This is a genomic window from Pseudomonas sp. BC42 (assembly GCF_021560055.1).
Taxonomy (GTDB): Bacteria; Pseudomonadota; Gammaproteobacteria; order Pseudomonadales; family Pseudomonadaceae; genus Aquipseudomonas.
On record NZ_CP091067.1, the window covers coordinates 3,327,002 to 3,383,734 of the forward strand.

Here is a 56,733-nt window from a genome sequence, read left to right on the forward strand (position 1 = left end):
GGCTCAGGCGACAGGCGTCCTCGAAGGCCGGCATGTTGGCCATCAGGGTTGCCGAGCTGATCACCCCGCGCTTGAAGGCTTCCAGGGTCAGTTGGTTGTAGTCCGGATCGAGGCCGAAATCGTCGGCGTTGACGATGACCCGGTTTGCCCGGGTCGCACTGAGGGTCTGTTTCATCGACGGGTTCCTTGTGCGGTATCGGCCTTGCGGCGTTCGCGCCAGGCCTTGAGGCGCGGTTTGAGCAGCAGCCAGAGGCGTTCGGCGAGCCCCAGCAACAAGCCCCGGGGGCGCCAGGAATAGAAGCTCCAGCGCTGCTGCAACACCAGGCCGCTCATGCGTTCGTGCAGTTGATGGCTGGAGCGACTGAGGCTGACCCGGGAGGCGTCCACCCACTGCCAGCCGGCATCCAGCCCCCAGCGAATCCACTCGTCCAGCAGCAGCCGGCCACTGCCCAGATTGGCGTACTCGGCGAGGAAGGCGATGTTGTAGTCATACAGGCGCCCGCGCTCCAGCAGGCCCAGGCGATAGCTGATGCAGCGCCCCTGGTGCTCCAGCATCACCACCCGCACGCAGCCTTCGGTGGCCAGTCCGCGCAACGCGGTGCCCATCCATTGCTGGCGCTCAGGCCCGGAGAAGATCCCCAGGCCGTCGGCGCCTTTCCAGCTGGCTTGCTCCACTTCGCGCAGGCGCTCCAGCAGTGGATCGATGTCGTCGGCCCCGGGTTCCAGGCGAACCACCCGGGCGTCGATTTCCGCGCAGCGCTTGCGGCCCCGGCGCAGTTCGTAGCGCAGGGTGCCGCTGGGTTCTTCGCCGTCGGCGGCAACGATCAGGTGCTCCGGCACGCGACAGCTCAGTGACGACTGGCTGTAGCCGCTAGCCCGGCACCAGGGCGCCAGCAGGCGGTCGGCGTCCACCAGCTCATGCAGTTGCAGCAGGTCGTGGGGCAGTTGCCGGCGGATCTGCCTGAGTGCCTCGGCCATGGCCGGACGGCCGGCCTCGGCCACCAGCAGTGCCAGGCGGTCGCTCAGGGGATGACCCAGGTGGCGCACCACCTGCAGCCTCAGCCCGGCCCGGGATTCGCGGCCACGGATCAGCGGCAGGCACAGCAGCAACTGCTCGCCCTGCCAGCCCAGGAGAATCTGCAACTGCTGCTGTCGCAGGGCCTGTTCCGCGCCCCGCAGCCAGCTCAGGCGATTGAACGGCGTAGCGTCCTCGACCTGCTGGCGCAGTTGTTCATAGGCCCCGGCGGGGAAGTCTTGCGCGCCGAGGCTGGCGCACCATTGCCAACGCAGATTCACGAACGCTCCTTGTCATGGTCAGTGATGGCCGGGGCCTGGGCCAGGCGACCGCGGCGCAAGTGCTGCAGGCGGGGCTGGTGATAGGGCCGGCGGCGATGCCAGTGCAGGCAGCGCAACAGGCAATGCACATGCAGGGATTCCCCGACTTCCTGGAAGCCCAGGCGCATGTGCATCTTCAGCGCCGGCTCGTTGCGCACGTTGACCAGGGCCCGGGTGGCCTTGAAGCCCCGTTCGCGGTACTCGTCCCAGAGCATCTTCTGCGCCAGGATCACCACCCCGGAGCCGCGAAAGGGCGGCGCGCACTCACCGGCGAACTGGTACAGGCAGCCGGGGGGCATGCGCATCCAGCAGCGGTACAGCTGGTCGTCGTAGTAATCGCGCTCGCTGACCCAGACCATCATCATCACGTTGCCGTCTTCATCCAGGTGCGCGCTGCCGCGACTGCCCTTGTCCAGCAGGCCGCGAATCGCCGGCAACTGGGCCTTGAAGTACTTGTCGAAGGCCGGCAGCAGCTCCCGGGTGATGGGCACCTGGGGCCAGCGCTGGGGGCTGATGGGGCAGGGCACCGGCAGGGCCAGGGTCCGTTCCAGGGTCAGCAGCTCCCAGTGGTAATAGAAGAAGCGTTCACGCAATACCCGCAGGCTGCCCCGCAGGCCCTTGCGGCGGATTTTGGCCAGCAGGCCGGTCAAGCGACTCATAGGGTGTTCCAGGTCAAGGCAAACAGGGTTTCACCGGGCAGCTGGAAGCTGGCCCGGCCATCGCTGCAGTGCAGCTCGGTGTGACGGCTGCGGCCATCGGCGCCCAGCAGTTCGAGGGTGGGGCTCGCTTGGCAGATGGTGGCGTCGCCCAGTTCGACGTTTTGCGTGCGCGGCGTCTTGGCCACCCCCAGCAGGCTGTGGCGCTGACCGTCGCGCAGGGCCAGGGCATCCACCTCAAAGGAGGGGTTGTCCAGGGCCTGGACCTGGCCCAGCCAATGCTGCCGGATGAACTGCTGGGCCACGGCCACCGGCTTGAGGCTGAAGCGCTGGGCATCCTGCTGGGACAGCATGCCCTTGGGGTAGTCGGGTTCGTCGGCGGCCTGAAACCAGTTGAGCATGTCCAGCAGGCCGTCCTGGGAGGCGTTGATCACCACCGAGGTCCACCACAACGCGGCGTAGTGGGTGTCCTGCTGATAGGGGCTCAGGTCCGGGCCGCTGGAGATATTGGTTTGGCTCAGCAGCAGCGCCTTGCGCGGCCGGCCCTGCTCATCGAGCCCCACCAGATCGGCGGCGGCGCGCACGCTGGTGCGATAGCGACGGGTGGCCAGCAGGTCGCGGACCATCCATTCGTGCCAGGCCAGGGCATCGATGTCGGCACCGTGTTCGGCCAGCAATTGCCGGGCCCAGTCGATGCCCCGGCGCTGCCCGGCACCAATGCGAAAGGGACCGTCCAGCAGTCGTGAACTCACCGGCATGGCAATGCGCACTCCGGCGGCGCGGGCGTCGGAGTTGGCCTTGGTGTGTTCCAGCATCTGCGCAAAATAGGCGGCAAACGCTGCGTAGCTGGGGAAGTTGAGGTTGGGTTCGTCGGCAAAGGCCAGGTAATGCAGGCCCTGGTTGCCCAGGCGCACGCTGTCCGCCAGCCAGGCGTCGAGCCCGGCCAGGGTGGCGCTGTCGGCGTCCAGCACGGCCCGGCGGCCGGTGCCGGCCAGCAAGGTGATGTCGCGCTCGATCTTGAAGTCTTCGCGGTACAGCCGGCGAAAGGTGATTTCCCGCTGGGGTTCTTGCTGGATCACATCGACGAAGCTGTAGAAGTTGGCAGCCTGCGGCCCCAGGGCGCGCAGCAGCTCGAAGGTCGACGATGGCGGTTCGGCATAGGGCAGGGCGATCCCCAGGTGCGGGCTGGGACCACGCATCTGCGGCTTGAGGTCCAGTTCGACCCGCCCCGGGGTCCATTGCAGTGGGTGCAACTGGCGTAGGTCCTGGGCGAATAGGTTGGTCGTGCCGTCGAGCCAGAAAGCGGCCTTGCCGGAACCGCCCAGGGACAGGCGCCAGACCTCATCCTGTTGGGCCGATGGCAGGGCGATCTGGTCGAATTGGCCGTACTGCGAGTGTTCCTCCAGCTTCAGGTGCAGCACCTGGTTGTCACTCAGGCGCGTGGCCTGCAGCACGCTGACGCCGCCGTAATACTTGCCGGCCAGCACCGCCTGTGCCCCGGCGGGCACGCGAAAGTAAAGTTCCACGCCGCTTGGCACGTCGGCGCTGAAGTGCACCTTGGCCGGTTCGAACTGCGCCAGGGTTGCACTGTCGTGGCTGACCTTGAAGTTGCGAAAACTGTAGCCCGGTACTTGCAGGCGATAGTCGCCCGGCGCCGCCGGCAGCTGGATTTCCCGTTGGCCGTAGGGCTGGTCGGCGCGGATGTCCAGTTGTTGCAGCAGTTGGCCATCCGGGCGCAACAGGTACAGCTGCTCCTGGTTGGCGTCGCTTTGCCAGGCCGGGCTCCAGCGCAGGTTCAGGGTGTCGTCGGCGTTGGCTTGCAGGTAGAGGCTGCCATCGCGGATATCGCCCCATTGCAGGGGGGCCGCGTGCAGCGAGCCGGCTGCCGAGATCAGCAGCACGGCGAGCAGGGAGCAGGGTTTCATTGGGCCTTTTCCTTAGGGCGCAGTAACTGGCGCACGTAAACGATGTCTCCAGGTAACAGGATCAGGGTGCGGTACCAGGCCACACCACTGAGGCGGCAATACAGGCCGAGCATGGCCAGGCTGACCGCGAGATAGGCGATGGACGAGGCCAGCCCGGCGCCGACGATGCCCAATGGCGGGATCAGCAGCGCGTTGAGGGCCAGGTTCAGCAGGGCCCCACCGGCCAGCAGCAGCGACAGCGTGCCGGGGCGCTGTTTGCCCAACAGGTCCAGGCGCAGGATGCTCGCGTAGCACAGGCCGAACAGCCCCGGCAGCAGCGCCAGCAGGGCGTCATAGGCCGGGGCATAGGCGGCGCCGAACAGGGTGACGATCAGCCACTGGCCGATCAGCGCCATGCCCAGGCAGGCGCCGAGCATCACCGTGGCGGTCAGGCGCAAGGCCAGGGCCGTCAGTTCTTCGATGCCCGCACCTTGCTGCAGCAGGCGTTTCATCAGCGGCGTGGTCACCGCCTCGGGAATGATCAGCAGCAGCTCGGCAGCCGCGCTGGCCATGGCGTACCAGCCCAGCGCGGCGGGGTCCAGCAGGGCGCCGATGAACAGGTAGTCCGAGCGCAGCATCAACTGTTGCGACAACACCCCCGGGTGACTCTGGGCGCTGTAGCGCAGCAGCTTGCCTTGTTCACCGGCCTGCCAGCGCAGGCGCAGGTCATGCCAGCGGCGCAGCCAGCACCAGCCGACCACCACCACCAGCAGGGTGCCGCCCAACCAGCTGACCAGGGCCGCCGACAGGGGCTGGTCGCGCCAGATCCACCACAGGCCGACAAACAACAGCAACGGCACCAGGGATTCCAGCAGGCGCAGGGCATTGAAGGCCTCGACCCGACCGTCGGCGTTGTGCAGGGTCAAGAGACCGCTCTTGAGCACGGTGATCGGCACCGCCAGCAACAACAGCCACGCCAGGTCGCCCAGTTGCAGGCTCAGTTCCCAGCCGCTGCCCCAGGTGTTCAGCAGGGCCAGCCCGGCCAGGGTCAGCAGGCTGGCCAACAGGCAGCCGTAGACCAGCACCTGGGTCAGCAGCAGGCCCATGGGGCGCTGGCGCGCCGCTTCATAGCCGACGGCGGTGTTCAGGCCGCCGCTGGTCAGGGCCGCGATCAGGTCCGGCAGGGTGCTGAGCAGGGCGAACAGGCCACGATCGGCGGGGCCCAGCAGGCGCGCCAGCAACACGTTGCGCAGCAGGCGCAGGCCGATCATCGCCAGCCGCGTGCCCATGCTCAGGGCCAAGTGCCAGAGGTAGCCGCCGCGCTTCATGCCCGGGCCCCCTGCAGCAGGCGCCAGGCCAGCAACCCCGGGCGCGCGGCGCTGGCCTGGCTGACGTCGATGCGTGGCAGGGCCAGCCACGGATTGCCCTCGGCCTCGATCAGCCCCGGGCGGGTGCCCAGGGCGTAGCGGTAGCCCAGCTCGGCCACCGCGGCGCGCACCTCGGGGTTGTGATCGCCGTTGGGGTAGCAGTACACCCCCAGCGGTGCCCGGCAATGTTCCTGCAGGGCGGCGTGGGAGCGTTGCAGGTCGGCGCGCAGTGCCGGGCCGTCAAGCCGGGTGAGAATCCCGTGGCTGGCGCCGTGGGGACCGAAGCGCACCAGCGCCGAACGTTCCAGGTGCTTGACCTGGGCCCAGTCCAGGCTGTGGGGCGCATGGTCGTCCGGGCAGCTGTCGGCCAGGGCTTGCAGACTGTGCGGGGCCAGCCCCTTGAGGCGTTGCAGGTACTCGCCCAGGAGCCGGCTGCGGGCGTGGCCGGAGCCTGCTTGCAACAGTTCGGCGGGCGGCGTCAGGGCCAGCGCCCGCAATTGGGCCAGCAGCGGCCGGGCCGCGGCGCTGTCGGCCTGCTGCCACAGGGTTTCGCCGATGGACTCCCACCAGAAGCCCTGGCGGCTGCCGATGAAATCGGTGGACAGGAAAATGCTCGCCGGCATCTCGTAGCGCTCCAGCAGCGGGTAGGCGACCTCGGCGTTGTCGCGCCAGCCGTCGTCGAAGGTCAGGGCCAGCCGGGGCCGCGCGCCCCCTGGAAACTCCAGCAGGTGCTCCAGGGGCACGCAGTCGAAGTGCCGCCGCAGCCAGCGCAGCAACTGCTCGAAGTGCTGCTGGCCAACACACAGCGGGGCGCGATGGGGCAGGCTGGCGGCGCTGTCGTCGGCCAGCACCCGGTGCAGCATCAGCACCACCCCGGCGTCGCTCAGGCGCACCCGGGCCAGGCTGTGCAGGTAGGCGCTGCCGAGCAGGCGCTTGAGGGATTGTTTGAGGTTCATGTCAGCGATTCTGTTGTGGGTTCCACAGGGCATAGCGCCGCCCGCGGAGAAACTGCCAGAGGCCCACGCTCATGCCGGCCAGGGTCACCAGCACGAAGCCGGCGAGACGAAACACCTTGGGCAAGCGCCCGCGACGGTCCAGCAGCCCCAGCAGCCCGGCGCCGTAGCCGAGCAACTGGGCCAGCAGGCACAGGCTGTAGAAGGGGCCGGCGTTCCACAGCCACAGGTTGCTCAGCAGCAAGGGCAGCAACAGCACCGGGGCCAGGCGGCGGATCAGCTTGTGGCTGATCAGGGCGATGGCGTAGGCGCCGTGGCGCAGCGGGTTCATCAGCTCACGGCGCTGGGCCAGGCTCTGCAGGCCGCCGACCGTGACCCGCAGGCGCCGCCGATACTGCTTGCCGGCGTCGTCCACGCCCTGGTCCAGGACCTGGGCCTGCTCCACATAGACGATGCGCTTGCCCGCCACCGGGGCGCAGGTGCTGATGAAGAAGTCATCGTTGACCTCGGCGGGAATGCGCTGGAACAGCTCGCGGCGCAGGGCCAGCAGCGCGCCGTCGGCGGAAACCATGCAGCCGGTGCGGTTCTCGGCCTGACGCAACCAGGCTTCGTAGTGCCGGTACAGGCTGTCGCCCAGGCTCAGGTTGTGCCCCGGGTTGGGGATGATCATGTGCCCGCCGCAGGCGCCGACCTGGGGATCGGCCAGGGGCGCCAGGAGCTTGCCCAGGGTGTCGTCGGACCATTGGTTGTCGGCGTCGGTGAACACCAGGATGTCGTTGCGTGCCAGTTCCACCGCGGTGTTCAGGGCCCCGGCCTTGCCCACCCGCGGCAGGTCCAGGACCACGATCCGCGAATCGCGCACGCTCAACGCGGTGGCCACGGTGTCGTCGCTGGAGCCGTCGCTGGCGAGGATGAACTGCAGGTCGCTGGCCGGGTAGTCCTGCTGCAGCAGGGTGCGCAGCTTGTGTTCGATGTGCGGGCCTTCGTTGTGGGCGGCGATGATCACGCTGACCGACAGCGGCAGCGCCTCCTGCTGCGGCCGCGGTCGCACGAACAGGCTGAGCAGGCCCAGCAGCATCGGGTAACCGATCCAGGCATAGAAGGGCAGGAGCAGGCACAGCCAGAAAAGAGTCTTAGCCACGGTCAGGTCTCACGGCAGCACGGTTGAAAAGACCCTGCACCAGGGCCACGGCACCCAGGTGCAGGCGCACCCCGTGCAGCAGCCAGAGTTGCAGGACGAACAGCGGATCGCGGTGGCGCCAACCCTGGCGCAAGGCCAGCAGCAGCGGCGCCAGGGCGCCCAGCAGCAGGCACAGGGCGGCCGCAACCGGCCGACCTGCGACCAGGGCCAGCAGCGCCGCCCCGCTCAGCAGGGCGCAGGCCAGGCACAGCAAGGGAAAGCGCAGCAGGCGCGGATTGAACCCGGCGGCCTTGAGCAATTGCCCGTGACTGCCCTGGCGCCAGCGTTCCTTGCCGGCCCATTCGCCCCAGCTGCCTTCAAAGCCCCAGTGCAGTACCTGGGGCTCGGGCAGACTGATCTGCCGGGCACCGGCGGCGTGCAGGCGCAGGCCGAGGTCCTTGTCTTCGCCGGTGCGCAGGCGCTCGTCGAAACCGCCGACCCGTTCGAACCAGACCCGCCGCAGGCACAGGTTGGCGCTGGGCAACCATTGCCGTTGCCGGGCCTGGCGGCCGGCGGTCAGGCTGCGCCGTTGCCAGGCCCGGGCGAACCAGGGCGCGCAGCGCGGCGCGGCGCAATCCAGGGCCAGGACTTCGGCGCGGTTATCGGCCAGGACCTGGCGCCAGAGCTGCAGCCAGTTGGCGGGCACTTCGATATCGGCGTCGATGAACGCCAGGCAATCGCCGGTGGCCATGGCGGCGCCGCGATTGCGCAAGGCACCGATACCGATGCCCGGGCACAACAGCACCCGCGCGCCCAGTTCCCGGGCCCGTTGCGGCCCCTGATCGGTGGAACCGTTGTCCACCACGATCAGTTCGTAATCGACGGCAGCGACCCTGGCCGCCAGGATCACGCTGTCCAGGGTCCGGGTGATGTGACGCGCCTCGTTGTACATGGGCACGATCACGCTGATCCTTTGCATCTTTGCCTCCCTTGGCCAGATGGTGTTGTTGGGGCCCGGCCGGGCGCGTGCAGCGCTCTCAGGCCGGGTCGTGGGCCTCTTCGGCCTGCAGCCGCAGCACGCTGGACAGGGCCAGGAAGATCCACAGGTACTTGTGGTTGGGGGCGCTGAGAAACAGCAGGAACACCGCCATGGCCAACAGGCTCAGGCCCAGGTGGGTGGCAATGTCGGCCTGCTCGCGCCGCCCCCGGGCGAGAAAGCCCAGGCGCGCCCGCTCGAAGTTGCGCAGGCCCATGAGCATCAGCGCCACGAAGCTCAGGCCGCCGGGAATCCCCAGTTCGCTGAACAGCTCCAGGTAGGTGTTGTGGGCGCGGCGGAACAGGTCCGGCTCGTTCATGTTTTCCGAGAAGCTGCTGGCGAAGCCGGTCTGCGCGTAATGGATCGGGAAGGTGCCCAGGCCCGAGCCCAGCAACGGGTTCTCGCGGATCATCTGGCCGCCCACCACCAGGTAGGAGGTGCGTCGGCCCAGGGAGGTGTCCGCCGAGTGCGAACCGGACTTGAGCATGCTCAGGGACTGGATCCGCTCCACGTACTGCGCCGGCAGCACGGCGATCCCCAGGGGCACCAGGATCGCCACGGCGAACATGGCAAACCCCAGGTGCTTGGGCCGCAGGCCCTTGAGCCGGTCGCGGTAGTGCCAGACGCCGATGGCAATGGTGAACAGCACCACCAACAGCCCCGAGCGCGAGTCGGTCTTGGTCATCCCGGCCATCAGGGTCAGGCTGATGCCGACCCAGAACAGCCGCACCGGCCAGTAGGGCGAACGCAGCGCCAGGAGGATCGCCGGCGGCACCGCCATGGCAATCAGCAGGGCGAAGTAGTTGGCGTCCTGCAACAGGCCGATGGCCCGGCCGCCGACCTGGTACTTGGCCGACACCAGGGCGATCACGCAGGTGGTCGCCACGCTCAGCGCCAGCAGGCGGCAGAGCATCAGCAGGTGGGTTTCCCGGGCGATCAGCAGGGTGACGAAGAACAGCACCAGGCCCACCGCCAGCTCCCGCAGGCTGTCCAGGGACACCAGCAGGTTTTCGCTGTACATCAGGCTCAGCAGCAGGCACAGCAGGAAGGGGCCCAGGGCCCGCCACAGGTTGCTGCGCAGGCGGGTGTCGGGAATCTGCCGCAGCAACAGCTTGCACAGCATGATCAGGATCAGCGAGGCCCCCAGCAGCTTGGCCGCGGAGAACGGGCTGTCCTTGAACAAACCTTCGAACGGCACCAGGGCACAGATCCCCAGCAGGCCCCAGCCCGGACGGCGATAGAGCACGGCCACGCCCACCAGCCCGAGTACTGTCAGCGGTGCCAGAAACGGCCAGGGACTGGCCAGCAGCAACAGGCTGGCCAGGCCCAGCACAATGCCCAGAACAGGAGCGGCGATCATACCGTGGCGCTCTCCCTGGCCAGGCGGTACAGCTCATCCCAGCGGCGCGCCAGGGTCGGCAGGTGGTAGTGCTTGCGCTGGGTGACGCGAGCGGCCTCGGCCAGTTCTCCGGCCAGGGCCGGGTCATCCAGCAGGCGGCCGATGCAGCGGGCCAGATCGGCGCTGTCCAGGGGCTTGGCCAGCAGGCCGTTCTGCCGGTGCTGCAGCACATCGGGAATCCCGCCCACGGCGAAGGCCACCACCGGGGTGCCGGCCTGCATGGCTTCGAGCAGGATCATCGGCGTGCCTTCGGTGCGCGAGCTGAGCACCAGCACGTTGAGGCGCTTGAGCCAGGGCTGCATGTCGTTCTGGTAGCCCGGCAGCAGGATGCGCAGGGTCAGCCCGGCCTCGTCGATACGCTGGCGCAGCGCCTGGTTCTGTTCACCGTCGCCCAGCAGCACGGCCCTGAGCGCAGGGCGCTGCCGGCACAGGCCGATCAGCGCGTCGAGAAACAGGTCCGGGCCTTTTTCCGCACTCAGGCGACCGACGAACCCCACCAGCGGCGCCGCCTCGTCGCGGCGGATCAGGGCTTCCTGCAACGGCGGACCTTCCTTGCTCGCCGGCGCCGGACGCTGCGGCTCCGGCAGGCCGTTGGCGATCACCTGCAGTTTGCTCGCCGGCACCCCGGCCTGCAGGTGCAACTGGGCAATGCTCTGGGCCACGCAGGCCACCCGGCGCACCCGTGGGCTGCGGCACAGGCGCAGGCTGATCCAGGTGTAGAGCTTCTGTTTCAGGCTGCGCGGGGTGAAGCCGTGCTGGGTCAGCACCAGGGGCAGGCCCAGGCGCCGGGCGCAGATCCAGGCGAACACCTGGGCCTTGAAGTTGTGGGCGTTGAGCAGCCCCGGCTGCTGGCGCAGATGGCTCAGCAGTTGCTTGAGGCAGCGACAGTTGTGGCAAGTCACCCCGTCCTGGGCAAAACGCTGCAGCAGCGCTTCGGGAGCGTTGATGAACACCACCCGATGCCGTCCTGGGGTGACCCGGCAATGATCCAGCAGCATGCGTTCGGCGCCGTAGAAGCCGCCGCTGTGGATCAGGTGCACAACCGGTTGCGCCGCCATGCTCAGGTCGCTCATTGCTTGGCCCAATGCCAGGCCCAGCGCCAGGTCCAGCGCGGGAAGGGGTTGACCGGCTGTTCCTGGGGCGCGTTGAGCACCATCAGCACCGGCAGGCCGAGGTGGTCGCTGACCTGGGCCGGGTGCTTGAAGCGGTGATCGAAGAACTCGTAGACATACCCCAGGGCAATCGCCAGCAGCAGGCCGGTGAGCAGGCCCAGGGGAATGATCAGCATCGGCTTGGGAAACGCCGCTTCGCTGGGTTCGTAAGGCTGGCTGAGCACCCGGGCGTTGGACAGTTCGCCGCTGATCAGGCGCTCGCCACGGCTTTCTTCATAGCGCTGGGTGTAGGTGAAGAAGGCCTTGTGCAAGGCATCGATTTCGGTGTCCAGCTGGCGCAGCTTGCTCAGCACCTCTTGCAGGTCGCGGACCCGCGCCTTGTAGTCGTTGATCCGCGCGGTTTTCTGCGCGATCACCGACTGGGTGATCTGCAGGTCGCTGCTGCGCTCGCGCACCCGGTTTTCCACCACTTTGAGGAACTGCGCCCGGGCCCGCACGATCTGCTCGCGCTGCTGCTGCATCGGTACGCTGTCGGCGCGGTAGGTGTCGGCGGTGGTGCCGTACTGGCTCACCAGATTGGTCAGTTGTTCGCCCAGTTGCTTGATCTCGCGGTCTTCGTAGGCCACGTTGTCCACGGTGTTGGCGAAGGCGAAGGGGAAGGTGTAGTCGGTGAGGCCGGCCTTGCGTGCCGCCGCCAGGTTCTTCTGCAGGTAGTCCAGGCGGCGCTGGTTCTCCAGGGCCTGGTCGCGGTAGCCGTTGAGCGATTGCTCCTCGGTGTTGATGGCGTTCAGGCGGAAGGTGATCTCCTCCTTGGGATCGGAGGCGTGCGCGGCTTCCAGCAGCGCCTGGCGCTTGCCTTCCAGGTCATCCAGGCGCGACTGGTACTGGGCCTTCTTCTGTTCATAGAAGGCTTCGGGCAGTTCGTTGGATTGCAGGTCCTGGCGGTTTTTCAGGTAGTTGGCCAGCAGGCGCTCGACAAAGCGCGTGCCTTCGGCGGCATTGGGGCTGGCATAGACGATGGAGATCACGTTGGAGCCGGGCAGGGTGCCGATCTTCAGGTCCTTGACCGCCTGATCGGTGAAGGCATCCAGGCTGGTGTCGCGCACCGGGTCCACGGCCAGGCCGAAGAAGCCGCGCAGCGGGTTGATCACATGGTTGCGCAGCGGGTCGATCAGGCCATTGCGGATCGGCTTGACGATCAGCCGGGTCAACAGGCCCTCATTGCCGCCGAACTGACCTTCGCCGCGCAGCTGCTCGATGGTGGTGCGGATCAGGGTCGGCGAACGCAGGATATTGCTCTCGGTCTCCATGTCCGCCAGGGACGGCGGGATGAACTTGTCGCTGTCCGGGGTGAGCACGGTGTTGGCGTCGGTCTGCGACAGTTTCTTGGACTGCACTATGACCTCGGCGGTGATCTCGAAGCTCTGCTTGAGCACCAGCGGCAGCAACAGCGCAATCACCGCGAAACCCAGGAACACCCGCTTGATCAGGCGTCGATTGACAAAGAACACGAGGAGGAACTCGTGCAGGTAGTTTTCGATCTTGGTCATCAAGAGGGAACTCAGTTGTTGTTCGTTTCTTTGTTGTCGACGCGGTAGCCGAAGCTGAACCCGACACCCTGGAACATGATCACGTCCGCCAGCTGCTTGCTCAGGGCCCCGGCCTTGGCCAGGCGGGTCTTGGGCACGTAGAGCATGTCGTCCGGCTGCAGGTAGGCGAACTGCAGGGCCTTGCCGTCCAGCGCCGCATCGGCGTCATACACCCGGGCTTCGACCTGATTGCCCTTGCGCCGCATGATCACCACCGAATCCAGGCGCGCGGTGGGGCCGGCGCCCTTGGCCAGGGTCAGGGCTTCGAGCACCGAAATCGGCCGGCGCACCGGATAGGCCCCGGGCTGGCCGACTTCGCCCATGACGAACACTTCGTTGGCCGCGGTGGTCTTGAGCAGCACGTCGACGCTGACCTGGCCCACTTCCTTGGCGTAGCGCTGGTTGATCAGGGTCTGCAGCTCGCTGAGGCTCTTGCCCTGCAACGACAGGCTGCCCAGCAGCGGGAAGCTGGCGCGGCCGTCGGAGCCGACCACGATCTCCCGGCTCAGGCCGGTGGCCGGGTTGGTCAGGCTGGTGCGCAGGTTGTCCAGCTGGGCCATGGCGTGGGAGATCGAGAAGGTGATCTGCGGCTTCTTCAGCACCTTGGCGTACTGGGCTTCCAGGGCCTGGCGCGCCTGTTCGGCGGACAGCCCGGCGACCTGGATATTGCCCACGTAGGGCATGTCGATGCTGCCGTCGGGCAGTACCAGCTTGCTGCCGCCCAGCTCCGGCGCGGTGAGGAAGCTCACGTCCACCTGGTCGCCGGGCTGCACGAGGTAGCGCTGCTGGCTGGTGGTGCCGATGTGGAAGATCACGTCCAGCACGTCCTGCGGGCGCAGCACCTGTTCGATGGGCATGACCTCGGTGAGCTGGGCCTGGTCGGCCGGGGCGCTGAGGATCTGCACCGGCATCTGCTGCGGCTCGCGGTTGACGCAGCCGCCCAGGGCCGCCAGCAGCGACAGGCCCAGCAGGGAGAGTCTTGGCTTGTTCATGGTTACACGGTCCTTGTGCCGGTCAGAGACGGTCATAAACCCACTTGGGCATGTAGTACTTGCGAGCGTTGAACACGCTGCCGATCAGCTTCGCCTCGGCCTGGATCAGGCGCTGCGCCGCGGCCTGGGCCACTTCCCAGCGGGTTTCCTCGCTGCGCACCACCAGCACCACGCCGTCTACCTGGGTGCTCAGGGTGAGGATGTCGCCGCTGCTGTACACCGGGTCGCCGTCGATGATCACGAAGCGATAGTCCGCGGCCAGGGCCTGCAACAGTTCCTGCAGCAGTTCCGGGGTCAGGCGCTCGGCGTATTGCTGGCGGCGGCCCAGGGGCAGGAAATCGAAGCCCAGTTCATCGCTGCTTTCGATGCACTGCGCCAGGAGCGGCGGGGTATCGGCCAGGGCCAGGTCGAGAAAGCCGGGGCGTTCGCCCAGGTCCAGGCGCCGGGTCAGGCTGTTGTCCGAAAGGCTGGTGTCCACCAGCAGGACCCGGCCGCGGCTGGTGCGCGCCAGTTCGCTGGCCATGCTCAGGCTGCTGGTGGTGATGCCGCTGTTGCGGTTGGCCGCCGTCAGCAGGATCACCCGCAGCTCCTGGTCGAGCACGGTGACCGCCAGGTTGCTTTCGCTGGGACGCTGGATCTTCAGACTGGCTAGGGTTGCTGCCGCCATTTCAACTTGCTCCATGGCCATTGAGGACCTTGAAAGGGGTTTTGATCAGGATCTTCAGGTCGAGCCAGGGGCTCTGCTGGAAGATGTACGTCATGTCCAGGGTGACCCGGCCGTCGAAGTCCACATCGCTGCGGCCCGAGACCTGCCACAGGCCGGTGATCCCGGGGTAGATGCTCAGGCGCCCGAGGTGGTGTTCCTTGTAGGTCTGGGCGTGGAACGAGGTGGGGCGCGGTCCGACGATGCGCATCTGGCCCAGTACCACGTTGATCAGGTTCGGCAACTCGTCGAGGCTGGTGCGCCGCAGGAAGCCGCCGATCCCGGTGATCCGCGGGTCGCGGTCGATCTTGAAGTCCACCGAGTCCGGGCCGTGCTTGTTCAGGTGGCGCACCGAGTCCTTCAGGGCTTCGGCGTTGACCACCATGGTGCGGAACTTGTACATGCCGAAGCGCCGGCCGCGAAAACCGGTGCGCAGCTGCACGAAGAACACCGGTCCCGGGCTGGTGAGCTTGATCGCCAGCGCCACCACCAGCAGCAGCGGCGACAGCAGCACCAGCAGCAGGGCGGCCAGCAGTGCCGAGGTCAGGCGCTTGCTGCGCGACAGGGTCCAGGGCCGGCCACCTTCGCGGCCACTGATCCAGCCGTGATGCTGCAGATCGATGGCGGCCTGGACCTTGCGCCGAAACGGGTCGTTGCGCCGGTCGATGCGCGCCGGTGCCGGCACCTCGGTTGCGGGCGATGAGAAGGGTCTTTCCATATCCACCGGGAGTACTTCCATTGCAAGGGGTTGGTAAAGGGCGTCGCGGCACCGACTCAGGACCGGGGGCCGGTGTAGTAGCTGCGGTACCACTGGACGAAATGGCCCAGGCCTTCATCCAGGGGCACCTGGGGTCCGAAACCGGTGAGGTTTTCCAGGGCGCTGACATCGGCACAGGTGTTGAGCACGTCACCGGGCTGCAGGGGCAGGTACTCCACCTGGGCCTGGCGGCCGAGGAGCCGCTCCAGGGTGCTGACGTAGTCCTTGAGCTCCACCGGGCGCTGGCCACCGATGTTGAACAGGCGCCACGGCGCCATGCTGGTGGAGGGGTCCGGCTGTTCGCGATCCCACAGCGGGTCCCGCGCCGGTGGCTTGTCCAGCAGGCGCACCAGGGATTCGACGATGTCGTCGATGTAGGTGAAGTCGCGCTGGTGCATGCCGTAGTTGAACAGCTTCAGCGGACGCCCCTGGCTGATGGCGTCGGCAAACAGGATCGGCGACATGTCCGGCCGGCCCCAGGGCCCGTACACGGTAAAGAAGCGCAGGCCGGTGGCCGGCACGCCGAACAGGTGGCTGTAGCTGTGGGCCATCAGCTCGTTGGCTTTCTTGCTCGCCGCATACAGCGACAGCGGATGGTCGACGTTGTCGCTGACCTTGTACGGGGTCTGCTGGTTGGCCCCGTACACCGAACTGGAAGAGGCATAGATCAGGTGCTGCACCGGGAAGCGCCGGCACATTTCCAGCAGGTTGAGAAAACCGCTGAGGTTGCTGTCCAGGTAGGCCTTGGGGTTTTCCAGGGAGTAGCGCACCCCGGCCTGGGCGGCGAGGTTGATCACCACCTGGGGCCGGATCTCGGCAAACAGCCGCTCCAGCCCGGCGCTGTCGGCCAGGTCCAGGCGTTGCAGCGGGAAGTGCCCCACTTGCCGTTCCACCCAGCGCACCCGGTCGCGCTTGAGCTGGGGGTCGTAGTAGTCGTTGAAATTATCCAGCCCGGTGACCTGGTGCCCATCCTTGAGCAGACGCAGTGCGGTATGGGCGCCGATAAAACCGGCGGCTCCGGTGATCAGGATATTCATGCGCCAAGGGCCTCCGGGATGCGGTAGGGCAGGCCAATGCTCAGATAGTGCAGACCGGCGTCCGCTGCCTGTTGCGGGTTGTAGAGATTGCGCCCGTCGACGATCAGGCGGTCCTTGAGGGTGTCGCGCAGCAACTTGAAGTCCACCACGCGAAAGGCTTTCCATTCGGTGCAGATCACCAGCGCATCGGCGCCTTGCAGGGCGTCATCGCGGGTGGCGCACAGCTGCAGGTCGTCGCGGTAGCCGTACAGGCGCCGGCATTCGGTCATGGCTTCCGGGTCGTAGGCCTGGACCCTGGCCCCGGCATCCCACAGCGCCTGCATCAGGTAGCGGCTGGTGGCTTCGCGCATGTCGTCGGTGTTGGGCTTGAAGGCCAGGCCCCAGAGGGCAATGACCTTGCCCTGCAGGTCGTCGCCCAGGTGCGCCTTGAGCTTGCGAAACAGCACATGGCGCTGCTGCTCGTTGACGTCGCGCACGGTCTTGAGCATGTGCGGTTCCAGCCCGTGGCTTTCGGCGGTGTGGATCAGCGCCCGCAGGTCCTTGGGGAAGCACGAGCCGCCGAAGCCGGCGCCCGGGTAGATGAAGTGGTAGCCGATGCGCGGATCGGCGCCGATGCCCTTGCGCACCGCGTTGATGTCCACCCCCAGGCGTTCCGCCAGGTTGGCCATCTCGTTCATGAAGCTGATGCGGGTGGCGAGCATCGCGTTGGCCGCGTACTTGACCAGCTCGGCGCTGCGGTTGTCCATGAACATCAGGCGGTCATGGTTGTGGTTGAACGGCGCGTACAGTTCGCTCAACTGTTGGCGGGGCAGGTCATGGGCACAGCCGACGATGATCCGGTCCGGGCGCATGCAGTCGGCCACGGCCGAGCCTTCCTTGAGGAACTCCGGATTGGAGACCACATGCACCCGCAGCTGGGATTGGCCCAGGTCCGCCAGTTGCTCGGCGACGGTTTCGACCACCAGATCGGCAGTGCCCACCGGCACCGTGGATTTGATCACCAGGGTCTTGTCGCTGAGCATCAGGCTGGCAATCTTGCGGGCCACCGCCAGGACATGGTCGAGGTCCGCCGAGCCGTCTTCGTTGGAGGGCGTGCCGACCGCGATGAAGATCACCTGGGCATGGCCCACGGCGTCGCTGGCCTGGGTGGTGAAGTGCAGTCGGCCGGCCTTTTGATTCTCTTCGATCAGGGTCGCCAGACCCGGCTCGTGAATCGGCGGAATAGAACGTTGCAGCTGGGCGATTTTCTGGCTGTCGATATCGACACACACCACGTTATGCCCGACATCGGCGAGGGCAACTGCTTGCACCAGGCCGACATAACCAGTACCGAAAACGCTGACTTCCAAGGGAACGACCTCGTCCATGATGAGTGTTGGGTGAGGCTGTGGCTCACCTTCCGCAAAGGGCGTATGGCACATTGCCGCCATCGCGCTCTTTTTTTGACACTATCACAGTGGCAAGACGTTTAATTGACGTTTTGCGGTGCTGCATAAATGACACTGCCGTTTTTCATATTCTCCGTTATTGATAAAAATACATATAAAACAATGAGTTAAACGGTCTTATGAGGGTTGTAAGGTAAAGCGTCAAATAGTTGTTTCGGTATTTTCAAAAGACAAAAAATCCGACAGACGGTATGTCTAAGCGATAAAAAAATGATGCTTTTTTGCCAGCATTGACTACTGGCTATTCAGGCCGAGGGCATTTCTGATCGTTCGGACAGTTTTTACCCGGCTGCCGGCCTGATGAAAAATTGAAAAAAATGACAGGTTTATTCCTGTTTTTGCCGGTATTGGGTCGCTCGCCGCTGCGCGCTGTTTTTCGACCGGGGAGTCAGACTAAAGTCGGGTTGGGGCGGTTTTGGCCATCTGCCATCATGTGCGCCCCTCATTGATTCAATCAATTCAACCTGCAGTCTTTGATTTGCAGGATGAATGAGTCCTGGGTCTCTCCCTACCGACCTCGCGTCACTGATTTGTGCTGGAGCCTGTTCATGCGTCCCCCTTTTTCCCTGATCCATCCGTGCCCGCTGCTGGGCCTCGGAGCCGCCGTCCTGTGGGCTGGATTTGCCCCGTCGGTTCACGCCGACGGCTTTCTTGAGGACAGCAGCGCCAAGCTGGAATCACGCACGATCTACTTCAACCGGGATTTTCGTGACGGCCATACCAGCACCGAGCAGGGGGCTTCCAAGCGTGAGGAGTCGGCCCAGGGCTTCATCCTCAACCTGCAGTCGGGCTACACCGAAGGCACCGTGGGGTTCGGCCTGGATGCCCTGGGCATGCTGGGGATCAAGCTCGACTCCAGCCCCGACCGCAGCAACAGCGGCCTGCTGCCTTCCAGCGGGCACGACCCGCGGGGCTCGGCGGACCAGTACGCCAAGCTGGGCCTGACCGCCAAGGTCCGGGTCTCGCAGACCGTGTTCAAGTACGGCGCGCAACTGCCGGACCTGCCGCTGCTCAAGTACAACGACGGGCGCCTGCTGCCGACGATGTTCAATGGCGCGGTGCTGACCTCCAGGGAGGTCAAGGACCTGACCCTGACTGCCGCACGGCTCAACCGCTACACCGCCCGGGATTCCACCGACGCCCAGGACATCCGCGTGCACTGCAAGAACAAGCGCTATGCCTGCAACACCACGGCGGATCACTTCGACACCTACGGCCTGGACTACAAGTTCAACGAGCGGCTGACCGGCCAGTACCACTACGCCGAGCTGGAAGACATCTACCGCCAGCATTTTGTCGGCCTGCTGGCCAACCAGCCCCTGGGCCCTGGCGTGCTCAAGGGCGACCTGCGCCTGCTCAAGAGTGCCGACACCGGCGCCGAGCGCGCCGGTGGCATCGACAACCGCGCCCTGAGCACCTTGCTCGGCTACAGCCTCAGCGGTCACACCCTGAGCGCCGGCTGGCAGCGCATGTACGGCGACAATTCGATGCCCTACCTGGATGGCAGCAACCCGTACCTGGTGAACTACGTGCAGGTCAACGACTTCGCAGCGATCCAGGAGCGTTCCTGGCAGCTGCGCTACGACTACGACTTCAAGGCCGTTGGCCTCAATGGCCTGAGTTTCCTGACCCGCTACGTCAGCGGTGACCACATCAAGGTTCCGGGCAGCCTGCGCGAAGGCCGCGAGTGGGAGCGCGACAGCGAACTCAAGTACGTGGTGCAGAGCGGCACCTTCAAGGACGTCAGCCTGCGCCTGCGCAACGCCACCTACCGCAGCAACTACCAGAAGATCGCTCGCGACATGGACGAAACCCGGCTGATCGTCAGCTACAACTTCTCCCTGCTCTGATCAGGGCCGAGGAAAAGCACCACGGCGGCGCTGAATGTTGCAGGAGCTGGCTTGCCAGCGAAGGTGTCGCCCGAATCGGCGCAAGGCTGACGGGCCCCTTCGCCGGCAAACCGGCGCCTACAGCGGCTGCAGTTGATGGCGGTAGGGCAGGTCCGGGCCGGTGCGGGTGCAGGTCAGGGCGGCGGCGTTGACGGCAAAGCGCAGCAGGGCGTCGGTCTGTTCGCGGGTCAGTTGCTCAAGGCCCTGGGGCGAGTCCAGCCCCTGCTCGGTCAGCCAGGCAATCAGCGCCGCCTGGAAGGTGTCGCCGGCGCCCACGGTGTCGGCCACTTGAACCTTGGGCGTCGCCACCGACCAGCTGCCATGCCGGGCGCTGAACACCGTCGCGCCCTGGCTGCCACGGGTCAGGAACACCAGTCGGGCATTGCCCTGCAGCCATCCCTGGATCAGCGTCTGCGGCGCTTGCCCGGGGTAGAGCAGGGTCAGGTCTTCGTCACTGACCTTGATCAGGTCGGCGTACCCGGCCAGTTCGCCGATGCGCTGGCGCCACAGTTGGATATCCGGCTGCGGGTTGAGCCGCACATTGGGGTCGAGGCTGATCAGGCGCCGCCCGCGCTCGCGGCGCACCAGGGCCAGCAGGGTGTCGGCAATCGGCTGCACCACCAGGGCAAACGAGCCGACATGCAGCCCGCGCACCCCGGCGTCCAGCTCCGGCAGGTGTTCTTCGAGCAATTGGCGATCGGCGCAGCCTTCGCCCCGGAAGCTGTAGTGCGGCGAGCCATCGGCGCCCACGGCGACCATGGCCAGGGTGGTCGGGGCGGCGAATTCCCGCAGGTAGTCGGTGTTCACGCCTTCCTCTTGCAGCACCCGCCGCAGGCGCTGGCCCAGGTAGTCCCGGGACAGTCCGGCCAGCAGCGCGGCGTCGATGCCCAGGCGACGCAGGCCCACCGCCACGTTGAACGGCGAACCACCGGCAATCGCCTGGAACGCCACTTTATTGGCCGGAGCACCGGCCTCATCCGCGCTGAAAAAGTCGAACAGCGCCTCGCCACACACCAGATACATAGTCATTCGCTCTTCAAAGGGTTGTCAGTCGTTGTCGGTAACCTTGGTACAACGGTTCGTAGGCCGCTACGTGTTCGGCCCGAGGCTGGGTGGCGCTGCCCGGGTCCAGGTGCACGCAGCGCTCACAGAGTGCTTGCAGATCCAGTGTCGGCTGCTGCTCCCGGCCGTGACACCAGGCGGCCTGGATCGCCGCGCCCAGGGCCGCGGCTTCGTGCTCCAGGGGGCAGATCACCGGGGTGTGCATGATATCGGCGACCATCTGCCGCCACAGCGGACTTTTTGCCCCGCCACCGATCAGGCGGATGCTCTGGCTGTGCAAGCCCGCCGCGCGCAACAGATCCAGGCCGTAGCGCAAGCCGAAGGTGGTGCCTTCGACCACGGCGCGGCACAGGTTGGCCTGGGTCAGGTTGTCCAGGGTCATGCCATGCAGGCTGCCTTGGGCATGGGGCAGGGCGGGCACCCGTTCACCGTTGAAAAACGGCAACAGGCACAAGCCACCGGCGCCGATCGGCGCTTGCGCCAGGCGCTGGTTGAAGCCGGCCAGATCCAGGCCCAGCAGCTCGCGCACCAGGGTGGTGGCGTTGGTCAGGTTCATGGTGCAGATCAGCGGCAGCCAGCCACCGCTGGAGGAGCAAAAGGTGGCCACCGCCGGCTCGGGGCTGACCCATGGCTGTTCGGCAAAGGCATACACGGTGCCGGAGGACCCCAGGCTCATGGTGATGATGCCGGGCTGGATGTTGCCGGTGCCGATCGCCCCGAGCATGTTGTCGCCACCGCCGCTGGCCACCAATGCCTCCGCGCTGATGCCCAGTTGCCGGGCGATCGCGGGCTGGATGCGGCCCACCGCCTGATGCGCTTCGAGCAGGTGCGGCAAGGCCCGCTCCAGGCGTCCGCTGGGGTCGATATGGGCCAGCAGGGCGCGGTCCCAATCACGTTTGCGCACATCGAAGTAGCCGCTGCCCGAGGCGTCGCCGTACTCGCTGCAACAGCGTCCGGTCAGGCAGAAATTCAGGTAGTCGTGGGGCAGCAGGATATGCGCGATACGCTGGAACACCTGAGGCTGCTGCTCCCGGGTCCAGAGCAGTTTTGACACCGTATAGCCCGGCGCGATGGCCAGCCCCAGGCGGTCCAGGGAACCCTGGGTGCCCCCCAGCCAGTCCAGCAGGCGCTGGTTCTCGGCGCTGCTTTCGGTGTCGCACCAGAGCTTGGCCGGGCGCAGCACCTGGCCCTGGTCATCGAGCAGCACCAGCCCGTGCTGCTGGCCGGAAATCCCGACGCCGAGCACCTGCCCGCCATCCACCCCGGTTGCCTGCAATGCCTGCCGGGTTGCGCCGATGCAGGCCTGCAGCCACTGCGCCGGGTCCTGCTCGCGGCGGCCATTGGCGCCGCTGATCAGGCGGTGGGGCGCGGCGCCGTGGCCCAGGACGGTGCCGCTGCGGCTGTCGAGAATCAGCGCCCTGGTGCCCTGGGTGCCGCAGTCGATGCCAAGAAAAAGCCTGGATTGAGTCATGAGGGTTCCCGGTTCCGGTGGTTGTTGGCGCTCTGGAGACTCTCCGCCTGGCCGCCCCGGCCGCTTATGGCCGGTGGCCGCTGCCGGGCCTTGGGCGAGGCGGCGAAAAGGCACGCAGGCCCTTGCCTGGCAAGCTGCCGCCCAGGGCACTTCATCGCGCCAGCAAGCGTTCCAGGGTCTGGCTTACGCCGTGTTCGCGCAAGCTGTTGAAGCAGCGTTCGAAGGCGGCGATGAACTCGGCGGAGCGCGCAATCGCCACACCGAAGATCTCTTCCACCCCCAGCAGGCGCTGGGTCAACAGGCTGTCGTCGGCCACCAGGGCCTGACAGAACTCGGCCCTGGGGTCGGGGATCGAGTAGTGCCTGCCGTTTTCGTCCACCCCCCGCAGGTACAGGGCCCAGGCCGCCACTACCAGGGCCGCGCGTTCGGTGTCGCGGCCATCGGCGATCAGGCGGTTGACCGTGGGCACGGTGAACTTGGGCAGCTTCGATGAACCGTCGCTGCACACCCGCTCCAGCTGGTCGGCAATCGCCCGATTGGAGAAGCGCTGGATCAGGGTGTCCTTGTACGCCGCCAGGTCGATGCCCGGCACCGGCGCCAGTTGCGGGGTCACGTCCAGGTCCATGTAGTCCCGCAGGTAGGCGACGAACAACGGGTCGTCCAGGGTTTCGTGGACGAAGCGGTAGCCCTTGAGAAAACCCAGGTAGGTCAGGGCCAGGTGGCTGCCATTGAGCAGCTTGATCTTCATCTCTTCATAGGGCGTGACGTCGTCGGTGAACTGCACGCCGACCTGCTCCCAGGCCGGGCGGCCGTTGCAGAAGCGGTCTTCCAGCACCCACTGGACAAAGGGTTCGCAGACCACCGGCCAGGCGTCGTCGATGCCGTGTTCATCGTGCAGTTGCAGGCGGTGAGCGTTGCTGGTCATGGGGGTGATGCGGTCGACCATGGCGTTGGGGAAGCTGACGTGACGGGCGATCCAGTCGTGCAGGTCGGCGTCGTGGCGGGCGGCGAAGGCCAGCAGCGCCTTGCGGGTCACCGCGCCGTTGTGCGGCAGGTTATCGCAGGACATCAGGGTGAAGGCCGGGATGCCCGCGGCCCGGCGTCGAGCCAGGGCGGCGCAGAGAAAACCGAACACCGTGCGCGGCTGCCGCGGGTGGGCCAGATCGTGCTGGATCTGCGGCAGATGGAGCATGAACTCGCCAGTGCTGTCGTCGATGCAGTAGCCGCCCTCGGTGATGGTCAGGGAGACGATGCGGATCTCTGGGCTGGCCAGCTTGTCGATCAGCGCCTGGGCGCCGTCCTCGGCCAGCAGCATCTGGCTGATGGCGCCGATTACCCGCACTTCGTGGCCGTCGCCGTCACCCAGTTCAAAGAGGCTGTAGAGGTAGTCCTGGCCGGCCAGATCGTCCCGGGCGCGGCGATCCTCGGGGCGCAGGCCGATGCCACAGATGCTCCAGTCCAGGCCCAGGCCCCGGTTCATCAGGGCGTCGGTGTAATAGGCCTGGTGGGCCCGGTGAAAGCCGCCGACGCCGATGTGGGCAATGCCCTGGCGGGTGTCGGCGGGCCCGTAGGCGGGCAGCCGCACCTGGGGCGGCAATTGGCTGAGGTTCAAGCGATTGAGTTTCATGCGGGGGCTCTCGGTCATCAGGGGATCAGGCGGCGGCGCGCAGCAAGCGGGGAACGGCCTGGCCTTGGTCATCGAACAGATGGCAGTGCTCGGGGTCCAGTTGCAGGTGCAGTTGCTCGCCGTAACGGCTGGCCAGGTCACCGCGGATGCGCAGGGTCAGGGCTTCGCCGCCGCTGCTGCGGACATGGCAGAAGGTGTCGCTGCCCAGGCGCTCGGCAACGTCGGCGGTCACCGGCAGGCTGGCGCGGCCGGGCTCGCCCAGCTCCAGGTGTTCGGGACGGATGCCCAGGGTCACCGCGCTGCCGACCTTGAGTTGCGTGCTGTGGCGGCCCAGGTGCAGGCGCGCCCCGGCCTGCAGGTGCACCTCGCACCCCTGGCTGTCGACCTGGCTGACGTGGCCCTTGAGAAAGCCCATTTTCGGCGTGCCGAGAAAGCCGGCGACAAACAGGTTGGCCGGGTTGTGATACAGCTCCAGGGGCGCGCCCACCTGTTCCACCCGGCCGCCGTTGAGCACCACCACCTTGTCCGCCAGGGTCATGGCTTCGACCTGATCGTGGGTGACGTAGATCATGGTGGCCTGCAGCTCCTGGTGCAGGCGCATCTGCACCCGCAGCGCGGCATCCAGGTTGGACAGCGGTTCGTCGAACAGGAAGATCTTCGGGTTGCGCACAATCGCCCGGCCGATGGCCACGCGCTGGCGCTGGCCGCCGGACAGTTGCTTGGGCTTGCGTTCGAGCATCGGCCCCAGTTCGAGGATGCGCGCCGCCTCATCGACCTTCTTCTGCACCAGGGCCTTGTCGACCCCGGCCAGGTCCAGGGCGAAGGACATGTTCTTGCGCACGCTCATGTGCGGGTACAGGGCGTAGGTCTGGAACACCATGGCCAGGTCGCGCCTGGCCGGGCTGACTTCGGTGATGTCGCGGCCGTCCAGCTCGATGCGACCGCCGCTGACTTCCTCCAGCCCGGCGATCAGCCGCAGCAGGGTGGATTTGCCGCAGCCCGAGGGGCCGACGAAGACCACGAATTCCTTGTCGTTCACCTCAAGGTCGATGCCCTTGATGATCTCGAAGCCTTCGAAGCCTTTTTGCAGGTTGCTGATTTTCAGGTGAGCCATGGGGTGTCTCCAACAATTCGAGGGTTACTTCACTGCGCCAAAGGACAGGCCGCGCACCAGCTGTTTCTGGCTGATCCAGCCGAAGATCAGGATCGGCGCGCAGGCCAGGGTCGAAACCGCCGAGAGCTTGGCCCAGAACAACCCTTCGGGACTGGAGTAGGAGGCGATCAGCGCGGTCAGCGGGGCGGCATTGGCAGAGGTCAGGTTCAGCGACCAGAAGGCTTCGTTCCAGCACAGGATCAGCGACAGCAGCACGGTGGAAGCCAGCCCGCCCTTGGCGATCGGCAGCAGCACCCGGAGCATCTCCTGGGCCAGTGTGGCGCCGTCCAGGCGGGCGGCTTCAAGGATGTCCCGGGGGATGTCCTTGAAGTAGGTGTAAACCATCCACACCACGATCGGCAGGTTGATCAGGGTGTAGATGACGATCAGCGCAATGCGCGTGTCCAGCAGGCCGAAACTCTTGGCCAGCAGGTAGATCGGCATCAGCACGCCCACCGGCGGCAGCATCTTGGTCGAGAGCATCCACAGCAGGGTGCGCTTGGTGTGGCGAGTCTCGTAGAAGGCCATGGAGTAGGCCGCCGGCACCGCGATCAGCAGGCACAGGGCGGTGGCGCTGAAGGAGATCAGCACCGAGTTCCAGGCGTAGGCGAAGTAGTTGCTGCGCTCGTTGATGTGCAGGTAGTTCTCAAGCGTCGGCGTGAAGATGAACTGCGGCGGCGTGGCAAAGGCATCGATTTCGCTCTTGAAGCTGGTCAGCACCATCCAGAAGATCGGAAAGAAGATCAGGATCGCGATGGCCCAGGCCAGGGTGCCCAGTAGCAGGCTTTGCAGGCGTCGGGATTGTTGCAGGGTCATGGCGGGCTCCTCAGCTCTGGTCGGTCAGGTTCTTGCCGAGCATCCGCACCAGGATGATCGCGGCGATATTGGCGATGACCACGGCGATCAGGCCGCCGGCCGACGCCATGCCCACGTCGAACTGCACCAGCGCCTGGTTGTAGATCAGGTAGGCCAGGTTGGTCGAGGCGTAGCCCGGGCCGCCGTTGGTGGTGGTGAAGATTTCGGCGAACACCGAGAGCAGGAAGATGGTCTCGATCATCACCACCACCGCGATCGGCCGCGCCAGGTGCGGCAGGGTCAGGTGCCAGAAGATCGCGATGGGGCCGGCGCCATCCAGGCGTGCGGCTTCTTTCTGTTCCTGGTCCAGGGACTGCATGGCGGTCATCAGGATCAGGATGGCGAACGGCAGCCACTGCCAGGAGACGATGATGATGATCGACAGCAGCGGGTAATGGGCCAGCCAGTCCACCGGCTGGGCGCCGAACAGCTTCCACACGGCGGCGAGGATGCCCGATACCGGGTGAAAGATCAGGTTCTTCCAGATCAGTGCGCCCACCGTGGGCATGATGAAGAACGGCGAGATCAGCAGCACCCGGACCAGGCCGCGGCCGAAGAACTCGCTGGCTTCCAGCAGGGCACTGATCAACACGCCGAACACCACGCTGATCAGCAGCACGCTGCCCACCAGCAACAGGGTGTTGGTGGCCCCGGGCACAAAGCCCGAGTCACTGAGGAAGTAGCTGAAGTTCTCCAGGCCCACGAACGGGTTTTCACCGGGGTACAGCAGGTTGTAGCGGATCAGCGAGAAGTACAGGGTCATGCCCAGGGGCACGATCATCCACAGCAGCAACAACGCCACTGAGGGGCTGACCAGAAACCAGCCGGGGCTGGCCAGGCGACGCTTGCGGGGAGCCGCCTGCGCTGGCAGATGGAGCTTGGCAGTCGAGGTATTCATGAGGATCACAACCAGTTGGGTATGAGGGGGCGCGACACTGCGCTGGCATGGCCGGGTTGCGCGTAGGAGCTGGCTTGCCAGCGAAGGCGTCCTTGAACACTGCGCAAGACTCAAGGGCCTCTTCGCCGGCCAGCCGGCTCCTACCAGGCGTGCCGGGTTATTTCGGGTAGCCGGCGCGCTTCATTTCCCGCTCGGTGCTCTGCTGCGCGGCGGCCAGGGCCTGGTCCACCGTGCTCTGGCCGATCAGCGCCGCGGAGAACAGCTTGCCGACCTGGGTGCCGATGGCCTGGAACTCGGGAATGGTCACCAGCTGGATGCCGATGTAAGGCACCGGCTTGAGGGTCGGTTTGCTGGGGTCCACCGCCTTCAGCGATTCCAGGGTGATCCGGGCGAACGGCGCGGCGTTCATGTAGGCCGCGCTGTAGGTCGAAGCCCGGGTCCCCGGCGGCACGTTGGCGATGCCGTCCTTCTCCGCCACCAGGGCTGCATATTCCTTGGAGGTGGCCCAGGTGGTGAAGGTCCTGGCGGCATCCTTGGCCTTGGAACTGGCGGGGATCGCCAAGGACCAGGAATACAGCCAGGCGCTACCCTTGTCGGTGACCTGATGCGGGGCAAAGGTGAAGCCCACCTGCTCGGCGACCTTGCTCTGGCTCTGGTCGGTGACAAAGGAGCCGGCGACGCTGGCGTCGACCCAGATCGCGCACTTGCCGCTGTTGAACAGCGCCAGGTTTTCATTGAAACCGTTGCTCGAAGCCCCCGGCGGGCCGGATTTCTTCATGTTGTCGACGTAGAAGGTCAGGGCGTTCTTCCACTCCGGCCCGGTGAATTCGGGCTGCCATTGCTCATTGAACCAGCGCGCGCCGTAGCTGTTGGCCAGGGTGGTGATCAGGGCCATGTTCTCGCCCCAGCCGGCCTTGCCCCGCAGGCACAGGCCGTATTGCTCCTGGCCGGGTTTGTTGAGCCTGGCGGCGAACTCGCCGATCTGCTCCCAGGTCGGCCGCTCCGGCATGCTCAGGCCGGCCTGCTGGAACAGGTCGGTGCGGTAGTAGGTCATGGAGCTTTCGGCGTAGAACGGCAGGGCATAGAGCGTGCCCTTGACCGACAGCCCCTCGCGCACCGAGGGGAAGACGTCATCCAGGTCATAGCTGGCGGGCAGGTCCTGCATCGGTTGCAGCCAGCCCTTGGCGCCCCAGAGCGCGGCCTCGTACATGCCGATGGTGAGTACGTCGAACTGCCCGCCCTGGGTGGCGATATCGGTGGTCAGGCGCTGGCGCAGGACGTTTTCTTCCAGCACCACCCAGTTGAGCTGGATGTCCGGGTGCTCGGCCTCGAAGGTTTTCGACAGCCGTTGCATGCGGATCATGTCGCTGTTGTTGACGGTGGCGATGGTCAGGGTCTGGGCGCCGAGGGTGACGCTGCTGAGGGTCATGCAGGTGGTGACGAGCAGGGCTTTGGTGCAAGGGTTCATCGGTCACTCCTGTTCTGCGCCGGTGCGGGCTGCAGAAGGACGGTTATTGTTGTTATGTCTTCTGCCGGACGAGGCAGAATGTGGGCTGATTACAGCCCGCCAACGCGGTGCTGACAAATCATCCCTGACACTTGAATCGATACTTTTTTGCACTGCCGGGATAGCGGGTCGTTGGCCGTGGTCGCGGGTTGCGCGGCTTGCCCGGGTGGCGGGGCGATGCAGGGGCGGACGAATCCGTATCGGTTTTCGCTGGTGCAAGGCTGTCAACTACGGCCAAAGCCCACTGGCTTTTTCCCGGTCACTGCCTAAGATGGCGATCCCGGGATCCTTAGGAAAACGTTGGTCACGATGGCGGAAAAAGACACCATCTCCATGCAACTGGTGCGCGAGGCGCTGCTGCAAAGCTGTGCGCCGGGGGCGGCCACCGCGGAAGTGCTGAACAAGGTCGGGATTGATCCGGCGCTCCTGCAGCAGGGCTGCGCGCGCGTCCCGGCCAGCGCCTATGCCCGGCTCTGGCGGCTGTTGGCCCGGCGTCTGGATGACGAGTTTTTCGGCATGGATCCGCGCCGGCTGAAGTCCGGCAGCCTGGCCTTTCTCTGCCGCTCGGCCATGGCCCAGCCGACCCTGGCGGCGGGGCTGGATTCGGTGCTGGGCTTTCTGTCGCTGATGTTCGAACGCCTGCCGGCGCAACTGGTGCGCCAGCAGAGCCTGGCGGAAATCGTCCTGCAGGACGACGAGCATGCGCCGGGCCGGGCCTTCACCTATTTCACCTACTGGATGATCGTCCATGGCGTAGCCTGCTGGCTGGCAGGGCGGCGGATTCCGATCCTGGCGATCGAGCTGCGCTGCCCGCAGCCGGACTTCTGCGACGACTACCGGGTGATGTTCTCCGACAACCTGCGCTTTGCCCGGTCGCGCACGCGGATGATCATCGCCGCCGATTGCCTGGACCTGCCGATCAAGCGCAGCGAGGAAGAGCTCAAGCGCTTCCTGGCCCAGGCCCCGGCCAACATCCTGGTGAAGTACCGCGACCCCGAGAGCCTGGCCAGCCGCATCAAGCAGCAGTTGCGGCAATTGCCCGGCGAGCAGTGGCCGGAAAGCGAAAGCCTGGCCCAGAGCCTGTGCATGTCCGCCTCGACCCTGCGCCGTCGCCTGGCCGAGGAGGGCCAGAGCTACCAGGCCCTCAAGGACAGCGTGCGCAAGGAACTGGCAATTGTCTGGCTGGCGGAGCCGCAACTGAGTTTCGCCGAGATAGCCGGGCGCCTGGGGTTTGCCGACACCAGCTCGTTCTACAAGGCGTTTCGCAAATGGTCCGGGTCCAACCCCGGGCATTACCGCAGCCTGATCCTCAACGACCCGGACCTCTCGTAGGAAGCGGCTTGCCGACAAAGGGGCGGCAAGCCCTGCGCCGCCCCGGCCGTCGCCTTCGCTGGCAAGCCAGCTCCTACAGCAGTCAGATACACCGTGCAGTTCCCTGTAGGAGCCGGCTTGCCGGCGAAGAGGCCCGCAAGCCGTGCACCACTGCGGTTGCGCCTGCGCCGGCAAGCCGGTTCCTGCAACGAGCGCGGGGCCTGCCGGTCGTCACGGCCAGGGTGGGTTCTTGGCCAAACCGGTCACGCAACTTGATAGCTTTGACCATTGTCGCGCGAGGGCTCTGGCGCCAGTATTTCCCTGCTTTTCATGAGGTTCCCATCCTAATAAGAACAGTGAGGGATTCAGGCAATGCGCAACTACCAGTCCGCCATCAAGGATTTCAATTATCAGCACTGTGTCGACGCCGCCCTGGCGGGTTCGCTGTCGGCGCTCAATGCCTGCGTCGAATGTTGTGACCGGCATGCGTTGCCCGGGCGCATCGCGCTGTTCTGGGAGGGCCGCGACGGTAGCAGCGCCACCTATACCTTCACTGAACTGCAGGACAAGGCCGCACGCCTGGCCAATTTCTTCCTGGCCCAGGGGGTCGGCAAGGGCGACAAGGTCGCCGGGCTGCTGCCGCGCAATGTCGAGTTGCTGATCACGGTGCTGGCCACCTGGCGCATCGGCGCGGTGTACCAGCCGCTGTTCACCGCCTTTGGCCCCAAGGCCATCGAGCACCGCCTCAACAGTTCAAAGGCCAAGCTGGTGATCTGCGACGCGGTGAACCGGCCGAAGCTGGCGGAAGTCGCCGAGTGCCCGACCATCGTCACGGTCGCGGCGGCCAAAGGGCAGGGCATCGTGCGCGGCGATTTCAGTTTCTGGGCCGAGCTGGAACAGTACCCGGCCCAGTGCGAGCCGGTGCTGCTGACCGGCGAAGACCCGTTCCTGCTGATGTTCACCTCGGGCACCACCGGCCCGTCGAAAGCCCTGGAAGTGCCGCTCAAGGCCATTGTCGCGTTCCAGAACTACACCCGCGACGCGGTGGACCTGCGCCCCGAGGATGCGTTCTGGAACGTCGCCGACCCGGGCTGGGCCTACGGCATCTATTTCGGCGTTACCGGGCCGCTGGGCCTGGGTCACCCGATCACCTTCTACGATGGCCCCTTCACCCTGGAAAGCACCTGCCGGGTGATCAACAAGTACGGCATCACCAACCTCACCGGCTCGCCTACGGCCTACCGCCTGCTGATCGCCGGCGGCGACCAGTTCGCTCGTTCGATCAAGGGGCGCCTGCGCATCGTCAGCAGCGCCGGTGAGCCGCTGAACCCGGAAGTCATCCGCTGGTTCGCCGAACAGCTGGACGTGGTGATCCACGACCATTACGGCCAGACCGAGCTGGGCATGGTGCTGTGCAACCACCACGGCCTGGACCACCCGGTGCATGTCGGCGCCGCCGGTTTCGCCTCGCCCGGCCACCGCATCGTGGTGCTGGACGAAGAGTACCGCGAGCTGGGGGTGGGCCAGCCGGGCATCCTGGCCATCGACCGCAGCCAGTCGCCAATGTGCTGGTTCGCCGGTTACGCCGGGGTGCCGACCAAGGCGTTCGTCGGTGACTACTACCTCAGCGGCGACACCGTCGAGCTGAACCAGGACGGCAGCATCAGCTTCGTCGGCCGCAGCGACGATGTGATCACCACGTCCGGCTACCGGGTCGGTCCCTTCGACGTGGAAAGTGCCCTGATCGAACACCCGGCGGTGGTGGAGGCGGCGGTGGTGGGCAAGCCCGATCCGGAGCGCACCGAGCTGGTCAAGGCCTTCGTGGTGCTCAGCGAGCAGTACCGCGCCACGCCGGAGTTGGCCGAGGAATTGCGCCAGCATGTGCGCAAGCGCCTGGCGGCCCATTCCTACCCCCGTGAAATCGAATTTGTCAGTGATTTGCCCAAGACCCCCAGCGGCAAATTGCAGCGCTTTATCTTGCGCAACCAGGAAATCGCCAAGGCTCAAGAGGCCGCGGCGTCAACAGCTACCGCGTAAACAGGATTGAAACGATGCAGATCGCAAACAAGGTTTTTCTCGTCAGTGGCGGCGCTTCCGGCCTCGGTGCGGCCAGCGCTGAAATGCTGGTGGCCGCCGGCGCCAAGGTGATGCTGGTGGACCTCAATGCCGAGGCCGTGGCGGCCCGGGCCCAGCAATTGGGCTGCCACAGCGTGGTGGCGGACATCAGCCAGGAGGCCGCGGCCGAAGCGGCGGTGCAGGCCACGGTCAAGGCCTTTGGCGGGCTCAACGGCCTGGTCAACTGCGCCGGCATCGTGCGCGGCGAGAAGGTCCTGGGCAAGAACGGCCCCCATGCCCTGGCCAGCTTCAGCCAGGTGATCAACGTCAACCTGATCGGCAGCTTCAACCTGCTGCGCCTGGCCGCGGCGGCCATTGCCGAAAGTGCGGCCGATGCCGATGGCGAGCGCGGGGTGATCATCAACACCGCCTCCATCGCCGCCTTCGACGGGCAGATCGGCCAGGCCGCCTATGCGGCGTCCAAGGGCGCCATCGCCAGCCTGACCCTGCCGGTGGCCCGCGAGCTGGCGCGTTTCGGCATTCGGGTGATGACCATCGCCCCGGGGATTTTCGAAACCCCGATGATGGCCGGCATGAGCGACGAAGTGCGCGCCGGTCTGGCCGCCGGGGTGCCGTTCCCACCGCGCCTGGGCAAACCCGCCGAGTACGCCGCGCTGGTGCGGCATATCATTGAAAACAGCATGCTCAACGGCGAGGTGATCCGTCTCGACGGCGCCTTGCGCATGGCCGCCAAGTAAGGAGGAATTCTCATGTCCATTGCCCACGATCCAATCGTCATTGTCAGCGCCGTCCGCACCCCGATGGGCGGTTTCCAGGGTGAACTCAAGGGCCTCAGCGCCCCGCAACTGGGGGCCGAGGCCATCCGCGCCGCGGTAGAGCGCGCAGGAATCGCCCCGCAAGCGGTGGAGGAAGTGCTGTTCGGTTGCGTGCTGTCCGCCGGCCTTGGCCAGGCCCCGGCGCGCCAGGCGGCCCTGGGCGCCGGCCTGGACAAGGGCACCCGCTGCACCACCCTGAACAAGATGTGCGGCTCAGGCATGGAGGCCACCATCCTGGCCCACGACATGCTGCTGGCCGGCAGCGCCGAGGTGGTGGTCACCGGGGGCATGGAAAGCATGTCCAACGCCCCGTACCTGCTGGACCGCGCCCGCAGCGGTTACCGCATGGGCCATGGCAAGGTGCTCGATCACATGTTCCTCGACGGCCTGGAAGATGCCTACGACAAGGGCCGCCTGATGGGCACCTTTGCCGAGGACTGCGCCGAGGCCAACGGCTTCACCCGCCAGGCCCAGGACGACTTCGCCGTGGCTTCCCTGACCCGCGCCCAGCAGGCGATCAAGGACGGCCTGTTCAAGGACGAGATCGTTCCCCTGCAGGTGATGATCGGCAAGGAGTCGAAGCTGATCAGCGATGACGAACAGCCGCCCAAGGCCAAGCTGGACAAGATCGCCACCTTGAGGCCGGCGTTCCGCGACGGTGGTACCGTGACCGCCGCCAACGCCAGCTCGATCTCCGACGGCGCCGCGGCCCTGGTGCTGATGCGCCGTTCCGAAGCCGACAAGCGCGGCCTCAAGCCGCTGGCGGTGATCCACGGGCACGCGGCCTTCGCCGACACCCCGAGCCTGTTCCCGGTGGCCCCGGTGGGCGCCATCGAGCGGCTGCTGAAAAAGACCGGCTGGGCCCTGGGCGATGTCGATCTGTTCGAAATCAACGAAGCCTTCGCCGTGGTCAGCCTGGTGACCATGAACAAGCTGGACATTCCCCACGCCAAGGTCAACGTGCACGGTGGCGCCTGCGCCCTGGGCCATCCGATCGGTGCCTCCGGCGCGCGGATCCTGGTGACCCTGCTCTCGGCCCTGCGCCAGAAGGGCCTCAAGCGTGGCGTGGCCGCGATCTGTATCGGCGGTGGCGAAGCCACGGCCATGGCCGTTGAATGCCTGTAACGAGGAATCCCGATGTTGCCCAATGACGAACAACTGCAGATCAGCGACGCCGCCCGGCAATTTGCCCAGGAGCGTCTGAAGCCCTTTGCCGCCGACTGGGACCGCGAGCACCGCTTTCCCAGGGAGGCCATCGCCGAGATGGCCGAGCTGGGCTTCTTCGGCATGCTGGTGCCCGAGCAGTGGGGCGGCTGCGACACCGGCTACCTGGCCTATGCCATGGCCCTGGAGGAGATCGCCGCCGGTGATGGCGCCTGTTCCACCATCATGAGCGTGCACAACTCGGTGGGCTGCGTGCCGATCCTCAAGTTCGGCAACGACAAGCAGAAAGAGCGTTTCCTCAAGCCCCTGGCCAGCGGCGCCATGCTTGGCGCCTTCGCCCTCACCGAGCCCCAGGCCGGCTCCGACGCCAGCAGCCTGAAAACCCGGGCCCGCCGCGACGGCGACCACTATGTGCTCAACGGCTGCAAGCAGTTCATCACCTCGGGGCAGAACGCCGGGGTGGTGATCGTGTTCGCGGTCACCGACCCGGCGGCCGGCAAGCGCGGCATCAGCGCCTTTATCGTGCCCACCGATGCGCCGGGCTATAAGGTCGCGCGCATCGAGGACAAGCTCGGCCAGCACGCCAGCGACACCTGCCAGATCCTTTTCGAGGATGTGAAGGTGCCGCTGGCCAACCGCCTGGGGGAGGAGGGCGAGGGCTACAAGATCGCCCTGGCCAACCTCGAAGGCGGCCGCGTGGGCATTGCCGCACAATCGGTGGGCATGGCCCGGGCCGCGTTCGAAGCGGCGCGAGACTACGCCCGCGAGCGCGAAACCTTCGGCAAGCCGATCATCGAGCACCAGGCCGTGGCGTTTCGCCTGGCGGACATGGCCACCCAGATCGCCGTGGCGCGGCAAATGGTGCATTACGCCGCGGCCCTGCGCGACAGCGGCAAGCCGGCCCTGGTGGAAGCCTCGATGGCCAAGCTGTTCGCCTCGGAAATGGCCGAGAAGGTCTGTTCGGCGGCGTTGCAAACCCTGGGCGGTTATGGCTATTTGAGCGACTTCCCGCTGGAGCGTATCTACCGCGACGTGCGCATCTGCCAGATCTACGAAGGCACCAGCGACATCCAGCGCATGGTCATTTCGCGCAATCTCTGACTTTTTAGCAGGAGCTGATACATGAGCTACGAAACCATCTTGTTGGACATCAAGGACCGGGTCGGTCTGATCACCCTCAACCGTCCCCAGGCGCTGAACGCCCTCAACGCGCAGATCGTCGGCGAGGTGAACCAGGCCCTGGACCGCCTGGAAGCCGACCCGCAGATCGGCTGCATCGTCATCACCGGCTCGAAGAAAGCCTTCGCCGCCGGTGCCGACATCAAGGAAATGGCCGAGCTGACCTACCCGCAGATCTACCTCGACGACCTGTTCAGCGACAGCGACCGCGTGGCCAACCGGCGCAAGCCGATCATCGCCGCGGTCAACGGCTTCGCCCTGGGTGGCGGCTGCGAACTGGCCTTGATGTGCGACTTCATCCTGGCCGGTGACAACGCCAAGTTCGGCCAGCCGGAAATCAACCTCGGCGTGCTGCCGGGCATGGGCGGCACCCAGCGCCTGACCCGCGCCGTGGGCAAGGCCAAGGCCATGGAAATATGCCTGAGCGGACGCTTTATCGACGCCGTGGAAGCCGAACGCTGCGGCTTGGTCGCGCGCATCGTGCCGGCGGACGAGCTGGTGGAAGAAGCCCTGAGGGTCGCCGCCGTGATCGCCGCAAAATCGATCCCGGTGAGCATGATGATCAAGGAAAGCGTGAACCGCGCCTTCGAAGTCAGCCTGTCCGAAGGCGTGCGCTTCGAACGCCGGGTGTTCCACGCCGCCTTCGCCACCCAGGACCAGAAAGAGGGCATGGCCGCCTTCATCGCCAAGCGTGATCCGCAGTTCAAGGATCAGTAACCGCACCGCCCCTGGCAGGACGCGGCGTTCATCCGGCGTCCCTGCATTCTCAACCGCAGCGCCTAGGGTCTGTTCCCGTTTGGTGACAGGCCGCGACGGTGGCCCACTGGGCACAGGGCAAGGCGCGAGGAGCGCAGTTTGGTTGTTCCCAATAAGCTCCGAGCAACGCCGCCCTGTGCCCAGTGAGCCCCGTCCCTTCGGGTTGCGTGCCAAACGGCGCAAGGCTGCGTTGCGGGATTTGCCAAGGGAACAACCATTGGCGGCATCCCGCGCCTTGCCTCGCACCGTTTGGCCCAGCAACGCGGCTCGTCACCAAACGGGAACAGACCCTAGCTGCGATTGATGGAAACTCCCCCCTCAACCAGCATCGCCGTCCCGCTGACGAAACTGGCGGCGTCCGACGCGAGAAACAGCGCCGCGCGGGCAATTTCCTCGGGACGGGCGAGGCGCTTGAGGGCATGCAGGTTTTCGACAAAGGCGCGTTTCTCTGGCGTGTCGGTGGCTGCACGGCCCATGGGCGTGTCGGTGCCTCCGGGCAGTAGCGCGTTGGCACGAATGCCGTGGGGGCCTTCTTCAGCGGCGATGACCTGGGTCAACCCGATCAGCGCGGCCTTGCTCGCGGCATACGCCGCCATACCGGGAAAACCGACGCGGTGCCCGACAAAGCTGGACGTGAAAATAATGGACCCTGCGCCGCGGCTGCGCAGAGCTGGCAACTGGTACTTGGCCCCGAGAAAGGCACTGGTCAAGTTGCAGTCGAGCACGGCTTGCCACTGGCCAAGGGTCAACTCGGAGACGGACTGGGCTTCACCTGTGATTCCGGCGTTATTGAAGGCGATATCCAACCCACCGAAACGCTCCAGCGCCAGCGCCACAAGGCGCTCGGCCAGTGCCTCGCTGCGAATGTCACCGGCAACCCCAAGTGCCTCGCCACCGGCTTGCTGGATCTGGGCGACCAACGCATCCAGTGCGTCGCCCCGACGGCCAGTCACTATCAGGCGCGCGCCTTCCTGGGCGAACAGCCGGGCGGCGGCCTGACCGATTCCCGACGTGGCCCCCGTGACAATCGCGACTTTGTCGTGCAGTTGTTTCATGATCGACCTCCTTTGCCTGAGCGTTGAGCCAACCTTAGGCCGCTGCGAACGGCGCGGAACTCCGGATCTTGCGTTGAATATCTTTTTGAACGCACTGCGGCCAACTACCGCCAGCCCTCCTGCTCGACAGCACCCAACAGGGCTTATGGGGCTCTTGCACTGCAGATCGCGCGTGACGAGGAGGGCGGCCATGGGAGCAAAAAAAATCGCAGCCTGGGCTGCGATTTTTTGTTTTCGGCGTCAATGCCTACAGCTGGTAATGCTTCAGCTCGCGGGCAATCAACAGGCGCTGGATCTCGCTGGAGCCTTCGTAGATCTGGGTGATCCGCGCATCGCGGTAGTAGCGCTCCACCGGGTAGTCCTCCAGGTACCCGTAGCCGCCATGGATCTGCATGGCCGAGGAGCAGACCTTCTCGGCCATCTCCGAAGCGAACAGCTTGGCCTGGGAGGCCTCCGACAGGCAGGGTTGGCCGGCGCTGCGCAGGCGCGCGGCGTGCAGGATCAGCAGGCGCGCGGCATTGAGCCGGGTGTGCATGTCGGCCAGCAGGTTGGCGATGCTCTGGTGTTCGATGATCGGCTTGTCGAACTGCACCCGTTCCCGGGCGTAGGCCAGGGCCGCTTCAAACGCGGCGCGGGCGATGCCCAGGGCCTGGGCGGCGATGCCGATGCGGCCGCCCTCAAGGTTGGACAGGGCAATGGCCAGGCCCTTGCCCCGTTCGCCCAGCAGGTTGGCTTCGGGGATGGTGCACTGGTTGAGGGTGACCGCGCAGGTGTCGGAGGCGCGAATGCCCATCTTGTGCTCGGTGCGGTCGACGATGAACCCCGGGGTGTCGGTGGGTACCAGGAACGCCGACAGGCCTTTCTTGCCCAGTTCCGGGTCGGTCACCGCAAAGACGATGGCCAGTTGGGCGCGCTTGCCGTTGCTGACGAACTGCTTGGCGCCGTTGATCACCCACTGGCCGTCGCGCAGCTCGGCGCGGGTGCGCAGGTTGTGGGCTTCGGAACCGGCCTGGGGTTCGGTCAGGCAGAAGCAGCCGATCGCTTCGCCGGCGGCCAGGCGCGGTAGCCATTGCTGTTTCTGCTCCTGGCTGCCGTAGTTGAGGATCGGCCCGCAGCCCACCGAGTTGTGGATGCTCATCAAGGCGCCGGTGGCGCCGTCGCCGGCGGAGATTTCCTCCACCGCCAGGGCGTAGGCCACGTAGTCCAGGTAGCTGCCGCCCCATTCCTCGGGGACCACCATGCCTAACAGGCCCAGCTCGCCCATCTTGCGCACCAGGGCGTCGTCGATCCAGCCGGCCTTTTCCCAGGCCTGGGCATGGGGCGCGATCTCGCCACGGGCAAAGTCCCGGGCCATGTCGCGGATCATCACTTGTTCTTCGCTCAGTTCAATGTCGTGCATGGGCTCAGCTCCCGCTGTCGTCGAAACCGCTGAAGAAGCTCGCCACCCGCTGCGCTTCGAGGGCGGCCAGGGTCGGTGGATTCCAGCGGGGGGTCTTGTCTTTGTCGATGATCAGGGCGCGCACGCCCTCCATCAGGTCGCCGCGCTCGAACCACTGGCGGTCCAGGTGCAGCTCCAGGGCGAAGCATTGCTCCAGGCTCAGGTGCCGGCCGCGGCGCAGCATCTCCAGGGTCACGGCCATGGCCAGGGGCGAGCGGCTGTCCAGCAGGTCGGCGGTGGTCGTGGCCCACTCGTGGCTGTCGGCAACCGTGACGCTGCGCAGTTGCTCGACGATGCTCGCCACGTCCGGCAGGGCGAAGAAGTGATCGATGGCCGGGCGCAGGGCTTGCAGCGGCGCGTCGGGCAGGCTCTGCACCGCCAGCTTGGCCAGCAGGCCCTGCAGGTCCTTGAGCGGCGAGTCGCTCCAGTGCAGGCGATCCAGGCGCTGGTGCAGCAGGTCCAGCTTGCCGCTGTCCAGGTGCCAGTCGGCCAGGCCGCAGTACAGGGCATCGGCGGCGCGGATCTGCACGCCGCTGACGCCCAGGTAGATGCCCAGCTCACCGGGTATCCGCGAGAGGAAGTAACTGCCGCCGACATCCGGGAAGTAACCGATGGCCACTTCCGGCATCGCCAGGCGACTGCGCTCGGTGACCACCCGCAGGTCGGCGCCTTGCACCAGGCCCATGCCGCCACCGAGAACGAAGCCGTCCATCAGGGCCAGCACCGGCTTGCGGTAATGGTGGATGGTCAGGTCCAGGGCGTATTCCTCGACGAAGAAATCCTCGTGCAGGGTATCGCCGCCCTGATAGCTGTCGTACAGCGAACGGATGTCGCCGCCGGCGCAGAAGGCCTTTTCCCCGGCGCCGCGCAGGACCACCGCGTGGATCAGCGGATCCTGGGCCCAGGCGTTGAGCTGGCGTTGCAAGGTGCGCACCATCGACAGGGTGATGGCGTTGAGTCCGGCGGGGCGGTTGAGGGTCAGGTGACCGATGTGGTTGCGCACCTCCACCAGCACCTCGTCCGAGGTGGCGTCGAGGTCCCGTGTCGTCTGGGATGAAACCTGAGCAGTCATCACTAACTCCCTGCTTTTATTGTTTTTTGTATGAGGCTCGCGCGCGAGCATCGGCGGATCGTAACAGTGCAAATTTGCCGATTACAACCCCGAAAGCTGCAGGTCGACTGTGCATTTTTGCATGACGATAAATACCTGCCGGGCCTTGCAAGACAGCTCTGGGTCAAGGTCTAGAGCCTTGGCGACAGAATCGGCTGTGAAATAGCCGTTATCAGCCGATCCAGGCTGTTTCAGGCGCCCCTTACGACACCAGGGAGGCTTTGGCTGTTGGCATTCTGGCGCTCCGTTGCAGCGTAGACCGCGGCAACCGGAGGTAGCTCGGGCATTGACCGCCGGGCCTGCCCACTCACAACAAGAACTCGACTGCGCTAACCCCGCACCCACTCTCTGCCCCTGTCACAAGTGGGGTCCGACGCCAGCGCCGGACCGCTATAAATCCAAATAATCCGGGACTCTGAAGATGACTAAAAAATGGCTGGCCGTGCCGCTTCTGGCAATCGCGTGCGTTTCCATGGGCGCCAGCGCCAAGGAATGGAAGGAACTGCGCTTTGGTGTCAATCCAAGCTATCCGCCCTTTGAATCCAGCACCGCCGACGGCGGCGTACAAGGCTTCGGCGTCGACCTGGGCAACGCCATCTGCGCCGAACTCAAGCTCAAGTGCGTGTGGATCAGCAACGACTTCGACGGCCTGATCCCGGCGCTCAAGGCCGGCAAGTTCGACGCCATCGAATCGTCGATGACCGTCACCGATGCGCGGCGCAAGCAGATCGACTTCAGCGACCGGCTGTATGCCGGGCCGACCGCCATCGTCACCCGCAAGGGCTCGGGTCTTGAGCCCACCGGCGAATCCCTCAAGGGCAAGACCCTGGGCTACATGCAGGGCACCATCCAGGAAACCTACGCCAAGGCCAAGCTAGGCCCGGCGGGGGTCAAGCTGCGGGCCTACCAGAACCAGGACCAGGTCTACGCCGACCTGGTCTACGGCCGCCTGGATGCCTCGATCCAGGACAAGCTGCAAGCGCAGATGAGCTTCCTGGCCTCGCCCCAGGGCGCCGATTTCGAGAACAGCGCCGGGATCAGCGATCCGCTGGTACCGGCGGAGATCGCCATCGGCCTGCGCAAGGACCAGGACGAACTCAAGGCCATGCTCAATGGCGCCATCAAGGCCCTGCATGAGAAGGGCATCTACGCCCAGATCCAGCGCAAGTACTTCGGCGACCTCGACCTCTACAACAACTGATCGCCCCTGGCCGGCCCCGGGACAGATGCGATCCGTCCCGGGGCCGGCCGCGGCGTCTGCAAGGTGATTGGCGTGAATACCTCGACGACTCTCTTCGGCCTCGACCTGACGGTCCTGCAAGGCTATGGCCCGCTGTTGCTGCACGGCACCTGGGTGACCCTGAAACTCTCGGCCCTGGCGCTGCTGGTGAGCATGGCCCTGGGCCTTTTGGGCGCGGCTGCCAAGCTCTCGCCCCTGCGCCTGCTGAACCTGCCGGCGACCTGCTACACCACCCTGATTCGCGGGGTGCCGGACCTGGTGCTGATGCTGCTGATCTTCTACAGCCTGCAAGGCTGGCTCACGGCCCTGACCGAGCTACTGGACTGGCCCTACATGGAAATCGACCCCTTCGTGGCCGGGATCATCACCCTGGGCTTCATCTATGGCGCCTATTTCACCGAAACCTTTCGCGGGGCGATGCTCAGCGTGCCCCGGGGCCAGCAGGAAGCGGCGGCGGCCTTCGGCCTCGGTCGCTGGCAGCGCTTTCGTTTCGTGGTGTTCCCGCAAATGATGCGCTACGCCTTGCCCAGCCTGGGCAACAACTGGCTGGTGCTGCTCAAGGCCACGGCCCTGGTGTCGATCATCGGTCTTTCGGATCTGGTCAAGGTGGCCCAGGAGGCCGGCAAGAGCACCTTCAACATGCTGGACTTCCTGCTCCTGGCGGCGGCCCTGTACCTGCTGATCACCAGCGCCTCGAACCAGCTGCTGCGCCTGCTGGAACGGCGCTACAACCAAGGCGTGCGAGGGCTGTCGCGATGATCGAGCTGATCCAGGAATACTGGCGTCCCTTTCTGTTCAGTGACGGCGAGAGCCTGACCGGCCTGGCCATGACCCTGTGGCTGCTGGTGGCCAGCCTGGCCATGGGTTTTGTCCTGTCGCTGCCCCTGGCGATCGTGCGCGCCTCCCACTGGGCCCTGTTGCGCTGGCCGGTGCAGCTGTTCACCTACGTGTTTCGCGGCACGCCTTTGTATATCCAGCTGCTGATCTGCTACAGCGGGCTGTACGGGATCGCCGCGATTCGTCAGCAACCATTGCTGGAAGCCTTCTTCCGCGATGCCATGAACTGCACCTTGCTGGCCTTCATCCTCAACACCTGCGCCTACACCGTGGAGATCTTCGCCGGCGCCATCCGCAGCATTCCCTATGGCGAGATCGAGGCGGCCCACGCCTATGGCCTCAGTGGCTGGCGCCTGTACCGGCGGCTGATCCTGCCCTCGGCGCTGCGTCGGGCACTGCCGTACTACAGCAACGAAGTGATCCTGATGCTGCACGCGACCTCGGTGGCCTTCACCGCCACCATCCCGGACATCCTCAAGGTGGCCCGGGATGCCAATGCGGCGACCTTCCTGACCTTCCAGGCGTTCGGCCTCGCCGGTCTTCTGTACCTGGGGCTGTCCTTCGGCCTGGTGGCGGCCTTCCGCCTGGCGGAGCGGCGCTGGCTGAGCTTTCTCGGCCCGGCCCATTGAGTGCCTGCCTTCCCATTTATCTGTCCAGAGCGTCGTCGTCCGCCACGGCGCTCCAGGAGTGTTTGATGTACAAGTTGAGCGTTGAAAATCTCTACAAGCGTTTTGGTGACAACGAAGTGCTCAAGGGCGTCTCGTTGAATGCCCGGGCCGGTGACGTGGTGAGCATGATCGGTGCCAGCGGCTCGGGTAAGAGCACCTTGCTGCGCTGTATCAATTTCCTCGAACGGGCCGACGCTGGAACCTTCGTCCTGGATGGCGAGGCCATCCTCACCCGGGATGCCCCCGGCGGCATGCAGGTGGCCAGCCCGGCCCAGTTGCAGCGCCTGCGCACGCGCCTGGCCATGGTGTTCCAGCACTTCAACCTGTGGAGCCACCTGAGCGTGCTGGACAACATCATGCTCGCGCCCTGTCAGGTGCTGGGCAGCAGCCGCAAGGCGGCCGAGGCCAGTGCCCGGGCCTACCTGGACAAGGTCGGCCTGCCACAACGCGTGGCCGAGCAGTACCCGGCGTTTCTTTCCGGTGGCCAGCAGCAGCGGGTGGCGATTGCCCGGGCCCTGGCGGTGGAACCGCAGATCCTGCTGTTCGACGAACCGACCTCGGCCCTGGATCCAGAGCTGGTGGGGGAGGTGCTCAAGGTGATCCAGGCGCTGGCGGAAGAGGGGCGGACCATGCTCATGGTCACCCACGAAATGGGCTTTGCCCGGCAGGTGTCGAGTCAGGTGATGTTCTTGCATCTAGGGCGGGTCGAGGAGCAGGGTGGCGCGAGCATCCTCGACCAGCCGCAAAGTGAACGTTTGCAGCAGTTTCTATCCGGCCGTTTGAAGTGAGGGAAGGCATCCATGGCGGACATCCGCGACTTGTCGATCGTGCTTGATCGAATCGACCAGGCGATCATCGAGGTTTTGCGCCACGAAGGGCGCATCACCTACCAGAAACTCTCCGAGCGCGTGCACCTGACCCCCAGGCCGTGCCTGGAGCGGGTACGCAAGCTGGAGCAGCTCGGGGTCATCCGTGGCTACGGGGCGATCCTCGATGAAAAGAAACTCACCCCGGGCCTGTCGCTGCTGGTGCTGGTGGCGCTGTCCAACCAGAGCGGGCGCGCGGCGCAGAAAGCCTTCGAAGCCAAGGTCCGTGCCTGTCCCCAGGTCCTGGAGTGCCGCCTGATCAGCGGCGCCTTCGACTACAGCCTGCGCATGCGCTGCCGCGACATGGAGCACTACCGGGTGCTGACCGAAGTCTGGTTCGACGACCCGGACCTGCACATCGACAAACTGGTCAGCCACCCCGAGCTGGCGATGGTCAAGACCGGCATGGAATAACCCCCGTCATCGCCCTGCGTAGGAGCCGGCTTGCCGGCGAATAGGCCTGCAAGCCTGGCCGCGCCGACAAGATCGCCTTCGCTGGCGAGCCAGCTCCTACGCGTCTGTCGCGACATCCACGAACCTTCTCGGCGAACAGGTCCGCAAGACGGTGCGGGCAGCAGGTCGATGTGTTCCGGGGCGCGAAATCGGCTGGAGCCGCCCGTGCTTTCAGCCATTTCCTGCTGTGCAGACCCGCCGATCAGCCGGGTTTTGTCCCTGCAAAAAATCACAATGAGGCCCTCTGAAAACTCATTGATTGCGTGCCCCATGCAGACCACTCACAGCGTTTTGATGATTCGCCCGACGCGCTTCTCCTTCAATCAGGACACCGCCGGCAACAACCGTTTTCAACGTCCGGCCGGGGTCGCCGAGGACGTCCAGGCCAAGGCCCTGGAGGAATTCGACGGCTATGTCGCGGCCTTGCGCGAGCAGGGGGTCAGGGTACTGGTGCATGAGGACGGCGCCGCGCCTCACACCCCGGATTCGATCTTTCCCAACAACTGCTGGAGCAGCCACCCCGACGGCACGCTGGTGCTGTACCCGATGCAGGGCCGCAACCGCCGCCTGGAACGCTTCAAGGGCGTGCTGGCCCACCTGCACGAGCAGTATGAGGTGGCCCGCACCCTCGACCTGACGCCTCTGGAGCGGCAGGAGCTGTTCCTCGAAGGCACCGGCAGCATGGTCCTGGATCGCCAGCAGCGGATCTGCTACGCCGGCTATTCGAGCCGTACCCATCACCAGGCCCTGGTGCAATGGGGGGAACAACTGGGCTACGAGCTCTGTGCCTTCCACGCCCGGGACCGCCACGGCGTGCCGATCTACCACACCAACGTGATGATGAGCGTCGGCAGCCGGCTGGCGTTGGCCTGCCTGCTGGCCCTGGACGACGGCGGCGAGCGCGCCGCCTTGCGCCAGCGCCTGGAAGGCAGTGGCAAGCAGCTGCTGCCCTTGACCTGGGCCCAGCTGGAGTCCTTCGCCGGCAATATGCTCGAAGTGCACAACAGTGCCGGCGAGCCGCTGCTGGTGATGTCCCGCAGTGCCTGGCGCTCCCTGGACGCCGAGCAACGCCGGTTGATCGAGCGCCATGTGCAGCCCCTGCCGGTGAACATCGACACCATCGAACGCATCGGCGGCGGCAGCGCCCGCTGCATGCTGGCGGAAATCTACCTGCCTGAACGTCAACCTCAACTGGAGCACTCGCGATGATCGTCCGTCCCGCCACCCCAGCCGACCTGCCGGCCCTGCTGGCCCTGGCCCACAGCGCCGGTGCCGGCCTGACCACCTTGCCGGCCGACGCCGGGCGCTTGCGCTCGCGCCTGCAATGGGCCGAGCGGACCTTCGCCGGGCAGGCCTCCCGGGCCGACGCCGACTACCTGTTCGTGCTGCAGAGCGGGCAGGGCGAAGTGGTCGGCATCTGCGCCCTGGCCGGGGCCGTGGGCCTGCGCGAGCCCTGGTACAACTATCGCCTGGGGCTGTTGGTCGCCGCCTCGAAGAACCTCGGCATCAACCAGCAGTTGCCGACCCTGTTCCTGGGCAACGACATGACCGGCCAATCGGAGCTGTGCTCGCTGTTCCTGCATGCCGATCATCGCCAGGGCCTCAACGGCCGCCTGCTGTCCAAGGCGCGCTTGTTGTTCCTGGCCGAGTTTCGCCAGCACTTTGGCGACAAGGTGATCGCCGAGATGCGCGGCTATTCCGACGAGCAGGGCGTGTCGCCGTTCTGGGAGGGGTTGGGCCGGCACTTCTTCAAGATGAATTTCGCCGAGGCCGACCACCTCACCGGCCTGGGCAACAAGACCTTCATCGCCGAGTTGATGCCCAAGTTCCCGCTGCCCACCTGCCTGTTGCCGGAAGCGGCGCGGGCGGCGATCGGCCGCGTGCACCCCAATACCGAGCCGGCCCTGGGCATGCTCAAGGCCGAAGGCTTTGCCTTCAAGGACTACATCGACATCTTCGATGGCGGGCCCTTGATCGAATGCGCCACCGACGAGATCCGCGCGGTACGCGACAGCCAGGTGCTGCAGCTGTGCATCGGCACGCCGGGGGAACAGGCCGAGCCCTACCTGATTCACAACCGCCAGTTCGCCGACTGCCGGATCAGCGCCGCGCCGGCGCGGGTGGCGGCCGGCGCCCTGATGGTCAGCGCCGAGAGCGCCAAGGCCCTGGGGCTGAGTGCCGGGGCTTCGGTGCGGGCGGTGAGCCTGGCGGTGCCGGCCCGGCAAATGTCCGCGGCCTAGCAGCGCGGTATGGCGAGCGCCGCTACAATGGCGCTCGAATTTTTTGCCGGCGAGGCACCATGGACATCGATCTGGCGCGCACCTTCCTGGAAATCGTCCGCAGCGGCAGCCTGATCGCCGCTGCCGAGCGCCTGCACCTGACCCAGACCGCCATCAGCGCCCGGGTGCAGAACCTGGAAGGCCAGCTCAACTGCAAACTGCTGGTGCGCAACCGCGCCGGGGCCCGGCCCACCGCCGACGGCGAGGCCTTCATCGCCTACGCCAACCAGCTGGTGCAGACCTGGGAGGCGGCCCAGCGCGACCTGCCGCTGCTCGACGGTTACCACAACGTGTTGCACATCGGCGGTGAGCCGAGCCTGTGCAACCCGCTGATGCTCAGCTGGGTGCGGCGCCTGCGCCAGGCGCTGCCCAACCACGCAGTGCGCACCCAGATCGCCGAAGGCGCCAGCTTGCAGCGGCAACTGGAGCTGGGGGTGCTGGATGCGGCGCTGGTGTTCCAGCCGCTGTACTCGCCGGGCTTGCAGGTGGAGCAATTGCTCGAGGAAAAGCTGATCCAGGTGCGCCTGGCGGGGCGGCCGGAGCCCTATGTCTACATCGATTGGGGCGAGGACTTCCGTCGCCAGCATGACGCCGCCTTGCCGGAGCAGGCCAGGGCCGCGGTGGGCTTCAACCTGGGGCCGCTGGCCCTGCAGTTCATCCTCGACGCTGGCGGCAGCGGATATTTTCGTACCCGGGTGGTGCAGAGCTACCTGGACAGCGGCGTGCTGGAACGGGTGGAAAAGGCCCCGGAATTCAACTTTCCCACCTACCTGCTGTATGCCCGGGAGCGTGACTCGGCGCAGCTGCAGCAGGCTTTTGCGGTGTTGCGCGAGGTGATCGAACAAGACCACGACTGGTCCCAGCGCTGGTCGCCGATGATCTGAGCCCCCCCACTGGCAGGCACCTGCGCACAGGAATCGGGGGCTTAGCGGCGCGCTGAAAGGACTTGGCCGATGCTGCGGCGGCGGGCGTGGACTTGGCTGGCATGGATCAGCTGTTCGAGGTCTTCGGGGGTGACATCGAAAAACTCCTCCATCTCGGCCAGGGCCTGCTTCAGGTCTTCGGCGGTGATCGCCAGGCTGTCGCTCGGGGTCGCCGACGGCAGGATGGCCGGGGCATCGCTCGGGGCCTTGGGGTAGCGAATCCGCGTCAGGTTGTTGTAGACCAGGGCACTGGCCAGGAGACTGGCCGCCGCCAGCATCACCGGGCCCAGCTCGCGCCAGTCCAGCGCCACGCTGGCCGGATCGGCCAGGACCAGGGTCAGGGCCAGGGCGCCGGCCGGCGGATGCAGGCAACGCAACCAGCACATCAGCACCAGGGCCATGCCCGCTGCCAGGCAGGCGCTGCCCAGGCTGCGCCCCAGCACATGGGCCACCAGCAAGGCCACGACCCCGGCGCACAGGTAACCGCCCAGGATCGACCAGGGCTGGGCCAGGGCTCCGGACGACACGGCAAACAGCAGCACCGCCGAGGCTCCCAGCGGACCGATCAGGTGCAGTGCCACCGGCATGCCGAACACCTGGGCGCAGAGCCAGACACTGAACAGGGTGCCCAGGGCCATGCCGATGGCGGCGCGGCTCCATTCCAGGGGGCGGGTATTGATGGCGGCGGGTTTCCAGCGGGCAAGCATCGGCAATGGGGTCCATGACTAAACGGCGGGCAAAAAGAAGGGCTTGTCTGGATCACCAGAAAGCCCTTGAACGTTCCAACATTTGGGGGAGGAACGGGCACAGTGTGCCGAGCCTTCATGCAACTGACAAATTCATAATAATGCTGGTTTAGTGCATTTATTTTGCTGTTTGACGCCGATAAGCGTCGGCTGCCACGAGCGGCTTTTGCGGCCGGATAGGCCGCCAGGCTTCTACAGGGTCAGGCGCATGGCGCAGCGGCGTTCCGCAGGCAGGCCGTGCTGCGCTTCATCGGCCAGGACCTGACGCAGGCGCGGACTCAGTTGGGCCGGCTGCAGGGTGACAAAGCCCTGGCGCTGATAGAAAGGCTCGTTCCAGGCCAGTTCGCGGAAGGTGCTCAGGGTCAGGGCCGTGAGCTGCCGTTCCAGGGCGAACTCCCGGGCCGCTTGCAACAGGCGCTTGCCAATGCCCTGGCCCTGGTGGCCAGTGGCAACGGAGATTTCCCACACATGCAGCTCGTGGTCGCAGATCTGGGCGTTGAGAAAGGCGCAGCGGGTGCCGTCGGCGGTCACCGCGACCCACACCGGGTGCTGGCGGATGTTGTCTCGCTGGCTCTGGGCATCGGCGACCTCGGCGTCGGCCAGCCAGGCCAGTTGCGGATCACGGCGAAAGAGTTCGGCAGCCGAGGTTTCAATGGCGGGCAGGAAGGCGGCGTCGGCCACCCGCGCCCGGCGGATCTGAATGGTCATGGGCGCGAGTGTAAGGAGCCGCTGGGGGCCGCGCAACGCTTTCAGGGTTGCGTGGCGCCGCGCTTGGGCAGGTGCAGCAGGACGAAGTCGTTCTTGTCGAAACGCCCGCTCAGGGCCGGCGTCAGTCCGGCCAGGGGCGTGCCCTGCAGGCTGGCCAGGTCGCTCTGGTCAAGGATCACCCAGGCCGGGCCGGGGACCTGGGCCAGGGCGTCGGGGGTCTCGGTGAACTGCGGCTGCAGGTCCCGGTCCAGGTTGACCATGAACTTGATCGCCTTGGCGTCCTTGCCCATGCGGTGCAGGACCACCGGTGCCGGGTCGGCCTCGATCAGTTGCATGGCGCCGAGGCTGAAGGCGCGAGTGTCATAGAGACGGTGCTCCACCGGCTCGAAGACCCCGATGTAGCAGGCCCAGACCGCCAGCACCGCGCTGTAGGCCAGGCCCACGGCGCGCCACTGGCGCCGGCACAGCAGCCCCAGGGACAGCGCCTGCAACAGGCCGAGGATCAGCAGCATCGGCGTCAGCGAGTCGAGCTGCTCGGGGAATTTGCGCCGCAACACCAGCAGGCCGACGATCAGCAGCCCGGGCAGCAACAGCCAGATGCCCTGGATCGCTGCGCGCAGCCAGGCCATCAGCCGGCCGTGGCTGGCCTGGAACGGATAAGCGGCAATGATCGCCGCCATGGGCAGCATCGGCAGCAGGTAGCGGGCCTTTTTCGCCTGGGGAATCGACAGGCCGATCATCACGATCAGTCCGGCAGCGGTGCACAGGCGCAGCAGTTTCAGGGCCGGTCCCTGCTCCGCGGGGCGACTGAACAGCACCGCAATCCACGCCAGGATCGCCAGGGGGTAGGCCAGGGCGTAGTTGCCCAATGAACTGGTGAAGTAATAGAAGACGTCGCTGGAGCCTTCGCTGCCGTCCATGCGTCCCATGAATTGCATGCGGATCACATCGTCGACAAAGGCCTGGCCACCGCTGAGCTTGGCCAGCCACAGCAGCAGGCCGACGCAGGCCACCAGCAGCAACAGCGCGCTGAAACCGACGCCGAACAGCCGCCGCCACTGGCCATTGAGCAGGTAGTAGCTGCACAGCATGCCGGTGGGGATCACCAGGCCGATGGGCCCGCGAATGGCAAAGCCCAGTACCAGCAGCAGGAAGATCCAGCCCAGGTGCCGGCGGGCGCCGAAGTGGTCATGGGCATAGCCCAGGTAGAACACCGCCAGGGACACCGCGGCGAGCATCTGGTCCAGGGACACGGCGCGGGTTTCGCTGATAAAGGTGTTGCTGAGCAACAGCAGGGCGACGCTGAGCAGGGCCCAGGTCCGGGAATAGGGCGCCAACAGGCGATAGATCAGACTGACGATCACGGCCGAGGCGATGGCCGTCGGCAGCCAGGCACTCAGGCTGCTGACCTGCCCCGCAGGCAGCGAGAACAGCCAGACCAGCAGGGTCGAGGCACTGGAGTAGTCGGCATAGGGCTGGCCATAGGTGGTGGGGAAGAACCCCGGCCCATGGCGCAGCATTTCCTTGGCGAACAGCACGAAGCGCGAATCGAAGCCGATGGCCGAATCATGACCGGCGCCGGCGCAGAACAGCAGCAGGGCCAGCAGCCCCAGCCCCAACGATTGCCAGAGAAGTGTGTTCGAAGGGGAGCTGGAGTGCGGGTTCATTCAAGCCTCGGTGGACCACTGCTGATGAGGAATCGGCAGGTTGCGCGATTCACCGCGGCCGATCGGGAAGTAGGTGAAGCCATTGCGCGCCAGGCGTTCGGCGTCATACAGGTTGCGGCCGTCGAAGATCACCGGCGCCTTGAGGCGCTGTTGGATCAGGTCGAAATCCGGAGCCTTGAACTGCTGCCACTCGGTGCAGATGATCAGGGCGTCGGCGCCGGTGAGTACCGATTCCGGCGTGCCCATGAGCATCAGGCGCGATTCGTCCGGGTACAGACGCTGGGTTTCCTGCATCGCTTCCGGGTCGTAGGCGCGCACTTGCGCGCCAGCGGCGAACAGCGCGTCCAGCAGCACCCGGCTCGGGGCGTCGCGCATGTCGTCGGTGTTGGGTTTGAACGCCAGGCCCCAGAGGGCGAAGGTCTTGCCTTTCAGGTCGCCCTTGTAGAACGCCTTGATGCGCTCGAACAGCTTGTGCTTCTGGCGTTCGTTGATGGCTTCCACCGCTTGCAGCAGGTCGCTGGAGCAATGGGCTTCCTGGGCGCTGTGGATCAGGGCGCGCATGTCCTTGGGGAAGCACGAGCCGCCGTAGCCGCAGCCGGGGTAGATGAAGTGGTAGCCGATGCGGGTATCGGCACCGATCCCCAGGCGGACCGATTCGATGTCGGCGCCCAGGTGCTCGGCCAGCTCGGCGATCTGGTTGATGAAGCTGATCTTGGTCGCCAGCATGCAGTTGGCGGCGTACTTGGTCAGCTCGGCGCTGCGCAGGTCCATGAACATGATGCGGTCATGGTTGCGGTTGAACGGCGCGTACAGGTCGCGCATCACGTCACGCACTTCCTCGCGCTCGCAGCCGATGATGATCCGGTCCGGACGGCGGCAGTCGGTCACCGCCGAGCCTTCCTTGAGGAATTCCGGGTTGGAGACGATATCGAACTGCAGCGGGCGGCCATTGAGGACCTTTTCGATGTGCGCCTTCAAGGTGTCGCCCGTGCCCACCGGTACGGTGGATTTTTCCACCAGGATCACCGGTTGCTCACGGTGGCGTGCTACCGCATCGCCCACCGACAGCACATAGCGCAGGTCCGCCGAGCCGTCTTCGCTGGACGGCGTGCCCACGGCGATGAACAGCACCTGGCCGTGTTGCACCGCGAGTTTCTCGTCGCTGGTGAAGTGCAGGCGCTTGGCTTCGAGGTTTTCCTTGACCAGGCTGGCCAGCCCGGGCTCGAAGATGCTCACGTGTCCCTGTTGCAGCTGCTTGACCTTTTGCTCGTCGATGTCCATGCAGATGACATCGTGGCCGACTTCAGCCAACACGGCGGCTTGTACAAGACCGACGTAACCACTTCCAAATACACTGATTTTCATGGGGTATTCCTGGGACTTGTCGCGGGTGCAGATCGAGAGTTGATGGTGATGACCCCGAGGATGACCAAGGCCACCCCGAGGCTTTTGGATAGCGTGAACGGTTCGTTGAACAGCGGCAGGCTGGCGGCCAGCAGGTAGACCAGCGCGTAGCTGATGCTGAGCAGTGAATAGGCCCGGCCCAGCGGCAGGTCGCGCAGCGCCAAAAGCCAGCAGAGCATCGACAGCGCGTAGGCGCCGATGGCCGCGATCACGACTGCCAGGGCGGCCAGATCGACGTTGCCGGCGCTCAAAGCCGACAGCCACTGATCCGGGGCGGGCAGGCGGGTCATGCTCCAGCGCATGCCCAGCTGGGCGCCGCTGACCAGGGCCACGCTGCCCAGGGCGAAGGCAAATCCCTTGGCCCGGCTCATGCGTGGCGACTCAACAGCAGCACGCCGCCAATCACCAGGGCCACGCCGAGCCAGTGGCGACGGTCGATGGGCTCATGAAAGACGAAACGGGCGATCAGGGTAATGAACACGAAATTCAGGCTGAGCATCGGGTAGGCCACGCCGACTTCCATGCGCTGCAGCACCAGCAGCCAAACCAGTAGGCCCAGGCCGAGGCTGAACAGGGCCAGCCACAGCCAGCCCGAGCGCAGTTTGTGCAGGGCGCCGGAGGGCTGGTCGCGCCAGCTTTCCACGGCGAACTTTTGTGCCACCTGGCCCAGGCAGGTCAGCCCGCAGGCCAGGAGTAGCAGCATCAGGCTCATGGCTGGCTCTGGGGAATGATGAAGATCACGATATTGCCTTGTTCGTAGCGCTTGGCGTCCTTGGGCAGCAGTTCGACTTCATGCGCCTCGTCGCTGCTCTTGACCCGCATCACCACACCGATCGAGCCCTGCTTGCGGGCTTGTTCGATCCACGGCTGGACCTGGTTCAGGTCGACCTTGCGCGCGGCGCTGTCTTCGTAGCCCAGGCCGTACTTCACTTCGCCTTCGGTGTTGTACAGGGTCACGTCAGGGCGACCCAGGCGCCAGGCCAGCGCCGAGGCCGCGCCCAGGTCGTTGCTCAGCAGGGCCTTGGCCTGACTCAGTTCGGCCACGTGATCGATGATGAACTGGTTGGGAATCTTGTTGTAGACCACCGAATTGGGCAGCGCCGCCGGGGCCAGCGCCACCAGCAGGAAGCTGCCCAGGGCGGGTGCGGCCCACAGGCTCAGTGGACGCATGGCTTGCAGCAGGTTGCTGAGGATCCAGCCCAGCAGCAGGACATAGACCAGCACCAGGTGTTGCGGCTCGTCCACATACACCGGTTTCTTCATCTGGAAATACACCAGGGCCAGCAGCCCCAGCAGACCGGCCACCAGGTTGAGCACGCCGTTGAATGCCAGCAGCCGGGTCTTGCCGGCGGCCAGGCGGTCCACCAGGGTGTGGCCCATCAGCAAGGCCAGGGGCAGCAGGCACGGCAGGATGTAGGCCGGCAGCTTGCCCTTGCTCAGGCTGAAGAACGCCAGGGGCAGCACCAGCCACAGCAGCAGGAAGCCGCTGCTGTTCAGGCGCCGTTGTTCCCAGGCCTGCTTCAGGCTGGCCGGCAGCAGCAACACCCAAGGCACGCTGAAGCCCACCAGCAACGGCAGGTAATACCACCAGGGCGAGGCGTGCTGGGCGTCTTCGCCGGCAAAGCGCCGGATGTGCTCGTGCCAGAAGAAGAAGCGCCAGTAGTCCGGCTCCTGGGCATGCACCCTCAGGGCCCAGGGCAGGCTGATGAGAATCGCCACCAGCACGCCGAGGCCGCCATAGATCAGCAGCGCGCGCAGGCGCTTCTGCCACAGCGCGTAGGGCAGGGCCACCAGCACCGGCAGCAGCCAGGCGAGAAAGCCCTTGGTCATGAAGCCCATGCCGCAGGCCAGGCCCAGTACCACCCAGGCGCTGATCTGGCCGCGCACGCTGCGGCAGTCGAAGGTGAACCACAGCGCCACCAGGCTCAGGTTGACCCAGAAGGTGAACTGCGGATCGAGGTTGGCGTAGCCGGCCTGCAGCGCGACCACGGTAAAGCTCATGTAGAGCAGGGCGCTGGCCAGGCTCTTGCGCGGATCGTTCCACAGGCGCCGGGCCAGCAGATAGGCCAGGACCACACTGAGGCCGGTGCTCAGGGCCGAGGCCACGCGCACGCCGAACAGGTTGTCGCCAAACAGCGCCTGGCCGATGGCGATCATCCAGTAGCCGGCCACCGGTTTTTCGAAATAGCGAATGCCCATGAAATGCGGCGACGCCCATTTGCCGGTCAGGAGCATTTCCTGGCTGATCTGCGCGTAGCGGGTTTCATCGGGAATCCACAGGCCGTGGGTGGCCATGGGCAACAGGTAGAACAGACCGAAAGCGATCAACAGCAGCGGCAGGGCCCAACGTCTGATCATGCGCTTTGTACTCCCAGCCAGCCTTCGCGGCCTTCCAGCGCGCCGCGCACGACCTTGCCCGCGGGCAGGCTGGAAAGGTCCGCCGGGAGCATGTCGCCCAAGGGCTGGAAGTGGATGTCGCGCTGCTTGGCACTGGCCAGCAGCTGGCGGAAATCGTTGGCCATGAGAATCCCTTCTACTTCGGCATGCACGGTGTAGACGTTGAGCTTGTCCGGGCTGAACCGGTCGAGGATGTAGCGGTTGAAATCCTTGGCAGCCACCACCGGCCCGACCACTTCGTCGAAGGTCGGCAGGTCCACCGGAATCTGTGGGGCGCCCAGGCTGCCGTCCGTCAGGCGTGGCTGGAACAGGCTCTGGCCGCGGCAATCGCTGTTGTAGCGAAAGCCGAATTGTTGCTTGGCTTCGATGACGCGTTCATCGGCGCGCCAACCGGCGGACGCCGAGCAGCTCACCGCTTGCCCGAGAATATCGTTGAGGCTGTCGACGCCACGGCGGATCTGTTCGATCAGCTGCGCGTCGCTCCAGCGCCCGGTGTTGGCCTGCCAGCCGTGGTGATCCCAGGCGTGCAGGCCGACTTCGTGGCCGGCGGCCAGGGTCTGGCGCATCAAGTGCCCCAGGTCCCGGCCAATGGGTTTACCCGGCCAGGCAGTGCCGGCCAGGAGAATGTCCCAGCCGTACAGGCCCGCGGCATTGGACCGCAGCATTTTCCAGAGGAACTGCGGACGGATCAGGCGCCACAGGTGGCGCCCCATGTTGTCCGGCCCGACGCTGAAGAAGAAGGTGGCCTTGACCCCGGCTTCGTCCAGCGATTCGAGCAGCCGTGGCACCCCCTCCCGGGTGCCGCGGTAGGTATCGACATCAATGCGCAGACCTGCCTGCATCAGCGAGCTTCTTCTTTCGAACGGTCGGCGATTTCCAGCATGGCTTCACGCAGGAAGAAGTCCAGGGTGTTGCCGATGGTTTCGCTCATCTCCACGGTCGGCTCCCAGTTCAGCAGGCGCTTGGCGTTTTCGATGCTGGGCTTGCGGTGTTCCACGTCCTGGTAGCCAGCGCCGTAGAAGGCCTTGCTTTCGACGTCGCGGAAACCGGCGAACGGCGGGAAGTTGCCACGCAGCGGGTGGGCTTCGAACTGACGCAGCAGTTCTTCGCCCAGCTGGCGGATGCTGGCTTCGTTGTCCGGGTTGCCGATGTTGATGATCTGGCCGTTGCAGCAGTCGTTTTCGTTGTCGACGATGCGTGCCAGGGCTTCGATGCCGTCGGCGATGTCAGTGAAGCAGCGCTTCTGCTCGCCACCGTCGAACAGACGGATCGGCGTGCCTTCCACCAGGTTGAGGATCAGCTGGGTGATGGCGCGGGAGCTGCCGATACGGGCCGAGTCCAGGCGGTCCAGGCGCGGGCCCATCCAGTTGAACGGACGGAACAGGGTGAAGTTCAGGCCCTTGGCGCCGTAGGCCCAGATCACCCGGTCCAGCAGCTGCTTGGACACCGAGTAGATCCAGCGTTGCTTGTTGATCGGGCCGACGATCAGGTTGGAGCTGTCTTCGTCGAAGTTCTTGTCCTGGCACATGCCATAGACTTCCGAGGTCGACGGGAAGATCACGCGCTTGTTGTACTTGACGCAGTAGCGAACCAGTTTCAGGTTCTCTTCGAAGTCCAGTTCGAACACGCGCAGCGGGTTGCGGGTGTATTCGATCGGCGTGGCGATGGCCACCAGCGGCAGGACCACGTCGCACTTCTTGATGTGATATTCGATCCACTCGGAGTGGATGCTGATATCGCCTTCGACGAAGTGGAAGTTCGGATGGCTGCGCAGGCGCTCGATGGCGTCGGAGCCGATGTCCAGGCCGTAGACGTCGTACTTGTCGTCACGCAGCAGGCGCTCGGACAGGTGGTTGCCGATAAAGCCGTTGACGCCCAGGATCAGCACGCGGGTGCGGCGTGGCTTGCGGCCGGATTCGGCACCGCGCAGCAGGGAACCGTCCACCAGGCCCAGCTCATTGGCCAGTTGCGGGCCACCCAGGTACAGGCCGTTGGCGTTGCGCTGGCCTGAGGTGATCACCAGCGAGTCTTCGCCACAGGCGATGCGCAGCGGGTCGACGCTGATGACCCGGCCCGGGGCCTGGCCTTCATTGCCCTTGACCACTTCGGCGCTCCAGACGATCAGCTTGTGCTCGCCAACGGCGCAGAAGGCGCCCGGGTACGGTTGGGTCACCGCGCGTACCAGGTTGAACAGCTCTTCGGCAGGGCGCTTCCACTCGATCTTGCCGTCTGCGGCCGTGCGACGACCGTAGTAGCTGGCCTTGGACTCGTCCTGGGCGGTCTCGGTGATCTTGCCCTGGGCCAGTGCCGGCAGGGTGTCGCGCAGCAGGCTGGCGGCGGCGTCACGCAGTTTGTGGTGCAGGGTCAGGGCGGTGTCGCTGCGCTCGATGGCCACTCGTTCCTGGGCAATGATGGCGCCGGCGTCGGCGCGCTTGACCATGCGGTGCAGGGTCACGCCGGTTTCGGTTTCGCCCTTGACCAGCACCCAGTTGGCCGGTGCGCGGCCCCGGTAGCGCGGCAGCAGGGAACCGTGCAGGTTGAACGCGCCCTTGCTGGCGGTGGCCAAAAGCGGCTCGCTCAGCAGGTTGCGGTAATAGAAGGAGAACAGGTAGTCGGGGTTGAGCTTGGCGATGCGCTCGATCCACAGCGGGTGGTTGGCATCTTCCGGGGCGTGCACGGCAATGCCTTTGCGGGCGCAGAGCTGGGCCACCGAGCCGTAGAAGGTGTTTTCCTTGGGATCGTCGGCGTGGGTGAACACGGCGGCGATCTCGTAACCTGCGTTGAGCAGGGCTTCGATGCCAGCACAGCCAATATCGTGGTAGGCGAAGACAACAGCTTTATTGCTCATGGCGAAACCTGATCTGTATGAGTGGAAGTTAAACCGTCGACAGTCACAGCGGGGGCCGGGGCCGCGGGCTGGCTGCGCAAGACTTTTTCGATGAAGAAGCGCGGGCGGGCCCGCACGTCGCTGTACATGCGTCCCAGGTATTCACCCAGAAGACCCATGCCGATGAACTGGCCACCGGTGAACACGAACAGCACCGCGAACAGCACGAAGGTGCCGTCGCCGGCCCAGGTGGCGCCGAAGATCAGGCGCAGGACAATCAGCATCAGGGCGAACAGGGCGCCGACCCCGGCCATGCCGAAGCCGATGATGCTCAGCAGCCGCAGCGGCGTGGTGGTCATGCAGGTGATCAAGTCGAACATCAGGTTGATCAGGCGCATCGGGCTGTACTTGGAGTCGCCGTGCTCGCGCTCGGCGTGCTCCACCAGCACCTCGGTGGTGTGCCGGGCAAAGCTGTTGGCCAGGATCGGGATGAAGGTGCTGCGCTCGGTGCAGGCCAGCATCGCGTCGATGATGGTCCGGCGATAGGCCCGCAGCATGCAGCCGTAGTCGCTCATGGCCACGCCGGTGGAGCGTTGCACGGCGAGGTTGATCAGTTTCGACGGCCAGCGGCGGAACGCCGAATCCTGGCGGTTGTTGCGCACGGTGCCGACCACGTCGTAGCCGAGCTCGGCCTGGGCCACCAGGCGCGGAATCTCTTCCGGCGGGTTCTGCAGGTCGGCGTCGAGGGTGATCACCACGTCGCCGCGGCATTGCTCGAAACCGGCCATGATCGCCGCGTGCTGGCCGTAGTTGCGGTTGAGAATCACCGCCACCACCGGGCTGCCTTCGCGTTCGGCGGCTTCCTGCAGGATATTCGCCGACTGGTCGCGACTGCCGTCGTCCACCAGGACGATTTCAAACTCGTGCTTGAGTTGGCGGCAGG

Annotated in this window: 51 protein-coding genes (2 of these 51 only partly in view); 15 read left to right on the forward strand and 36 right to left on the reverse strand. The window is 65.8% G+C overall.

Annotated features, from left to right (window positions below; translation table 11 throughout):
• The 16 genes in view from L1O02_RS15330 to L1O02_RS15405 are tightly spaced (at most 58 nt apart) and all read right to left on the reverse strand, a layout consistent with a single transcriptional unit that may run on beyond the window.
• On the reverse strand, positions 1–175 hold the 5' portion of the coding sequence (locus L1O02_RS15330; RefSeq protein WP_235760198.1) for a ChbG/HpnK family deacetylase. Its footprint begins 605 nt before the window's first position; 175 of the gene's 780 nt are visible here — the first part of the coding sequence; the start codon lies at positions 173–175; its stop codon lies beyond the left edge, outside the window.
• Complete coding sequence (locus L1O02_RS15335; protein WP_235760199.1) at positions 172–1,296, reverse strand: GNAT family N-acetyltransferase; 1,125 nt, start codon at positions 1,294–1,296, stop codon at positions 172–174. The genes L1O02_RS15330 and L1O02_RS15335 overlap by 4 nt, the downstream gene beginning before the upstream one ends.
• A complete protein-coding gene (locus tag L1O02_RS15340; RefSeq protein ID WP_060843623.1) occupies positions 1,293–1,994 on the reverse strand; it encodes a GNAT family N-acetyltransferase in 702 nt (233 codons plus the stop codon). The genes L1O02_RS15335 and L1O02_RS15340 overlap by 4 nt, the downstream gene beginning before the upstream one ends.
• Positions 1,991–3,916 carry a hypothetical protein gene (locus L1O02_RS15345; protein ID WP_235760200.1) on the reverse strand — a complete coding sequence of 642 codons (1,926 nt, stop codon included), beginning with the start codon at positions 3,914–3,916 and terminating at the stop codon, positions 1,991–1,993. Before L1O02_RS15345 ends, L1O02_RS15340 begins: the two co-directional genes overlap by 4 nt.
• Complete coding sequence (locus L1O02_RS15350; protein WP_060843621.1) at positions 3,913–5,223, reverse strand: oligosaccharide flippase family protein; 1,311 nt, start codon at positions 5,221–5,223, stop codon at positions 3,913–3,915. Before L1O02_RS15350 ends, L1O02_RS15345 begins: the two co-directional genes overlap by 4 nt.
• Positions 5,220–6,218, reverse strand: a complete 999-nt coding sequence (locus L1O02_RS15355) for a polysaccharide deacetylase family protein (RefSeq protein ID WP_235760201.1) — start codon at positions 6,216–6,218, stop codon at positions 5,220–5,222. The genes L1O02_RS15350 and L1O02_RS15355 overlap by 4 nt, the downstream gene beginning before the upstream one ends.
• A 1-nt stretch (position 6,219) precedes the next feature.
• The gene (locus L1O02_RS15360) at positions 6,220–7,356 is read right to left on the reverse strand and encodes a glycosyltransferase (protein ID WP_235760202.1); all 1,137 of its coding nucleotides are present in this window, start codon (positions 7,354–7,356) and stop codon (positions 6,220–6,222) included.
• Positions 7,349–8,314 (reverse strand): glycosyltransferase family A protein, encoded by a 966-nt coding sequence (locus L1O02_RS15365; protein ID WP_060839347.1) that lies wholly within the window; start codon positions 8,312–8,314, stop codon positions 7,349–7,351. The genes L1O02_RS15360 and L1O02_RS15365 overlap by 8 nt, the downstream gene beginning before the upstream one ends.
• 58 nt (positions 8,315–8,372) lie before the next feature.
• The gene (locus L1O02_RS15370) at positions 8,373–9,731 is read right to left on the reverse strand and encodes an O-antigen ligase family protein (RefSeq protein ID WP_108543803.1); all 1,359 of its coding nucleotides are present in this window, start codon (positions 9,729–9,731) and stop codon (positions 8,373–8,375) included.
• Positions 9,728–10,843, reverse strand: a complete 1,116-nt coding sequence (locus L1O02_RS15375; protein ID WP_060843617.1) for a glycosyltransferase family 4 protein — start codon at positions 10,841–10,843, stop codon at positions 9,728–9,730. Before L1O02_RS15375 ends, L1O02_RS15370 begins: the two co-directional genes overlap by 4 nt.
• On the reverse strand, positions 10,840–12,432 hold the full coding sequence (locus L1O02_RS15380; RefSeq protein WP_060839344.1) for a lipopolysaccharide biosynthesis protein: 1,593 nt from the start codon (positions 12,430–12,432) through the stop codon (positions 10,840–10,842). The genes L1O02_RS15375 and L1O02_RS15380 overlap by 4 nt, the downstream gene beginning before the upstream one ends.
• 11 nt (positions 12,433–12,443) lie before the next feature.
• Complete coding sequence (locus tag L1O02_RS15385; RefSeq protein ID WP_235760203.1) at positions 12,444–13,463, reverse strand: polysaccharide biosynthesis/export family protein; 1,020 nt, start codon at positions 13,461–13,463, stop codon at positions 12,444–12,446.
• A 22-nt stretch (positions 13,464–13,485) separates the two neighbouring features.
• A complete protein-coding gene (locus L1O02_RS15390; RefSeq protein WP_235760204.1) occupies positions 13,486–14,130 on the reverse strand; it encodes a CpsD/CapB family tyrosine-protein kinase in 645 nt (214 codons plus the stop codon).
• Between the two features lies 1 nt (position 14,131).
• Positions 14,132–14,884 (reverse strand): sugar transferase, encoded by a 753-nt coding sequence (locus tag L1O02_RS15395; protein WP_060839341.1) that lies wholly within the window; start codon positions 14,882–14,884, stop codon positions 14,132–14,134.
• Positions 14,885–14,940: 56 nt separating this feature from the next.
• Complete coding sequence (locus L1O02_RS15400) at positions 14,941–15,960, reverse strand: NAD-dependent epimerase (protein WP_129406145.1); 1,020 nt, start codon at positions 15,958–15,960, stop codon at positions 14,941–14,943.
• Positions 15,957–17,309 (reverse strand): UDP-glucose/GDP-mannose dehydrogenase family protein, encoded by a 1,353-nt coding sequence (locus tag L1O02_RS15405; protein ID WP_060841947.1) that lies wholly within the window; start codon positions 17,307–17,309, stop codon positions 15,957–15,959. Before L1O02_RS15405 ends, L1O02_RS15400 begins: the two co-directional genes overlap by 4 nt.
• A gap of 647 nt (positions 17,310–17,956) precedes the next feature.
• Between L1O02_RS15405 and L1O02_RS15410 the strand changes: the two genes are divergently transcribed.
• Entirely contained in the window at positions 17,957–19,258 is a 1,302-nt protein-coding gene (locus L1O02_RS15410; RefSeq protein WP_060843614.1) for an OprD family porin, read from the forward strand.
• Positions 19,259–19,375: 117 nt separating this feature from the next.
• Here L1O02_RS15410 and L1O02_RS15415 read toward each other — a convergent pair whose 3' ends face one another.
• The 7 genes from L1O02_RS15415 to L1O02_RS15445 all read right to left on the reverse strand — a co-directional run bounded on the left by L1O02_RS15415 (position 19,376) and on the right by L1O02_RS15445 (position 27,831).
• Positions 19,376–20,320 carry a carbohydrate kinase gene (locus L1O02_RS15415; RefSeq protein ID WP_235760250.1) on the reverse strand — a complete coding sequence of 315 codons (945 nt, stop codon included), beginning with the start codon at positions 20,318–20,320 and terminating at the stop codon, positions 19,376–19,378.
• A gap of 13 nt (positions 20,321–20,333) precedes the next feature.
• Complete coding sequence (xylB, locus tag L1O02_RS15420) at positions 20,334–21,830, reverse strand: xylulokinase (RefSeq protein ID WP_060839337.1); 1,497 nt, start codon at positions 21,828–21,830, stop codon at positions 20,334–20,336.
• Between the two features lie 151 nt (positions 21,831–21,981).
• Entirely contained in the window at positions 21,982–23,457 is a 1,476-nt protein-coding gene (locus tag L1O02_RS15425; RefSeq protein ID WP_060839336.1) for a mannitol dehydrogenase family protein, read from the reverse strand.
• A 25-nt stretch (positions 23,458–23,482) separates the two neighbouring features.
• A complete protein-coding gene (gene ugpC / locus L1O02_RS15430) occupies positions 23,483–24,571 on the reverse strand; it encodes a sn-glycerol-3-phosphate ABC transporter ATP-binding protein UgpC (protein ID WP_235760205.1) in 1,089 nt (362 codons plus the stop codon).
• Between the two features lie 24 nt (positions 24,572–24,595).
• Positions 24,596–25,426: a carbohydrate ABC transporter permease gene (locus tag L1O02_RS15435; RefSeq protein WP_108543794.1), complete on the reverse strand. Its 831-nt coding sequence runs from the start codon at positions 25,424–25,426 to the stop codon at positions 24,596–24,598.
• Positions 25,427–25,436: 10 nt separating this feature from the next.
• Positions 25,437–26,363, reverse strand: coding sequence for a sugar ABC transporter permease (locus tag L1O02_RS15440; protein WP_129406140.1), 927 nt, complete (start codon positions 26,361–26,363; stop codon positions 25,437–25,439).
• A gap of 157 nt (positions 26,364–26,520) precedes the next feature.
• Positions 26,521–27,831, reverse strand: a complete 1,311-nt coding sequence (locus tag L1O02_RS15445) for a sugar ABC transporter substrate-binding protein (RefSeq protein ID WP_060843610.1) — start codon at positions 27,829–27,831, stop codon at positions 26,521–26,523.
• Between the two features lie 348 nt (positions 27,832–28,179).
• Between L1O02_RS15445 and L1O02_RS15450 the strand changes: the two genes are divergently transcribed.
• The 6 genes from L1O02_RS15450 (at position 28,180) to L1O02_RS15475 (ending at position 35,132) form a co-directional block, all read left to right on the forward strand.
• Entirely contained in the window at positions 28,180–29,202 is a 1,023-nt protein-coding gene (locus tag L1O02_RS15450) for an AraC family transcriptional regulator (RefSeq protein ID WP_060839331.1), read from the forward strand.
• Positions 29,203–29,553: 351 nt separating this feature from the next.
• Positions 29,554–31,218, forward strand: a complete 1,665-nt coding sequence (locus L1O02_RS15455; RefSeq protein ID WP_108543786.1) for an AMP-binding protein — start codon at positions 29,554–29,556, stop codon at positions 31,216–31,218.
• Positions 31,219–31,232: 14 nt separating this feature from the next.
• On the forward strand, positions 31,233–31,994 hold the full coding sequence (locus tag L1O02_RS15460) for an SDR family NAD(P)-dependent oxidoreductase (protein ID WP_060843608.1): 762 nt from the start codon (positions 31,233–31,235) through the stop codon (positions 31,992–31,994).
• Between the two features lie 12 nt (positions 31,995–32,006).
• Positions 32,007–33,197 (forward strand): acetyl-CoA C-acyltransferase, encoded by a 1,191-nt coding sequence (locus L1O02_RS15465; RefSeq protein ID WP_108543784.1) that lies wholly within the window; start codon positions 32,007–32,009, stop codon positions 33,195–33,197.
• Positions 33,198–33,209: 12 nt separating this feature from the next.
• A complete protein-coding gene (locus L1O02_RS15470) occupies positions 33,210–34,337 on the forward strand; it encodes an acyl-CoA dehydrogenase (protein ID WP_235760206.1) in 1,128 nt (375 codons plus the stop codon).
• Between the two features lie 21 nt (positions 34,338–34,358).
• Positions 34,359–35,132 carry an enoyl-CoA hydratase gene (locus L1O02_RS15475; protein ID WP_108543782.1) on the forward strand — a complete coding sequence of 258 codons (774 nt, stop codon included), beginning with the start codon at positions 34,359–34,361 and terminating at the stop codon, positions 35,130–35,132.
• 329 nt (positions 35,133–35,461) lie between these two features.
• Here L1O02_RS15475 and L1O02_RS15480 read toward each other — a convergent pair whose 3' ends face one another.
• From L1O02_RS15480 to L1O02_RS15490, 3 genes are all read right to left on the reverse strand, one after another.
• Entirely contained in the window at positions 35,462–36,226 is a 765-nt protein-coding gene (locus tag L1O02_RS15480; protein WP_108543780.1) for an SDR family oxidoreductase, read from the reverse strand.
• Positions 36,227–36,473: 247 nt separating this feature from the next.
• Positions 36,474–37,625, reverse strand: a complete 1,152-nt coding sequence (locus tag L1O02_RS15485) for an acyl-CoA dehydrogenase family protein (protein WP_060839324.1) — start codon at positions 37,623–37,625, stop codon at positions 36,474–36,476.
• A gap of 4 nt (positions 37,626–37,629) precedes the next feature.
• Positions 37,630–38,736: an enoyl-CoA hydratase/isomerase family protein gene (locus L1O02_RS15490; RefSeq protein WP_108543778.1), complete on the reverse strand. Its 1,107-nt coding sequence runs from the start codon at positions 38,734–38,736 to the stop codon at positions 37,630–37,632.
• 460 nt (positions 38,737–39,196) lie between these two features.
• Here L1O02_RS15490 and L1O02_RS15495 point away from each other — a divergent pair, with 460 nt between their 5' ends.
• The 8 genes from L1O02_RS15495 to L1O02_RS15530 all read left to right on the forward strand — a co-directional run bounded on the left by L1O02_RS15495 (position 39,197) and on the right by L1O02_RS15530 (position 46,002).
• Positions 39,197–39,976, forward strand: coding sequence for a transporter substrate-binding domain-containing protein (locus L1O02_RS15495; RefSeq protein ID WP_108543776.1), 780 nt, complete (start codon positions 39,197–39,199; stop codon positions 39,974–39,976).
• Positions 39,977–40,048: 72 nt separating this feature from the next.
• A complete protein-coding gene (locus L1O02_RS15500; RefSeq protein WP_060839321.1) occupies positions 40,049–40,774 on the forward strand; it encodes an ABC transporter permease in 726 nt (241 codons plus the stop codon).
• On the forward strand, positions 40,771–41,481 hold the full coding sequence (locus L1O02_RS15505) for an ABC transporter permease (RefSeq protein WP_235760207.1): 711 nt from the start codon (positions 40,771–40,773) through the stop codon (positions 41,479–41,481). Before L1O02_RS15500 ends, L1O02_RS15505 begins: the two co-directional genes overlap by 4 nt.
• A gap of 65 nt (positions 41,482–41,546) precedes the next feature.
• Positions 41,547–42,308 carry an ATP-binding cassette domain-containing protein gene (locus L1O02_RS15510; protein WP_108543772.1) on the forward strand — a complete coding sequence of 254 codons (762 nt, stop codon included), beginning with the start codon at positions 41,547–41,549 and terminating at the stop codon, positions 42,306–42,308.
• Between the two features lie 12 nt (positions 42,309–42,320).
• The gene (locus L1O02_RS15515; RefSeq protein ID WP_011061344.1) at positions 42,321–42,800 is read left to right on the forward strand and encodes an Lrp/AsnC family transcriptional regulator; all 480 of its coding nucleotides are present in this window, start codon (positions 42,321–42,323) and stop codon (positions 42,798–42,800) included.
• A gap of 309 nt (positions 42,801–43,109) precedes the next feature.
• Positions 43,110–44,048 carry an arginine deiminase-related protein gene (locus L1O02_RS15520; protein ID WP_060839318.1) on the forward strand — a complete coding sequence of 313 codons (939 nt, stop codon included), beginning with the start codon at positions 43,110–43,112 and terminating at the stop codon, positions 44,046–44,048.
• Complete coding sequence (gene astA, locus L1O02_RS15525) at positions 44,045–45,079, forward strand: arginine N-succinyltransferase (RefSeq protein ID WP_235760208.1); 1,035 nt, start codon at positions 44,045–44,047, stop codon at positions 45,077–45,079. Before L1O02_RS15520 ends, astA begins: the two co-directional genes overlap by 4 nt.
• Positions 45,080–45,138: 59 nt before the next feature.
• Positions 45,139–46,002: a LysR family transcriptional regulator gene (locus tag L1O02_RS15530; RefSeq protein ID WP_060839316.1), complete on the forward strand. Its 864-nt coding sequence runs from the start codon at positions 45,139–45,141 to the stop codon at positions 46,000–46,002.
• Positions 46,003–46,043: 41 nt separating this feature from the next.
• Here L1O02_RS15530 and L1O02_RS15535 read toward each other — a convergent pair whose 3' ends face one another.
• The 10 genes from L1O02_RS15535 to arnC form a co-directional block, all read right to left on the reverse strand.
• Positions 46,044–46,748 carry an HPP family protein gene (locus L1O02_RS15535; RefSeq protein WP_108543768.1) on the reverse strand — a complete coding sequence of 235 codons (705 nt, stop codon included), beginning with the start codon at positions 46,746–46,748 and terminating at the stop codon, positions 46,044–46,046.
• Between the two features lie 231 nt (positions 46,749–46,979).
• Positions 46,980–47,495, reverse strand: a complete 516-nt coding sequence (locus L1O02_RS15540; RefSeq protein ID WP_060843600.1) for a GNAT family N-acetyltransferase — start codon at positions 47,493–47,495, stop codon at positions 46,980–46,982.
• 41 nt (positions 47,496–47,536) lie between these two features.
• A complete protein-coding gene (locus L1O02_RS15545) occupies positions 47,537–49,162 on the reverse strand; it encodes a glycosyltransferase family 39 protein (RefSeq protein ID WP_108543766.1) in 1,626 nt (541 codons plus the stop codon).
• Positions 49,163–50,527, reverse strand: coding sequence for a UDP-glucose/GDP-mannose dehydrogenase family protein (locus L1O02_RS15550; protein WP_060839312.1), 1,365 nt, complete (start codon positions 50,525–50,527; stop codon positions 49,163–49,165). It lies immediately after the preceding gene.
• A complete protein-coding gene (gene arnF / locus L1O02_RS15555) occupies positions 50,524–50,937 on the reverse strand; it encodes a 4-amino-4-deoxy-L-arabinose-phosphoundecaprenol flippase subunit ArnF (protein ID WP_060839311.1) in 414 nt (137 codons plus the stop codon). Before arnF ends, L1O02_RS15550 begins: the two co-directional genes overlap by 4 nt.
• The gene (gene arnE / locus L1O02_RS15560; RefSeq protein ID WP_108543764.1) at positions 50,934–51,278 is read right to left on the reverse strand and encodes a 4-amino-4-deoxy-L-arabinose-phosphoundecaprenol flippase subunit ArnE; all 345 of its coding nucleotides are present in this window, start codon (positions 51,276–51,278) and stop codon (positions 50,934–50,936) included. Before arnE ends, arnF begins: the two co-directional genes overlap by 4 nt.
• Complete coding sequence (arnT, locus tag L1O02_RS15565; protein ID WP_235760209.1) at positions 51,275–52,924, reverse strand: lipid IV(A) 4-amino-4-deoxy-L-arabinosyltransferase; 1,650 nt, start codon at positions 52,922–52,924, stop codon at positions 51,275–51,277. The genes arnE and arnT overlap by 4 nt, the downstream gene beginning before the upstream one ends.
• On the reverse strand, positions 52,921–53,805 hold the full coding sequence (gene arnD / locus L1O02_RS15570; RefSeq protein ID WP_108543760.1) for a 4-deoxy-4-formamido-L-arabinose-phosphoundecaprenol deformylase: 885 nt from the start codon (positions 53,803–53,805) through the stop codon (positions 52,921–52,923). The genes arnT and arnD overlap by 4 nt, the downstream gene beginning before the upstream one ends.
• Positions 53,805–55,811 (reverse strand): bifunctional UDP-4-amino-4-deoxy-L-arabinose formyltransferase/UDP-glucuronic acid oxidase ArnA, encoded by a 2,007-nt coding sequence (arnA, locus tag L1O02_RS15575; protein ID WP_060839307.1) that lies wholly within the window; start codon positions 55,809–55,811, stop codon positions 53,805–53,807. Before arnA ends, arnD begins: the two co-directional genes overlap by 1 nt.
• Positions 55,808–56,733: the 3' portion of an undecaprenyl-phosphate 4-deoxy-4-formamido-L-arabinose transferase gene (gene arnC / locus L1O02_RS15580; RefSeq protein ID WP_060839306.1), read on the reverse strand. The gene runs 94 nt beyond the window's last position; only the last 926 of its 1,020 coding nucleotides appear in the window; its start codon lies off the right edge, out of view; it ends in the stop codon at positions 55,808–55,810. The genes arnA and arnC overlap by 4 nt, the downstream gene beginning before the upstream one ends.

Coding starts and splice junctions, on each gene's coding strand:
- L1O02_RS15340 (WP_060843623.1), bottom strand. CDS start 1,994: ATGAGTCGCTTGACCGGCCTGCTGGCCAAAATCCGCCGCAAGGGCCTG.
- L1O02_RS15345 (WP_235760200.1), bottom strand. CDS start 3,916: ATGAAACCCTGCTCCCTGCTCGCCGTGCTGCTGATCTCGGCAGCCGGC.
- L1O02_RS15350 (WP_060843621.1), bottom strand. CDS start 5,223: ATGAAGCGCGGCGGCTACCTCTGGCACTTGGCCCTGAGCATGGGCACG.
- L1O02_RS15355 (WP_235760201.1), bottom strand. CDS start 6,218: ATGAACCTCAAACAATCCCTCAAGCGCCTGCTCGGCAGCGCCTACCTG.
- L1O02_RS15365 (WP_060839347.1), bottom strand. CDS start 8,314: ATGCAAAGGATCAGCGTGATCGTGCCCATGTACAACGAGGCGCGTCAC.
- L1O02_RS15370 (WP_108543803.1), bottom strand. CDS start 9,731: ATGATCGCCGCTCCTGTTCTGGGCATTGTGCTGGGCCTGGCCAGCCTG.
- L1O02_RS15375 (WP_060843617.1), bottom strand. CDS start 10,843: ATGAGCGACCTGAGCATGGCGGCGCAACCGGTTGTGCACCTGATCCAC.
- L1O02_RS15380 (WP_060839344.1), bottom strand. CDS start 12,432: ATGACCAAGATCGAAAACTACCTGCACGAGTTCCTCCTCGTGTTCTTT.
- L1O02_RS15385 (WP_235760203.1), bottom strand. CDS start 13,463: ATGAACAAGCCAAGACTCTCCCTGCTGGGCCTGTCGCTGCTGGCGGCC.
- L1O02_RS15390 (WP_235760204.1), bottom strand. CDS start 14,130: ATGGCGGCAGCAACCCTAGCCAGTCTGAAGATCCAGCGTCCCAGCGAA.
- L1O02_RS15395 (WP_060839341.1), bottom strand. CDS start 14,884: ATGGAAAGACCCTTCTCATCGCCCGCAACCGAGGTGCCGGCACCGGCG.
- L1O02_RS15400 (WP_129406145.1), bottom strand. CDS start 15,960: ATGAATATCCTGATCACCGGAGCCGCCGGTTTTATCGGCGCCCATACC.
- L1O02_RS15410 (WP_060843614.1), top strand. CDS start 17,957: ATGCGTCCCCCTTTTTCCCTGATCCATCCGTGCCCGCTGCTGGGCCTC.
- L1O02_RS15415 (WP_235760250.1), bottom strand. CDS start 20,320: ATGTATCTGGTGTGTGGCGAGGCGCTGTTCGACTTTTTCAGCGCGGAT.
- xylB (WP_060839337.1), bottom strand. CDS start 21,830: ATGACTCAATCCAGGCTTTTTCTTGGCATCGACTGCGGCACCCAGGGC.
- L1O02_RS15425 (WP_060839336.1), bottom strand. CDS start 23,457: ATGAAACTCAATCGCTTGAACCTCAGCCAATTGCCGCCCCAGGTGCGG.
- ugpC (WP_235760205.1), bottom strand. CDS start 24,571: ATGGCTCACCTGAAAATCAGCAACCTGCAAAAAGGCTTCGAAGGCTTC.
- L1O02_RS15435 (WP_108543794.1), bottom strand. CDS start 25,426: ATGACCCTGCAACAATCCCGACGCCTGCAAAGCCTGCTACTGGGCACC.
- L1O02_RS15440 (WP_129406140.1), bottom strand. CDS start 26,363: ATGAATACCTCGACTGCCAAGCTCCATCTGCCAGCGCAGGCGGCTCCC.
- L1O02_RS15445 (WP_060843610.1), bottom strand. CDS start 27,831: ATGAACCCTTGCACCAAAGCCCTGCTCGTCACCACCTGCATGACCCTC.
- L1O02_RS15450 (WP_060839331.1), top strand. CDS start 28,180: ATGGCGGAAAAAGACACCATCTCCATGCAACTGGTGCGCGAGGCGCTG.
- L1O02_RS15455 (WP_108543786.1), top strand. CDS start 29,554: ATGCGCAACTACCAGTCCGCCATCAAGGATTTCAATTATCAGCACTGT.
- L1O02_RS15460 (WP_060843608.1), top strand. CDS start 31,233: ATGCAGATCGCAAACAAGGTTTTTCTCGTCAGTGGCGGCGCTTCCGGC.
- L1O02_RS15465 (WP_108543784.1), top strand. CDS start 32,007: ATGTCCATTGCCCACGATCCAATCGTCATTGTCAGCGCCGTCCGCACC.
- L1O02_RS15470 (WP_235760206.1), top strand. CDS start 33,210: ATGTTGCCCAATGACGAACAACTGCAGATCAGCGACGCCGCCCGGCAA.
- L1O02_RS15475 (WP_108543782.1), top strand. CDS start 34,359: ATGAGCTACGAAACCATCTTGTTGGACATCAAGGACCGGGTCGGTCTG.
- L1O02_RS15480 (WP_108543780.1), bottom strand. CDS start 36,226: ATGAAACAACTGCACGACAAAGTCGCGATTGTCACGGGGGCCACGTCG.
- L1O02_RS15485 (WP_060839324.1), bottom strand. CDS start 37,625: ATGCACGACATTGAACTGAGCGAAGAACAAGTGATGATCCGCGACATG.
- L1O02_RS15490 (WP_108543778.1), bottom strand. CDS start 38,736: ATGACTGCTCAGGTTTCATCCCAGACGACACGGGACCTCGACGCCACC.
- L1O02_RS15495 (WP_108543776.1), top strand. CDS start 39,197: ATGACTAAAAAATGGCTGGCCGTGCCGCTTCTGGCAATCGCGTGCGTT.
- L1O02_RS15505 (WP_235760207.1), top strand. CDS start 40,771: ATGATCGAGCTGATCCAGGAATACTGGCGTCCCTTTCTGTTCAGTGAC.
- L1O02_RS15510 (WP_108543772.1), top strand. CDS start 41,547: ATGTACAAGTTGAGCGTTGAAAATCTCTACAAGCGTTTTGGTGACAAC.
- L1O02_RS15515 (WP_011061344.1), top strand. CDS start 42,321: ATGGCGGACATCCGCGACTTGTCGATCGTGCTTGATCGAATCGACCAG.
- L1O02_RS15520 (WP_060839318.1), top strand. CDS start 43,110: ATGCAGACCACTCACAGCGTTTTGATGATTCGCCCGACGCGCTTCTCC.
- astA (WP_235760208.1), top strand. CDS start 44,045: ATGATCGTCCGTCCCGCCACCCCAGCCGACCTGCCGGCCCTGCTGGCC.
- L1O02_RS15530 (WP_060839316.1), top strand. CDS start 45,139: ATGGACATCGATCTGGCGCGCACCTTCCTGGAAATCGTCCGCAGCGGC.
- L1O02_RS15535 (WP_108543768.1), bottom strand. CDS start 46,748: ATGCTTGCCCGCTGGAAACCCGCCGCCATCAATACCCGCCCCCTGGAA.
- L1O02_RS15540 (WP_060843600.1), bottom strand. CDS start 47,495: ATGACCATTCAGATCCGCCGGGCGCGGGTGGCCGACGCCGCCTTCCTG.
- L1O02_RS15545 (WP_108543766.1), bottom strand. CDS start 49,162: ATGAACCCGCACTCCAGCTCCCCTTCGAACACACTTCTCTGGCAATCG.
- L1O02_RS15550 (WP_060839312.1), bottom strand. CDS start 50,527: ATGAAAATCAGTGTATTTGGAAGTGGTTACGTCGGTCTTGTACAAGCC.
- arnF (WP_060839311.1), bottom strand. CDS start 50,937: ATGAGCCGGGCCAAGGGATTTGCCTTCGCCCTGGGCAGCGTGGCCCTG.
- arnE (WP_108543764.1), bottom strand. CDS start 51,278: ATGAGCCTGATGCTGCTACTCCTGGCCTGCGGGCTGACCTGCCTGGGC.
- arnT (WP_235760209.1), bottom strand. CDS start 52,924: ATGATCAGACGTTGGGCCCTGCCGCTGCTGTTGATCGCTTTCGGTCTG.
- arnD (WP_108543760.1), bottom strand. CDS start 53,805: ATGCAGGCAGGTCTGCGCATTGATGTCGATACCTACCGCGGCACCCGG.
- arnA (WP_060839307.1), bottom strand. CDS start 55,811: ATGAGCAATAAAGCTGTTGTCTTCGCCTACCACGATATTGGCTGTGCT.